The 50,590-nt window shown below is 63.4% G+C and carries 46 protein-coding genes, 1 tRNA gene and 1 pseudogene (1 of these 48 cut by a window edge); 24 read left to right on the forward strand and 24 right to left on the reverse strand.

The window, feature by feature from the left end; all coding sequences use genetic code 11:
* From B7G53_RS05080 to B7G53_RS05090, 3 genes are all read left to right on the forward strand, one after another.
* Positions 1-488: the 3' portion of a 3-deoxy-7-phosphoheptulonate synthase gene (locus tag B7G53_RS05080; RefSeq protein WP_096664460.1), read on the forward strand. 637 nt of this gene lie to the left of the window's left edge; the window shows 488 of its 1,125 coding nt (coding positions 638-1,125); the start codon falls outside the window, past its left edge; it ends in the stop codon at positions 486-488.
* Between the two features lie 129 nt (positions 489-617).
* Positions 618-1,643, forward strand: coding sequence for a hypothetical protein (locus B7G53_RS05085; RefSeq protein ID WP_141396294.1), 1,026 nt, complete (start codon positions 618-620; stop codon positions 1,641-1,643).
* A 102-nt stretch (positions 1,644-1,745) separates the two neighbouring features.
* The gene (locus B7G53_RS05090; RefSeq protein WP_096664466.1) at positions 1,746-2,057 is read left to right on the forward strand and encodes a hypothetical protein; all 312 of its coding nucleotides are present in this window, start codon (positions 1,746-1,748) and stop codon (positions 2,055-2,057) included.
* 67 nt (positions 2,058-2,124) lie between these two features.
* Here the strand turns inward: B7G53_RS05090 and mpl are convergent, their stop codons facing one another.
* Positions 2,125-3,546, reverse strand: coding sequence for a UDP-N-acetylmuramate:L-alanyl-gamma-D-glutamyl-meso-diaminopimelate ligase (gene mpl / locus B7G53_RS05095; protein WP_096664469.1), 1,422 nt, complete (start codon positions 3,544-3,546; stop codon positions 2,125-2,127).
* Positions 3,547-3,770: 224 nt separating this feature from the next.
* On the opposite strand from mpl, the gene B7G53_RS05100 reads away from it, so the two are divergent.
* From B7G53_RS05100 to B7G53_RS05135, 8 genes are all read left to right on the forward strand, one after another.
* A complete protein-coding gene (locus B7G53_RS05100) occupies positions 3,771-4,424 on the forward strand; it encodes a hypothetical protein (RefSeq protein WP_096664472.1) in 654 nt (217 codons plus the stop codon).
* The gene (locus B7G53_RS05105) at positions 4,421-4,966 is read left to right on the forward strand and encodes a TlpA family protein disulfide reductase (protein WP_096664475.1); all 546 of its coding nucleotides are present in this window, start codon (positions 4,421-4,423) and stop codon (positions 4,964-4,966) included. The genes B7G53_RS05100 and B7G53_RS05105 overlap by 4 nt, the downstream gene beginning before the upstream one ends.
* A 99-nt stretch (positions 4,967-5,065) precedes the next feature.
* Positions 5,066-5,506: a type II 3-dehydroquinate dehydratase gene (gene aroQ, locus B7G53_RS05110; protein ID WP_096664478.1), complete on the forward strand. Its 441-nt coding sequence runs from the start codon at positions 5,066-5,068 to the stop codon at positions 5,504-5,506.
* Positions 5,507-5,659: 153 nt separating this feature from the next.
* On the forward strand, positions 5,660-6,112 hold the full coding sequence (accB, locus tag B7G53_RS05115) for an acetyl-CoA carboxylase biotin carboxyl carrier protein (protein WP_096664481.1): 453 nt from the start codon (positions 5,660-5,662) through the stop codon (positions 6,110-6,112).
* A gap of 7 nt (positions 6,113-6,119) precedes the next feature.
* Positions 6,120-7,469, forward strand: a complete 1,350-nt coding sequence (accC, locus tag B7G53_RS05120) for an acetyl-CoA carboxylase biotin carboxylase subunit (protein WP_096664485.1) — start codon at positions 6,120-6,122, stop codon at positions 7,467-7,469.
* A 25-nt stretch (positions 7,470-7,494) separates the two neighbouring features.
* Positions 7,495-8,385: a 50S ribosomal protein L11 methyltransferase gene (prmA, locus tag B7G53_RS05125; protein WP_096664645.1), complete on the forward strand. Its 891-nt coding sequence runs from the start codon at positions 7,495-7,497 to the stop codon at positions 8,383-8,385.
* A 53-nt stretch (positions 8,386-8,438) separates the two neighbouring features.
* Entirely contained in the window at positions 8,439-9,506 is a 1,068-nt protein-coding gene (locus B7G53_RS22805; RefSeq protein WP_176491287.1) for a DUF3426 domain-containing protein, read from the forward strand.
* A 19-nt stretch (positions 9,507-9,525) separates the two neighbouring features.
* Positions 9,526-10,428, forward strand: a complete 903-nt coding sequence (locus B7G53_RS05135) for a carbohydrate kinase family protein (protein ID WP_096664488.1) — start codon at positions 9,526-9,528, stop codon at positions 10,426-10,428.
* A 195-nt stretch (positions 10,429-10,623) separates the two neighbouring features.
* Here B7G53_RS05135 and B7G53_RS05140 read toward each other — a convergent pair whose 3' ends face one another.
* The 10 genes from B7G53_RS05140 to ltrA form a co-directional block, all read right to left on the reverse strand.
* Entirely contained in the window at positions 10,624-11,091 is a 468-nt protein-coding gene (locus B7G53_RS05140) for a histone H1-like DNA-binding protein (RefSeq protein ID WP_096664495.1), read from the reverse strand.
* Positions 11,092-11,105: 14 nt separating this feature from the next.
* Positions 11,106-11,261: a hypothetical protein gene (locus B7G53_RS22810; protein ID WP_176491288.1), complete on the reverse strand. Its 156-nt coding sequence runs from the start codon at positions 11,259-11,261 to the stop codon at positions 11,106-11,108.
* Positions 11,262-11,280: 19 nt separating this feature from the next.
* Positions 11,281-12,486, reverse strand: a complete 1,206-nt coding sequence (locus B7G53_RS05145; protein WP_096664498.1) for a ribonucleotide-diphosphate reductase subunit beta — start codon at positions 12,484-12,486, stop codon at positions 11,281-11,283.
* A gap of 135 nt (positions 12,487-12,621) precedes the next feature.
* Positions 12,622-15,528, reverse strand: a complete 2,907-nt coding sequence (locus tag B7G53_RS05150) for a ribonucleoside-diphosphate reductase subunit alpha (protein WP_096664500.1) — start codon at positions 15,526-15,528, stop codon at positions 12,622-12,624.
* 410 nt (positions 15,529-15,938) lie between these two features.
* Positions 15,939-16,526: a 1,6-anhydro-N-acetylmuramyl-L-alanine amidase AmpD gene (ampD, locus tag B7G53_RS05155; protein WP_096664503.1), complete on the reverse strand. Its 588-nt coding sequence runs from the start codon at positions 16,524-16,526 to the stop codon at positions 15,939-15,941.
* Positions 16,513-17,931 carry a sigma-54-dependent transcriptional regulator gene (locus tag B7G53_RS05160; protein WP_096664506.1) on the reverse strand — a complete coding sequence of 473 codons (1,419 nt, stop codon included), beginning with the start codon at positions 17,929-17,931 and terminating at the stop codon, positions 16,513-16,515. The genes ampD and B7G53_RS05160 overlap by 14 nt, the downstream gene beginning before the upstream one ends.
* Positions 17,928-19,673 (reverse strand): sensor histidine kinase, encoded by a 1,746-nt coding sequence (locus B7G53_RS05165; protein WP_096664508.1) that lies wholly within the window; start codon positions 19,671-19,673, stop codon positions 17,928-17,930. The genes B7G53_RS05160 and B7G53_RS05165 overlap by 4 nt, the downstream gene beginning before the upstream one ends.
* Entirely contained in the window at positions 19,673-19,906 is a 234-nt protein-coding gene (locus B7G53_RS05170) for a PP0621 family protein (RefSeq protein WP_096664511.1), read from the reverse strand. The genes B7G53_RS05165 and B7G53_RS05170 overlap by 1 nt, the downstream gene beginning before the upstream one ends.
* The gene (locus B7G53_RS05175; RefSeq protein ID WP_096664514.1) at positions 19,903-20,718 is read right to left on the reverse strand and encodes a cytochrome C assembly family protein; all 816 of its coding nucleotides are present in this window, start codon (positions 20,716-20,718) and stop codon (positions 19,903-19,905) included. Before B7G53_RS05175 ends, B7G53_RS05170 begins: the two co-directional genes overlap by 4 nt.
* A gap of 105 nt (positions 20,719-20,823) precedes the next feature.
* The gene (ltrA, locus tag B7G53_RS05180; protein WP_096664517.1) at positions 20,824-22,545 is read right to left on the reverse strand and encodes a group II intron reverse transcriptase/maturase; all 1,722 of its coding nucleotides are present in this window, start codon (positions 22,543-22,545) and stop codon (positions 20,824-20,826) included.
* A 1,037-nt stretch (positions 22,546-23,582) separates the two neighbouring features.
* Between ltrA and ffh the strand changes: the two genes are divergently transcribed.
* Entirely contained in the window at positions 23,583-24,941 is a 1,359-nt protein-coding gene (gene ffh, locus B7G53_RS05185) for a signal recognition particle protein (RefSeq protein WP_096664520.1), read from the forward strand.
* 102 nt (positions 24,942-25,043) lie between these two features.
* Here ffh and mdoH read toward each other — a convergent pair whose 3' ends face one another.
* From mdoH to B7G53_RS05230, 9 genes are all read right to left on the reverse strand, one after another.
* A complete protein-coding gene (mdoH, locus tag B7G53_RS05190) occupies positions 25,044-27,014 on the reverse strand; it encodes a glucans biosynthesis glucosyltransferase MdoH (RefSeq protein WP_096664523.1) in 1,971 nt (656 codons plus the stop codon).
* Complete coding sequence (locus B7G53_RS05195; protein ID WP_096664526.1) at positions 26,990-28,567, reverse strand: glucan biosynthesis protein G; 1,578 nt, start codon at positions 28,565-28,567, stop codon at positions 26,990-26,992. The genes mdoH and B7G53_RS05195 overlap by 25 nt, the downstream gene beginning before the upstream one ends.
* 160 nt (positions 28,568-28,727) lie before the next feature.
* Positions 28,728-30,149, reverse strand: coding sequence for a sigma 54-interacting transcriptional regulator (locus tag B7G53_RS05200; protein ID WP_096664529.1), 1,422 nt, complete (start codon positions 30,147-30,149; stop codon positions 28,728-28,730).
* Positions 30,146-30,775 carry a hypothetical protein gene (locus B7G53_RS05205; protein WP_096664532.1) on the reverse strand — a complete coding sequence of 210 codons (630 nt, stop codon included), beginning with the start codon at positions 30,773-30,775 and terminating at the stop codon, positions 30,146-30,148. Before B7G53_RS05205 ends, B7G53_RS05200 begins: the two co-directional genes overlap by 4 nt.
* A complete protein-coding gene (locus B7G53_RS05210; RefSeq protein ID WP_096664535.1) occupies positions 30,759-32,180 on the reverse strand; it encodes a sensor histidine kinase in 1,422 nt (473 codons plus the stop codon). The genes B7G53_RS05205 and B7G53_RS05210 overlap by 17 nt, the downstream gene beginning before the upstream one ends.
* Positions 32,181-32,216: 36 nt before the next feature.
* The gene (gene miaB / locus B7G53_RS05215; RefSeq protein WP_096664538.1) at positions 32,217-33,563 is read right to left on the reverse strand and encodes a tRNA (N6-isopentenyl adenosine(37)-C2)-methylthiotransferase MiaB; all 1,347 of its coding nucleotides are present in this window, start codon (positions 33,561-33,563) and stop codon (positions 32,217-32,219) included.
* 96 nt (positions 33,564-33,659) lie between these two features.
* Positions 33,660-34,121 (reverse strand): hypothetical protein, encoded by a 462-nt coding sequence (locus B7G53_RS05220; protein ID WP_255249914.1) that lies wholly within the window; start codon positions 34,119-34,121, stop codon positions 33,660-33,662.
* A 68-nt stretch (positions 34,122-34,189) separates the two neighbouring features.
* Positions 34,190-34,266: transfer RNA gene (locus B7G53_RS05225), tRNA-Met, on the reverse strand.
* 258 nt (positions 34,267-34,524) lie between these two features.
* The gene (locus B7G53_RS05230; protein ID WP_096664651.1) at positions 34,525-35,301 is read right to left on the reverse strand and encodes an enoyl-CoA hydratase; all 777 of its coding nucleotides are present in this window, start codon (positions 35,299-35,301) and stop codon (positions 34,525-34,527) included.
* Between the two features lie 133 nt (positions 35,302-35,434).
* Here B7G53_RS05230 and B7G53_RS05235 point away from each other — a divergent pair, with 133 nt between their 5' ends.
* The 4 genes from B7G53_RS05235 to B7G53_RS05250 all read left to right on the forward strand — a co-directional run bounded on the left by B7G53_RS05235 (position 35,435) and on the right by B7G53_RS05250 (position 38,583).
* Complete coding sequence (locus B7G53_RS05235; protein ID WP_096664541.1) at positions 35,435-36,250, forward strand: enoyl-CoA hydratase-related protein; 816 nt, start codon at positions 35,435-35,437, stop codon at positions 36,248-36,250.
* A complete protein-coding gene (paaI, locus tag B7G53_RS05240) occupies positions 36,251-36,685 on the forward strand; it encodes a hydroxyphenylacetyl-CoA thioesterase PaaI (protein WP_096664543.1) in 435 nt (144 codons plus the stop codon).
* Complete coding sequence (gene paaK, locus B7G53_RS05245; RefSeq protein ID WP_096664546.1) at positions 36,682-37,974, forward strand: phenylacetate--CoA ligase PaaK; 1,293 nt, start codon at positions 36,682-36,684, stop codon at positions 37,972-37,974. Before paaI ends, paaK begins: the two co-directional genes overlap by 4 nt.
* 93 nt (positions 37,975-38,067) lie before the next feature.
* A complete protein-coding gene (locus B7G53_RS05250; RefSeq protein ID WP_096664550.1) occupies positions 38,068-38,583 on the forward strand; it encodes a hypothetical protein in 516 nt (171 codons plus the stop codon).
* A gap of 9 nt (positions 38,584-38,592) precedes the next feature.
* On the opposite strand, the gene B7G53_RS05255 is transcribed toward B7G53_RS05250, so the two are convergent.
* The 3 genes from B7G53_RS05255 to B7G53_RS05265 form a co-directional block, all read right to left on the reverse strand.
* A complete protein-coding gene (locus tag B7G53_RS05255; protein WP_096664553.1) occupies positions 38,593-40,425 on the reverse strand; it encodes a M61 family metallopeptidase in 1,833 nt (610 codons plus the stop codon).
* A gap of 152 nt (positions 40,426-40,577) precedes the next feature.
* Positions 40,578-41,294, reverse strand: coding sequence for a DsbC family protein (locus B7G53_RS05260; protein ID WP_096664556.1), 717 nt, complete (start codon positions 41,292-41,294; stop codon positions 40,578-40,580).
* Positions 41,295-41,376: 82 nt separating this feature from the next.
* Positions 41,377-42,516, reverse strand: coding sequence for an FAD-dependent monooxygenase (locus tag B7G53_RS05265; protein WP_096664559.1), 1,140 nt, complete (start codon positions 42,514-42,516; stop codon positions 41,377-41,379).
* Between the two features lie 87 nt (positions 42,517-42,603).
* Here B7G53_RS05265 and B7G53_RS05270 point away from each other — a divergent pair, with 87 nt between their 5' ends.
* The 4 genes from B7G53_RS05270 to B7G53_RS05285 all read left to right on the forward strand — a co-directional run bounded on the left by B7G53_RS05270 (position 42,604) and on the right by B7G53_RS05285 (position 46,481).
* Positions 42,604-43,500 (forward strand): MOSC domain-containing protein, encoded by an 897-nt coding sequence (locus tag B7G53_RS05270; protein ID WP_096664562.1) that lies wholly within the window; start codon positions 42,604-42,606, stop codon positions 43,498-43,500.
* A 353-nt stretch (positions 43,501-43,853) separates the two neighbouring features.
* Positions 43,854-44,210 carry a rhodanese-like domain-containing protein gene (locus tag B7G53_RS05275; protein ID WP_096664565.1) on the forward strand — a complete coding sequence of 119 codons (357 nt, stop codon included), beginning with the start codon at positions 43,854-43,856 and terminating at the stop codon, positions 44,208-44,210.
* Between the two features lie 316 nt (positions 44,211-44,526).
* Positions 44,527-45,612 (forward strand): redox-regulated ATPase YchF, encoded by a 1,086-nt coding sequence (ychF, locus tag B7G53_RS05280; protein WP_096664568.1) that lies wholly within the window; start codon positions 44,527-44,529, stop codon positions 45,610-45,612.
* 119 nt (positions 45,613-45,731) lie between these two features.
* Complete coding sequence (locus B7G53_RS05285) at positions 45,732-46,481, forward strand: rRNA pseudouridine synthase (protein ID WP_096664571.1); 750 nt, start codon at positions 45,732-45,734, stop codon at positions 46,479-46,481.
* A gap of 132 nt (positions 46,482-46,613) precedes the next feature.
* On the opposite strand, the gene B7G53_RS05290 is transcribed toward B7G53_RS05285, so the two are convergent.
* Positions 46,614-47,105, reverse strand: a complete 492-nt coding sequence (locus B7G53_RS05290) for a YqaA family protein (protein WP_096664574.1) — start codon at positions 47,103-47,105, stop codon at positions 46,614-46,616.
* A 141-nt stretch (positions 47,106-47,246) separates the two neighbouring features.
* On the opposite strand from B7G53_RS05290, the gene dusB reads away from it, so the two are divergent.
* The 4 genes and pseudogenes from dusB to B7G53_RS22440 form a co-directional block, all read left to right on the forward strand.
* Entirely contained in the window at positions 47,247-48,317 is a 1,071-nt protein-coding gene (dusB, locus tag B7G53_RS05295; protein ID WP_096664577.1) for a tRNA dihydrouridine synthase DusB, read from the forward strand.
* Entirely contained in the window at positions 48,314-48,550 is a 237-nt protein-coding gene (locus B7G53_RS05300) for a Fis family transcriptional regulator (protein WP_096664580.1), read from the forward strand. The genes dusB and B7G53_RS05300 overlap by 4 nt, the downstream gene beginning before the upstream one ends.
* A 40-nt stretch (positions 48,551-48,590) precedes the next feature.
* Complete coding sequence (gene purH / locus B7G53_RS05305; protein ID WP_096664583.1) at positions 48,591-50,162, forward strand: bifunctional phosphoribosylaminoimidazolecarboxamide formyltransferase/IMP cyclohydrolase; 1,572 nt, start codon at positions 48,591-48,593, stop codon at positions 50,160-50,162.
* Positions 50,163-50,276: 114 nt separating this feature from the next.
* Positions 50,277-50,590: pseudogene (locus B7G53_RS22440) on the forward strand (IS1595 family transposase); the annotation flags it as partial.

Raw genomic sequence — 50,590 nt, forward strand, 5'->3', positions numbered from 1 at the left:
GCATTGCCACAGATGCGATCCAGGCGGCTGCCCGCGGCCACCATTTCCTGTCGGTGCACAAAAATGGCCAGGTGGCAATTGTGCAGACCAACGGCAACAAGGACTGCCATGTGATCCTGCGCGGCGGCAAGACGCCCAATTACGACGCCGCCAGCGTGGGCGCGGCCTGCAAGGAGCTGGAAGCGGCCAAACTGCCGGCCACCCTGATGGTCGACTGCAGCCATGCCAACAGTGCCAAGCAGCATGAGAAACAGCTGGAGGTGGCACGCGAGATTGCCGCCCAGGTGGCAGGGGGCTCCCACCAGGTCTTCGGCCTGATGGTCGAGAGCCATCTGCAGCCGGGCGCCCAGAAATTCACGCCTGGCAAGGACGATGCCAAAAACCTGGAATACGGCAAAAGCATCACGGATGCCTGCCTGAGCTGGGAGGATTCGCTCAATTTGCTCGATGGGTTGTCCGAAGCGGTCAAAGCCAGACGCGCGCGTTGACGACGCCTCCCCTAATTGGGGGATGGCGTGCTAACCATTAAGTGCTAAATTTAGAACTTCTAGTTACACTTCCATTCCTCGCAGCCACTCGCTTGTCGCATGGAAGAACCGGTCGTCAAAGGAAGCGCCATGTCGTCCGAGCAACCCCTTCTCTGCCTGGGTCTGGCTGGTTTCACGCCCGAGCAGCGCGAGCGGCTCCATCTGCTGCTCGGCCAGTTACCACCCCGGGGCGCGGTGTGGCGTGTCGGTCCGTTTGCAGAGGCCGATGCCTGGCTGGTCAGTGGTGAAAAATGCCGTCTGGTGGCGGCCGATACCCTGAAAATTCTGGCCGGCCTGCCCACCGAGCGCACCGTGCAACTCGATCTGGACGAGGTCGACCGCCCGATCGGCTTTTCGCTACCGCTGGCCTCCGATGATTTTGACCCCAAGCATACCTTCGACCTGAGTGGGGGGGCCAGCCTGTCCGGGGTGCTGCAGCATTTCGAGAGCTGGTTGCGGCCTTTGCGTTCCCAGTTTGTGCTGGGCGGGCAACTGATCGCGCGCGAGAACGAGTTGCTGCCCGGTATTTACCACGTCAGCCACAAGGGTCAGCTGCTGGCCGTGATGGATTTCCACGAGTGGCGCATCGGCATTTTGCGCAAGGCCGACCCGGTCGATTTCGAACTGGCCCACTGGGACCGGCGTCCCCTGGAGGCGCACGACATCCCGAGCCATTTTCTGCGCAGCAGCCTGACCCATTTGCGCTGGATTTACGCGCAGCGCACCGAGCGCGACGTGTTGCCTTCGCGCTACCGCAGCAAGCCGGTCTATTTTCGCCATGCGCCAGCCGTGCCCATGCGCTGGATCAGGGACTCGCAGCTGATCTTGCTGCGCGAGCTGTCGCAGGCAGCGGGCGACTTTGACGCCCTGCTGCAGCGCACTGGGCTGACGCCTGCCCAGCTGACGCGGGATCTGGCCAGCCTGTATTTCGCCGGCTCGGTCACCACGACACCCGACAAAGCCGGTGCCGCCACCTTCACGGGCGTGGAGGACAGCCTTCCCGGCAGACACCGGAACGCGCTGGCGCAGACACTGCCGGGCGCGCCTGCGGGTCCGCCGACCCTCCCGGTGCGCAAGCATGACCTGACGGCGCCGGCGCGACTGGGGCGCAAATAAGCCTGCGGGCGGCGCCGCCGCCTGCGCGGGTTTTAGCCGATTGCCGGACTGGGCCGTGGCGCTCATGCTGGCGGGCATCCCGATCCGATACCGAGGCAACCCATGTACAGCGAAGTCACCGTCACCTTCAAAAACAGCCCGCCCTTGCGGGTAGACCTCAACGAGGTCCAACCCATGCCACACGAGGCTGCCAGGGCCTGGCTTGATGAGCAATTCACCCAGATGGGCTGCGAGCCACTGCGGCCCACCGGCAAGTTGCTGATGGCCGACAAGGTGCTGGTGGTGGCCCAGGCCGCGGGTCCGCAGCAGTTTGCCGACGTCGCCTGGGCCCAGGCGTTTGCACGTGCGGCCAGCGCCTCGCTGGCCAAACCGGTGATTCACATCGATGTGCCGGCGATGGCGATCAGCTACTGAGTTTGAGGATGATTTTGGCCTGCGGCCCTTGAGCAGAGGTTGCAGACAGCTATAAAAAATAGAGCAATCAGCCGGCCTGCAGCGCCTCCAGCAGCCGGACGTGGATGCCGCCAAAACCGCCGTTGCTCATGCACAGTAAATGGTCGCCGGGACGCGCGGCGGCTTTGACCTGCGTCAGCAACTGGTCGAGGTTGTCGGCCACCTGCGCGCGCGCACCCATGGGGGCCAGCGCTGCCTTGGCGTCCCAGTCCAGTCCGCCGGCATGGCAAAACGCCAGGTCGGCCTGCTCCAGGCTCCAGGGCAGCTGCGCCGTCATGGTGCCCAGCTTCATGGTGTTGCTGCGTGGCTCGAAGATCGCCAGGATGCGCTGGGCGCCGCCCGCGCCGGCCAGCTGGCGGCGCAGTCCGTCGATGGTGGTGTGGATGGCGGTCGGGTGGTGCGCAAAGTCGTCGTACACGGTGATGGTGCCGCCGGCGCGCGCCACCGTGCCGCGCACTTCCATGCGGCGCCTCACGTTCTCGAAGCTGGCCAGGGCTTCGGCGGCCGCTTGCGGCGCCACACCCACATGCTCGGCCGCGGCGATGGCGGCCAGTGCATTGAGCTGGTTGTGCACGCCACCGATGCCCCATTCAACCCGCGCGGCTTTGCGGCCGTCCCGGAGCACGTCGAAAGCGTCGGGTTCCCCCTGGGCCGCGAAGCCTTCGGCCGCGGCGCCGCCGAAAAGTACCCGCTCACTCCAGCAGCCCTGGGCCAGCACGCGGGCCAGGCTGTCTTCGCGGGCATTGACAACAATCCGGCCGGTGCCGGGCACCGTGCGCACCAGGTGGTGGAACTGGCGCTCGATCGCCGCCAGGTTGTCGAAGATGTCGGCGTGGTCGAACTCGAGGTTGTTCAGGATGGCGGTGCGCGGCCGGTAGTGGACGAACTTGCTGCGCTTGTCAAAAAAGGCGGTATCGTATTCGTCGGCCTCGATCACAAAGGTGTTGCCGCTGCCCAGCCGCGCCGACACGCCGAAGTTCAGCGGCACGCCGCCGACCAGAAAGCCCGGCTGCAGGCCGGCGCACTCCAGAATCCAGCTCAGCATGGCCGTCGTGGTGGTTTTGCCGTGGGTGCCCGCGACGGCCAGCACATGGCGCGGACCGGTGGGGTGGTGCGTCGGGTGGTGCAGCACATGGCCGGACAGCCACTGCGGGCCGCTGGTGTAGGGCACGCCGGCGTCCAGAATGGCCTCCATCAGGGGGAATTTGGGTTTGCCGCTGGCGTCATGCGCGCGGGAGACCACATTGCCGACTACAAAAACATCAGGCTGAAAGGCCATCTGGTCGGCGCCATAACCTTCAATCAGCTCGATCCCCAGCGCGCGCAGCTGATCGCTCATCGGGGGATAGACGCCCGTGTCGCAACCCGTGACCTTGTGCCCGGCCTCGCGGGCCAGCGCAGCCAGCCCCCCCATGAAGGTGCCGCAGATTCCCAGAATATGTATGTGCATGCAGGTATTCTAGGAGGCCCGCAGCTGGCCGGGCGGTCCTGGCACGCAACTGTTTTTGGCTCGGAAGTTTTGACGAAACAGGGCCGTGGCCCAAATACATCGTGCACGAAACGCTACTTATTTGATAGCAATATGGGTGAGACGGGCTTTTGGCGGGAGGCTGCCTTGCCCGTTACCTGCAACTTTACTGCTGCTGGTCGGGTCAACCCCATGCAGAATCATTCATGCGACCGCCGATTTGCTGGCGGCACATCGTCGAGAACCCCACCGTGAACCCCCACACCCTGAAACTGGAAATTGCCGCCACTGCCGCCGCGCTGGTCGTGGAAGAAGGCCTGGAATACGGCCCGGCCAAACGCCGTGCCGTCAAGCAGATGGACCTGCCCGGCCGCAGTGAGCTGCCGGGCAACGACGAGGTCGAAGACGCGGTGCGCGAGTACATTGCGCTGTTCTGCGCGGACACCCAGCCGGCCGAGCTGGCCGCGCTGCGCGCGCTCGCCCTGACCTGGATGCAGCGCATGGCGCAGTTTCGCCCCTATCTGGGCGGCGCCGTCTGGCACGGCACGGCCACGCGCTTGTCCGACATCTATATCCAGCTGTTTTGCGACGACCCGAAATCCGCCGAAATTGCGCTGATCGACCACGACGTGGATTACGAACCGCGTACCGTCACTGGCTTTACCGGCGACAGCGTCGAGGCGCTGAGCGTGCGCAGCCTGTGCAAGCCGCTGCAGGAAACGGTGGGCGTGCATCTGATGGTGTACGACCACGACCACCTGCGCGGTGCGTTGCGGCCCGATGCCAAAGGCCGCAAGCCGCGTGGGGACCTGGCCGATGTGCAAAAATTGCTGATGACCAGCCAGGAGTCCCATTCATGAACCGCCGGCAGCTGATGGTGGGCGGGGTGGCAGCGGCCGCCGCTCTTGCCGGCGCGGGCGTGGCCTGGCGGCAGCTCCAGCCGCATGGTGCATCTGCATCCGTCGCTTCGAGCGGACAGGGCGGTACGCTGGATCCGTTTTGGGCGCAGGCTTTTGACACGCCTGACGGTGCCAGCCTGGCGCTGGCCAGTTTTTCCGGCAAACCCCTGCTGGTCAATTTCTGGGCCACCTGGTGTCCGCCATGCATCGAGGAATTGCCTCTTCTTGATGGCTTTTATCGGGAAAACAAGGCTAAAAGCTGGCAAGTTCTGGGTTTGGCCGTGGATCAACCCAGTGCGGTGCGGGCCTGGCTGCAGCGCAAGCCCTTGGGTTTTCCGGTGGCCATGGCTGGTTTTTCCGGCACGGAGCTGAGCAAGTCGCTGGGCAACCTGTCCGGGGGGCTGCCCTTCACCGTGGTGTTTGGAGCGTCCGGTCAACTGCTGCATCGCAAAAGCGGCAAGGTGACGCCCGAGGATCTGGCCCAATGGGTGCAACTGGCCTGAGAGGCCGGGCCGAGTTGAGTCCTGGTTGCCGGCCGGATACCGGGTGGATATGGGGTAAAGTTCGGGCTTGCCCGGCGGCCGGCCGGAAAGGAGACAGTGTTGATGAGCATACTGGTATTGCATGGACCGAATCTGAACCTGCTGGGCACCCGCGAGCCGCAGGTGTACGGGGTGACCACGTTGGATCAAATTAACGAAGATTTGGTCAAATTCGCCGCAGATCGCGGCACATCGCTACAGACTTTTCAGAGCAACCACGAGGGCGTCCTGGTTGACCGCATCCAGCAGGCACGTACCGACGGCACGCAGTTCATCGTCATCAACCCGGCGGCCTTCACGCATACCAGTGTGGCCATCCGCGATGCGATTGCGGGGGTGGCCATTCCGTTTGTGGAGGTGCATCTTTCCAACGTCCATCGGCGCGAAGCCTTTCGCCACCACTCCTATTTTTCGGATGTGGCTGAAGCTGTGATGGCCGGTTTCGGGCCGGCTGGTTACCGCTATGCGGTAGACTTCGCCCTTTCGCGTCTGGCTAAATAGCCTGAATTAATAAAGTTAGCTGATTTTTAGGCGCCGAAGGGTGTAAAAAGCGGAATTTAGGCGCGATCAGCGCTGGAGTCCGCCAGTCATGCCGCCGGCAAGATGAATGTCAGAGGTGCCCGCCTCAAGGCGCCGACCGTCGTTGGAGAAACCATGGATTTAAGAAAACTCAAGACACTGATTGACCTCGTTTCCGAGTCCAATGTGTCCGAACTGGAAATCACCGAGGCCGAAGGCAAGGTCCGTATCGTCAAATCGGGCGGCACGCCCATGGTGATGCAGGCCCCCATGACCATGATGCCGGCACCGGTGGCCGCCCCGGCGGCCGGCGTGCCGGCAGCTGCCGAGGCCGCGGCACCGGCCGCGCCGGCAGGTCATGCAGTCAAGTCCCCGATGGTCGGCACCTTTTACCGCTCGTCCAGCCCCGGCGCCAAGGCGTACGTGGAAGTGGGCAGCCAGGTCAAGGAAGGCGAGACCATCTGCATCATCGAGGCGATGAAAATCCTCAACGAGATTGAAGCGGACAAATCCGGCACCATCACCCGCATCCTGTGCGAGAACGGTCAGGCGGTGGAGTACGGACAGCCGCTCTTCATGATCGAGTGACCGCTGCATGTTCAAAAAGATACTGATCGCCAACCGCGGCGAAATTGCGCTCCGCATCCAGCGCGCCTGCCGGGAACTCGGCGTCAAGGCCGTGATGGTGTATTCCGAGGCTGACCGCGAGGCCAAGTACATCAAGCTCGCGGACGAGTCGGTCTGCATCGGTCCGGCGCCTTCCGCGCTGAGCTACCTCAACATGCCGGCCATCATCTCGGCCGCCGAGGTGACGGACGCCGAGGCGATTCACCCCGGCTACGGTTTCCTGAGCGAAAACGCCGACTTTGCCGAACGGGTTGAAAAAAGCGGCTTCAAGTTCATTGGCCCATCGCCCGAATCCATACGCATCATGGGCGACAAGGTCTCGGCCAAGCAGACCATGATCAAAGCCGGCGTGCCCTGTGTGCCGGGCTCCGAAGGCGCCCTGCCTGACGACCCGGCGGTCATCAAGCGCACGGCCAAGCAGGTCGGCTACCCCGTCATCATCAAGGCAGCCGGTGGCGGCGGCGGGCGTGGCATGCGGGTGGTGCACACCGAAGCGGCGCTGCTGCATGCGGTGCAGACCACCAAGGCCGAAGCGGGCGCTGCCTTTGGCAACCCCGAGGTCTACATGGAAAAATTCCTGCAGAACCCGCGCCACATCGAAATCCAGATCCTCGCCGACCAGCACAAAAATGCGGTCTGGCTCGGGGAGCGGGACTGCTCCATGCAGCGCCGCCACCAGAAGGTGATTGAAGAGGCGCCGGCCCCGGGCATTCCGCGCAAGATCATCGAGCGCATCGGCGAACGCTGCGTCGCGGCCGTCAAGAAGATTGGTTATCGCGGCGCCGGGACCTTCGAGTTCCTCTACGAAAACGGCGAGTTCTACTTCATCGAGATGAACACCCGGGTCCAGGTCGAGCACCCGGTGACCGAGTGGGTCACCGGCGTGGATATCGTCCGGTCGCAGATCCAGATAGCTGCCGGCGAAAAACTGCCTTTCACGCAGCGCCAGATCGAAATCAAGGGCCATGCGATCGAATGCCGCATCAACGCGGAAGACCCCTACAAGTTTGTTCCGTCGCCGGGGCGCATCACCACCTGGCACATGCCGGGCGGGCCGGGTGTGCGGGTGGATTCGCACATCTACACGAACTACTTTGTGCCGCCGAATTACGACTCGATGGTCGGCAAGATCATTGTGCACGGCGACACCCGCGAGCAGGCCCTGGCGCGCATGCGCACGGCGCTGGCCGAAACCGTGGTCGAGGGCATCAACACCAACATCGCGCTGCACCGTGAATTGATGGTGGATGCCAAGTTCATGGACGGCGGCACCAACATCCACTACCTTGAAGAGTGGTTGTCGCAACGTGACCGCTGAACCGGGCGCGCTCCAGCCCAAGAGCATGTTTGAACTGGTTTTGCTGGCCCCAGTGGCCAGCGTGGAAACACTGAGCGATGCGCTGGAGGCGCTCGACGCACTCAGTGTGTCGGTCGAAGATGCCGACGCACAAACGCCGGCCGAACAGGCCCTGTTTGGCGAGCCCGGCATGCCGCCGCCCAGGGCCGGCTGGGAGCGTTCGCGCGTGGTGTCGCTTTTCTCCGATGAAGCCGGCGCGCGCGATGCCGCCGGCGTGCTGGCCGCGCAGGACTTTTTTGCCGGCTGCCAGCTGGTGGCCGTCCAGGCGGTGCCCGAGCAGGATTGGGTGCGGCTGACGCAGTCGCAATTCACGCCGGTGGAGATCACCCCCGAGTTCTGGATCGTCCCGACCTGGCACGAACCGCCCGCGCAGGCCCGGCAGGTGATCCGCCTGGACCCGGGGCTGGCTTTTGGCACGGGCACCCACCCGACCACGCGCATGTGTTTGCGCTGGATTGCCGGCCAGGGCGCGGCGAACAAGCCATTGGGCCGCGTCCTCGACTATGGTTGTGGCTCGGGCATTCTGGCGATTGGCGCTGCCAAGTTTGGGGCGGTCGCTATTGATGCCGTCGATATTGACGAAGCCGCTGTTGAGTCCACACGTGCCAATGCTGAAGCCAACCATGTCACCCTGAATGCCGGCTTGCCTGACAAGGCCGAAGGCACTTACCAGACCGTGCTGGCCAACATCCTGGCCACGCCGCTCAAGGTGCTGGCGCCCCTGTTGTGTGCGCGTGTGGCTCCCGGCGGTGCGCTGGTGCTGGCCGGCATTCTCGAGCGGCAGGCCGACGAACTCAAGGCCGCTTATGCGCCTTACTGTCAGCTGCAGGTGACGGACCAGGAAGACGGCTGGATACTGATGACCGCCCGGCTTTGAGCGGGCTTGCGCCTCGTCACGCCCCGTACACGCCCCGTACAATAAGGCGCTAAATGAGCCTGATTACGCGCTGTTCTGCCTGCGGCACGATGTTCAAAGTCGTGGCCGACCAACTCAAGATTTCCCAGGGCTGGGTGCGTTGCGGGCACTGCGCCGAAGTTTTTGACGCAGCAGCCAACCTGCAGCCCTACGCACCCCAGGCAACCGCGTCGTCCTCCGACGCTCCGGTGTCCCCTGCACCCGATGCCCTGTCTGACCTGCGGGAGGACCGCGGCGGGGCGGCATCCGTGGCCCCCATGCTGGTGGCGCCTTCTGCGGAGCCGGAGGCCGACTGGTCTGATCCCGTTCCGGCGCCAGAGGCCGCATCGGTTGCCGCGTCCGCATCGGTGCCGGAAGTCCAGGTGTCGCCGTCGCCAGACCTCGCCGCCGACGTGTTCGCCTTTTCGGTGAGCCCGGAGCCATCCGACTTTCCCGGAGCGGCGGCACCCGCAGCGCGATCGGGCTACACGGAAAGTGCCTTCGATGAATCGGGGGCCCCTGTTCCCGACCATGGCCACGAGGTGTCGTTTGTGCGTGAGGCCAGGCGCGATGCGTTCTGGCGCCGGCCTGCACTGCGCGTGGCGCTGGGATTGGCAGCATCGGTGCTCTTGGCCGCCCTGCTGCTGCAGGGCGCCCTGTTCCAGAGACATACGCTGGCCGTGTCGCAGCCCTGGCTGCGTCCGGCCCTGGACACACTGTGTGCCTCGCTGCATTGCGAGATCAGGCCGCCACAGCAGATTGAATCGGTGGTGATCGAGAGTTCGGCCTTCAACAAACTCGCCGCCGACGCCTACCGGCTCAAGGTGGTGATCAGGAACGCAGGTGCGATCCCCTTGGCCCTGCCGTCGCTGGAGCTGACACTGACCGACACCCAGGACCAGGCGCAACTGCGGCGTGTACTGACCCCGGCCGAACTGGGCGCCACCGGCCCCACGCTGGCGGCAGGCGCCGAATTTTCCGGCGTGCTGGCCATCAGAATTTTGAATTCCCCACCCGACGCCAGCGCGTCCCAAACGCCGCCCGTGCGGCCTTCCGCGCCCTTGCGGATTGCTGGCTACCGGGTCCTTGCTTTTTATCCCTGACTGAATCGAGATCCATCCCATGCCTGCTGTAATTTGTGGTTCCCTGGCCTTTGACACCATCATGACGTTTGAGGGGCGCTTTGCCGAGCAGATCCTGCCCGACCAGCTGCACATCCTCAATGTGTCCTTCCTGGTGCCGGCCCTGCGCCGGGAGTTTGGCGGTTGCGCCGGCAACATCGCCTACAGCCTGCAGCAGCTGGGCGGAACGCCCTTGCCCATGGCCACCGTGGGTACCGACGGGGCCGAGTATGTGGCGCGCCTGAACACACTGGGCATCAGCACCGAGTTTGTCAGGGAGGTGGGAGACACCTACACCGCCCAGGCCATGATCATGACGGACCGCGACAACAACCAGATCACCGCCTTCCATCCCGGGGCGATGGGCCAGGCGCATACGACAAAAATTGCGCCGCGCACCGATATCAGTATCGGCATCATCTCGCCGGACGGGCGCGACGCCATGCTGCAGCATGCCGAGCAGTTCAAGGCCGCCGGTATTCCTTTTGTGTTCGATCCCGGCCAGGGCCTGCCCATGTTTGACGGCAAGGACCTGGCCCATTTTGTCGAGCTGGCGAGCTGGGTCACGGTCAACGACTACGAGGCCAAGCTGCTGTGCGACCGGACCGGTTTGTCCTGCGCCGAAATCTCGAAGCGGGTGCAGGGCCTGGTGGTGACACTCGGGGCGCACGGTTGCGAGGTCTGGGTGGACGGCGACAAGACGCTGGTCGCGCCGGTGCTGGCCACGGAAGTGGTGGACCCGACCGGTTGCGGCGACGCTTTTCGCGGGGCCCTGCTGTTCGGCCTCGAAAAAGGCTGGTCGCTGGTGCGCTGTGCCGAGCTGGGCAATCGCGTCGGTGCCCACAAGATTGCTTTCCGCGGCGGCCAGAACTACACGCTCACGTCCGCTCAGATTGGCCTGTAAGCATCGATTAAAAGCCAAAAAGGCTTCCAGCCCTTTTTGTATGGGCGCAATCAGCTACTGAATTTGTAGCAACTGGGACGCCTCCACGGGGTCGGCTGCCCTGAAGAAGGTGCAGTCGGTGCCTCGCACCCCACCCTGAAAGTAAAAAAGCCCGGCATCTTGCGATGTCGGGCTTCAGGCCAAGTGTCTTACTGTTTACGGCTTGCTGGCTGTCGGAAACGGCCAGGCAGCTTGCGGGTTCAGAGTAGTCTGAGCCGCAGGGGCAGCCGGAGCAGCAGGAGCTTTGGCAGCGGGTTTTTTCGCGGCTTTCTTCGCAGCGGGCTTTTTCGCTGCTTTCTTGGCTGCTGGCTTTTTGGCAGCGGGTTTCTTCGCAGCAGCTTTCTTCGCTGGCGCTTTTTTCGCTACTTTTTTCGCCGCAGGCTTTTTAGCTGCTGCTTTTTTCGCAGCAGGCTTTTTCGCCGCTACTTTTTTAGCCGGGGCTTTTTTCGCTGGCGCTTTTTTCGCAGGAGCTTTTTTAGCTGCTACTTTTTTCGCTGGCGCTTTTTTGGCCGGGGCTTTTTTCGCTGCTACTTTTTTAGCAGGTGCTTTTTTAGCCGCTACTTTTTTCGCAGGGGCTTTCTTCGGAGCAGCTTTTTTAGCCGCAGTTTTTTTCGCAGTTGCCATAGTTTTCTCCTTGATCACATTGCAAAGATCACTTCACGTCTGGAGTACGCGAAGCGATTCACGGCGTTGGGCTGTCGGCGAACCGGGCCCAGCGCCGCGAACACGGGAGCAAAGCCCAACGCGCGCACTTCTGCGGTGCGGTCGGTGGTCAATGCAAGTCTGGAAATCATTGTTGTGTCGGCTTGTCGGTCAGTCCCAGGAGAGAGCACCACCGGACTGGTACTCGATCACACGGGTTTCGAAAAAGTTGCGTTCCTTCTTCAGGTCGATCATTTCGCTCATCCAGGGGAACGGGTTTTCCTCGTTCGGGAACAGCGTTTCCAGGCCGATCTGCGTAGCCCGGCGGTTGGCGATGTAGCGCAGGTAACCCTTGAACATGGACGCGTTGAGGCCCAGCACGCCGCGCGGCATGGTGTCCTCGGCGTAGCGGTATTCGAGCTCGACCGCCTTCATGAACAGGGCCTTGATCTCGGCCTTGAACTCGGCGGTCCACAGCAGCGGGTTCTCGAGCTTGAGCTGGTTGATCAGGTCGATGCCGAAGTTGCAGTGCATGGACTCGTCGCGCAGGATGTACTGGTACTGCTCGGCGGCGCCGGTCATCTTGTTCTGGCGGCCCAGCGCCAGGATCTGCGTGAAGCCGACATAGAAGAACAGGCCTTCCATCAGGCAGGCGAACACGATCAGCGACTTCAGCAGGGTCTGGTCCGCTTCCTGGGTGCCAGTCTTGAAGTTGGGGTCCGAGATGGCATCGATGAAGGGAATCAGGAACTGGTCCTTGTCCCTGATCGACTGCACTTCGTTGTAGGCGTTGAAGATCTCGCTTTCATCCAGACCCAGCGATTCGGTGATGTACTGGTAGGCGTGGGTGTGGATGGCTTCTTCAAACGCCTGGCGCAGCAGAAACTGGCGGCACTCGGGTGCCGTGATGTGCCGGTAAGTGCCCAGCACGATGTTGTTGGCGGCCAGCGAGTCGGCGGTGACAAAAAAACCGAGGTTGCGCTTGACCAGACGGCGTTCGTCTTCCGTCAGGCCGTTCGGGTCTTTCCAGAGCGCGATGTCGCGCGTCATGTTCACTTCCTGCGGCATCCAGTGGTTGGCGCAGCTGGCCAGGTATTTTTCCCAGGCCCATTTGTACTTGAACGGAACCAGCTGGTTCACGTCGGTCTGGCCGTTGATGATGCGTTTGTCGGCGGCTTTGACGCGATGGGCGGTGGGTGCCACGGTGGCCGGTGCTGCGCGCACGCCTGAAGAAGTCAAGGCGCTGTCGTCGAGCAGGCGGGCTGCAGCATGGGGCTGCAAAGAAAGAGGCGGAAGTTCCATCGAGCGGCCTTCGGGAAGGGCGCTGGCAAGAGGTTTTTGCAACGATGGTTTAGCTTCTTCGTCCCAGGTCAACATAGATGTTTCCAATAAGTTGGATTATGAAAGCAGCGATACAAAATGAAAAGTGTTCATTCACATCACGCTGAATTAGTGTTGCTCAATTACATCGAATCAGGCGCCGGTTTTTTCCGGCGCCGTGATCCGTTTTTTTTATTGGCAGGCCTCACATCCTGGATCGTCGATCGCGCAAAACTTGATGTCCGTCGCAGGTGATGCGCTCATCTGCGCCTGCGCTGTGGCTGCTGCCGCATCGAGTGCATTCATGCTGCCGGTGTCATCGGTGTTGCCGGAGGCTACGGCATTCATCTTGCCGGCTTTCACGGTGGACTTTTCTGCGTGCGTCGCGCTCATGGTGCGCAGGTAGTAGGTGGTCTTCAGGCCGCGCAGCCAGGCGAGCTTGTAGGTGTCGTCGAGCTTCTTGCCCGAGGCGCCGGCCATGTAGATGTTGAGCGACTGCGCCTGGTCGATCCACTTCTGGCGGCGTGACGCGGCTTCAACCAGCCAGGTGGCGTCGACCTCGAACGCCGTGGCGTACAGCGCCTTGATGTCCTGCGGCACGCGGTCGATGGGACGCAGCGAGCCGTCAAAGTGTTTGAGGTCCACCACCATCACGTCGTCCCACAAACCCAGGCGCTTGAGGTCGCGCACCAGGTAGTGGTTGATGACCGTGAATTCGCCGGACAGGTTGGACTTGACCGAGAGGTTGCCGAAGCAGGGCTCGATGCAGGCATCCACGCCGATGATGTTGGAGATGGTGGCGGTCGGGGCGATGGCCACGCAGTTGGAATTGCGCATGCCGTCGGCTGCGATCTTCTGGCGCAGCGCGTCCCAGTCCAGCGTCGCCGAGCGATCCACTTCCAGATAGCCGCCGCGCTGCTTGGCCAGCAGGTCCAGCGTGTCCAGCGGCAGGATGCCCTGGTCCCAGAGCGAGCCCTTGTAGCTGGTGTACTTGCCGCGCTCTCTGGCCAGTTCGGTCGAGGCCCAGTAGGCGTGGTAGCAGACGGCTTCCATGGACTTGTCGGCAAACTCGACCGCGGCATCCGACGCATACGGGATGCGCAGCTCGTACAGGCAGTCCTGGAAACCCATGATGCCCAGGCCGACCGGACGGTGGCGCATATTGGAGTCGCGTGCCTTCTTGACGGCGTAGTAATTGATGTCGATCACGTTGTCCAGCATGCGCATGGCCGTGGTGATGGTTTTCTTGAGCTTCTCGTGGTCCACCGCGCCGTCTTTCAGGTGCTGCACCAGATTCACGGAGCCGAGGTTGCAGACCGCGGTTTCGGTGTCGCTGGTGTTGAGCGTGATCTCGGTGCACAGGTTGGACGAATGAACGACGCCGGCGTGTTGCTGGGGCGAACGCACATTGCAGGCATCCTTGAAGGTGATCCAGGGATGGCCGGTCTCAAACAGCATCGACAGCATCTTGCGCCACATGTCGATGGCCTGCAACTTGCGGGCGGGCTTGATTTCACCGCGTTCGGCCTTGGCTTCGTAGGCGGTGTAGGCCTTTTCGAACTCGATGCCGAATTTGTCGTGCAGGTCCGGCGTGTCCGATGGCGAGAACAGCGTCCAACTGCCTTTTTCCATCACGCGGCGCATGAACAGGTCGGGAATCCAGTTGGCGGTGTTCATGTCATGCGTGCGGCGGCGGTCGTCGCCGGTGTTCTTGCGCAGTTCCAGGAACTCCTCGATGTCCAGGTGCCAGGTCTCCAGGTAGGCGCAGACCGCGCCCTTGCGCTTGCCGCCCTGGTTGACCGCCACGGCGGTGTCGTTGACCACCTTGAGGAAAGGAACGACGCCTTGCGACTCGCCGTTGGTGCCCTTGATGTGGGCACCGAGTGCGCGCACCGGGGTCCAGTCGTTGCCCAGGCCGCCGGCGAACTTCGACAGCAGCGCGTTTTCCTTGATGGCATCGTAAATGCCGCCCAGGTCATCGGCGACCGTGGTCAGGTAGCAGGACGACAGCTGCGACCGCAGCGTGCCGGCGTTGAACAGCGTGGGTGTGCTCGACATGAAGTCGAACGAGGACATGATTTCATAGAACTCGATGGCGCGGGCTTCACGGTCGATCTCGTCGAGCGACAGGCCCATGGCCACACGCATGAAGAACGCCTGGGGCAGCTCGATGCGCTGCTTGCGCACGTGCAGGAAGTAGCGGTCGAACAGGGTCTGCAGGCCGAGGTAGTCGAATTTCAGGTCACGCTCGGGTTTGAGTGCAGCGCCCAGGCGCTCTAGGTCGAACTGCTGCAGTCTTTCATCGAGCAGCTCGTTTTGCACACCCTTGGCGATGAACTGGGGGAAATACTCCGCATAGCGTGTGCCCATGTCTTCCTGGGTGACTTCCTCGCCCAGCACTTCGCGGCGGATCGTGTGCAGCAGCAGGCGCGCGGTGGCGTAGGTGTAGTCCGGGTCTTTTTCGATCAGGGTGCGGGCCGCCAGGATGGACGCCTTGTAGACCTCGTCGATCGGCACACCGTCGTACAGGTTGCGCATGGTTTCCTGCACGATCGGGTCGGGCTTGATCTCGGCGCCAAGGCCGGCGCAGGAGGCTTCGATCAGTGCCTGCAGCTTGCCGATGTCCAGCGTGACCTTTTTGCCGCCGTCCAGCACATGCAACTGCGGTGCCTGGGTGGCCGGCGTTTGCGGCTGGCGTGCGCGTTCCTGCGTGCGTTTCTCGCGGTACAGCACATAGGCACGGGCAATCTCGTGGTGGCCGCCGCGCATCAGGCCGAGCTCGACCTGGTCCTGCACGTCTTCTATATGGAAGGTGCCGCCGCCCGGGCGTGAACGCATCAGGGCGCGCATGACAGCCTGGGTCAGGTCGTCCACGGTTTCGCGCACGCTGGCCGAAGCCGCGCCCTGGGTGCCGTGCACCGCCAGAAAGGCTTTCATCATCGCCACAGCGATCTTGTTCGGCTCAAACGGAACCACGGCGCCGTTGCGGCGGATGATCTGGTAATGGGCCAGGGAACTGGCGTGGGCGCTGCTGGCAGGGGACTGCTGTGCGGCAGGCACGCCGGCGGGGGTGGGGACTGCGTGTTGGGTGGTTTGCATATTTTCCTCGTTGTGCTTTGTTGTTGGTGAGTTCGATGTGATTCAGGACAGGAAGAAGGGCTGACGGTTGCCTGTGGCTGGCTTGGTGGCGGGCTTTCCTTGGGCTGTTGGGCACCTGAATCCATCCATCGGATATAGGGCTAAGACACTATACCTAGGGTCTGGAGTGATTTCAAGCACTACAGGTAGTGTATCGGTCCTGAATCGCTGCGTCACGTCCCGCTTACTTTTCTTAGCTTTTTTTTGCAGGAAAAAATGCACAAGTTTGGGTCCTCAGGGGTGCTCCGAAGCTGGGCATCCATCGGCCGGACACGTGCCGATCACGTGTTCATGCGCCTTGCAAGGCGATCAGGGCTTTCGATGGTCGCGGCTGTTGACGGACGGCGGCCAAGCTGGCACCGCCAGGGGCATCAGCGGCTTGCGGGAAAACACTTAGCCGGCAAGCCCAGCGAATCCTGCAGCCGCGACCATTTGAAGCCGGAGCCCGGATCCTGCTTGCGGCCGGGTGCAATGTGTTCATGACCGGCCAGGTGCATGATCGGGTACTGGCGCAGCAGCGCCGCGCAGACGCTGGCCAGGGTTTCGTACTGGGCGGGTTCGAACAGCCCGCCTTCCAGGCCTTCGAGCTCGATGCCAATCGAGTCGTCATTGCAGTTGCTTTTGCCGCGGTAGCCGGACTCCCCGGCATGCCAGGCGCGCGCATCACAGCTGACAAACTGCCAGAGTTCCCCGGACCGGGCGATGAAAAAATGGGAAGACACCTGCAAGCCGCGCATCGACTGGAAGTAGGGATGGGCGTCCCAGTCCAGCTGGTTGGTGAACAGGCGTTGCACCTGGCCATTGCCAAATTCGCCCGGTGGCAGGCTGATGGAGTGGATGACGATCAGGTCGATGCAAGCCGACGCAGGTCGCGGACCGAAGTTCGGCGAGGTCAGCGCCCTGGCGTAGCGGTACCAGCCTTGCTGCCACAGTGCGGACACCGGCTCAGGAGGGCTCATCGGCTGCTTCATCACCCTGGGGCGTCACGATGTTCAGGCGGGCAATCCGGTAACGGATCTGGCGCAGGCTGATGCCCAGCTTGGCGGCGGCCGCCGTGCGGTTGAAGCCGGTTTCCTGCAGGACCTTGGACAGGATGTTGCGCTCCTGCCCGTCAAGAAAGTCCTGCAGGTTTTCCGGCACGGCGACATATTCGGCCGGCGGCGATTCGAGATGCAGGTCACCGTCTTCGCCGAGGGCAATGGCCCGGTGCAACAGGTTCTCGAGTTCCCTGACGTTGCCGTTGAAGGGGTGCTGCTGCAAGGTGGCCAGGACCTGACCGGAGAGGTCCGGCATGTGAAAGCCCGACTCCCGGCAAATCCTTCCGAGCAGGTCCCGACACAGGGCGGGCAGGTCCTCGCGGCGCTCACGCAACGGCGGGACGCTGATTTCAATGACGTTGAGCCGGTAGTACAAATCCTGGCGGAAGGTGCCGGCCGCCACCGCAGCGGCCAGATCCTTGTGGGTGGCGCTGACAACGCGCACATCCACCGTGTCCTCCTGGGTGGAGCCCAGCGGGCGGACGACCCGCTCCTGGATGGCACGCAACAGCTTGGACTGCATCGCCAGCGGCAGGTCGCCAATCTCGTCCAGAAAAAGGGTGCCGCCTTTGGCCGACTGAAAATAACCGAGCCTGTCCTGTGCCGAGCCGGTGTAGGCGCCTTTGCGGGCCCCGAAAAATTCGGCTTCCAGCAGATTTTCCGGGATGGCGCCGCAGTTGACGGCGACAAAGGGCCCTGCCGCGCGATGGCTGCAGTCGTGCACGGCCCGCGCCACCAGTTCCTTGCCGGTGCCGGACTCGCCCTGGATCAGCACCGGCGCCATGCTGCTGGCGACCTTGACGATGCGGGCCTTGACGGCCTGCATCACGGTCGATTCGCCGACCAGGCGCTGCAATGCCGGCGATGCATCCGCCGGCCGGACGGCCCTGGAGGCGGCGGGTCCGTCCTCGCTGCCGGGCCGGCTGCGCTCCTGGATGGCCGTGGGGGTTGCCGGGCCCTGGATGGCCGACGCCACCACGCCGCGAAACTGCTTGAGGTCCACCGGCTTGGTCAGGTAGTCAAAGGCGCCGGCCTTCAGCGCTTCCACCGCATTTTCGGCGGACCCGTGGGCGGTGATGACCACACAGCGTTCGGGACGCTGTTGGGCGACCATCTCGCGCAGCAGCTCCAGGCCCAGCCCGTCGGGCAGGCGCATGTCGGTGATCACGGCATCAAAGCGTCGTTGCTGCAGCTGGGCGCGCGCCTGCGCCAGGTCGGCCGCCGCCTCGACCCGGTAGCCTTCGCGCAGCAGGGTCAGCTCGTAGAGGGTGCGCAGGTCGGGCTCATCGTCAATCACCAGTATGTGCGCTTGCGTCGGGAGAGTCATGGTGCTTTCTGGATGTCAGACCACATTGTGTCAAAACCCGTCTGGGACAAAGTTTGCGCGGCGACGGCTGGCCGGAAGAGGACAAAAAACTCGTTGCCTTCCACCGCGTTGTGGACGGCCCGCTGGTAGCCTATGAGCGCACCATGGCGTTCGCAGAGCTCCCTGCAGATATACAGGCCCAGCCCGCTGGAGCGGCTCTCCGAAGAGAAAAACGGCTCGAACAGATGCGACTGCACCGTTTTTTCGAGCGGTTGTCCGTCGCTCCAGACCGACAGCCGGGGCTGCCCGTTGGCGGTGATTTCGGTGGTGACCTGTATCGCATCGCCTGCAGCGCTGGCATAACGCAGGGCGTTGTCCAGCAGGTTGACCATCAGGCGCCGCAGGTGCTCGGCCTCGAACAGCACGCCAGTCCGGCCGGCGCCTGCACGCAGGCGCAGCCGCTGGCCCGATGCCGTTTGCTGGGTCCAGTCCGAGCAGATGCGCTGCACCATGTCATCGAGCGGCAGGGCGCTTGTCAGCGCCTGGGGCGCCTGCTCCTGAACGCGGGAGATGTTGAGGATTTCCTCGACGATTCTGGCCAGCCGCTGCGCGTTCTGGCTGACCATGCCTGTGAGCTGTCGCTGTCCGGGGTCCTGCAGGTCTTCCTCCAGCAGGGCATTGGCTTGCGTGATGGCCGCCAGCGGGTTCCTGATTTCATGGGCTACTGCGGCCGACATGCGCCCCATCGCCGCCATTTTTTCGGTGCGCACCCTGGCTTCCATTTCTCGAAGGTCTTCCAGGAACATCACGCACAGGCTCTCGTGGGAGCCGTCGCGCGAGGCGGCCAGCCGGGTACGCACCTGCAGGCGACGGGCATGGCGCGAGGTTTGCTCCAGGCTCACATCGGCCTGCTGCGGCTGGCGCTGCTCAAACGTCAATTGCGCCAGCGCGGTCAGTGGCTGCCAGGCCGTCTCGGCGGCCAGCACAAAGGGGGCCGCGCGCGCCGTGTCCTGGATGGCCAGCAAACGAAGCGAAGCCGGGTTGGCCGCGCGAACGATGCCCTTGGTATCGATCACCAGCACGCCGTCGACCAGCGTGTCGATCACCAGTTCATTGACCTGGGTCTGCATGCGTGCGGCCGAGTGGCTGCGTTCGGCCCGCTTTTGTTCCCGCGACAGGCGCAGGGCCAGCTGGTTGGCCAGCAGGGCAATGATGAAAAAGCCCGAACCGCTCAGGCCGGCCTGCAGGAAGCGCGCCGTGGAGTCGCCCGGCAATTGCAGCGAGGCCCACCAGGCATCGGCCAGCAGCAGCAGCGCCACGCTGGCGGCGGTACCGAGGGCCAGCAGGATGGGGCCCAGCACGGAAGCCAGCAGCACCGGCAGCGCGAACAGCGCCGTGTAGTTGAGCGCCCCTGATTGCAGGAAGTTGAGCGCCGAAAATGCCAGTACATCGACGCCAACCGTGGAAAGCCACTGTGCATCGAAGGTGCTGCCCGGTGGTTTCGGATGGGCCCAGACACGGACGGCGAGCGCCGCAACAAAATAGGCCACGCACAGCACGATCATGGCTTTGCCGACGGGCTGGCCCAGCGCATAAATGGTGGCCTGCAAGGCAAGCAGCACGGCGGCCAGCGTCACGCGCGCCGCCATGAACGCCCGCCACAGCCGGCCGAAGGACTCGCCGCCGGCGTCCGATTCCCAGACGCCGGATTTTTCTGTCGGTCCGAACCAGGAATTCCCGGAGTCCGGCGCCGCCCTGGTCATCAACCCTCGGCCTGGCGACGATGTGCGTCGCTGCAGTAAAACCCCTTGCCGCCGGGCAGGGCGTCCGAACGGGGCAGGTGCACGGCGCAGACGGCGCAGGCCACGACTTCGGTGGCCGGCTTGCCGGTCCGGCCGGCCGGCGGCGCGGGCCGGTCCGGCTGTCCGGTGCGCCGGTTGCTCCGCCAGAGCCAGAGGACCACCAGCGCCAGCACAATCACCAACAGGTATTTCATACGCGCTTCAAAATGACTTCAAGGACAAAACGCGAGCCCACATAACCGAGCAGCAGCAGGCCTGAGCCCAGATACAACACCCGCACCGCCTGTCGCCCGCGCCAGCCCAGGCGTGCCCGGCCGACCAGCAGGCCGGCGAAGGTGATCCAGGCCAGCACCGAGAAAATGGTCTTGTGGTTCCATTGTCCGGCCAAGCCCGGACCGTACAGGGTTTCGGCAAACAGCCAGCCGACCAGCAGCGTGGCCGTCAGCAGCACAAAACCGGCTTGCACAAAGCGAAAGGTCAGCCGTTCCAGCGTCAGCAGGGGTACGCCGGAGTCGGATTGCGTGGCGGAACGGATGGAGCGCTCGGAACGGTTCATCAGCCAGCCATGCACCACGGCGGCGGCAAACAGGCCGTAGGACGCAATGCCCAGCGCCCAGTGCAGAGGCAGCCAGGGCGATGCAATCACGTGGTAGCTGGTACCGGGAAATACCAGCGCCAGCAGGACGGCGGCGCTGCCCAGGCCGGCCAGCGTCCAGCGCGCCTTGAGCTGCGGAAATAGCCGGCTTTCCACCGCATATACGCTCAGCACCAGCCAGACGGTCATGGACAGGGCCGGTGCAAACCCGAACCGCGGCGGTTCGCCGAGCAGGCCCTCGGCCAGGGCGAGGGCGTGCAGCAGCCAGGCCAGCAGAAGCACGCCACGCGTGGTGGTTTCGCTCAAACGCGCGGTGGCCAGCGCCAGGATGGCGTAGGCTAGCGCGGCGCCGATGGCCATGGCCAGACCCCACCAGGCGCTCAAAGTTAAAATGGAGGGTAGGGATACCATCTTGCGATGATATCCCCCCCAAAGAACCGTGCTTGCGACTTTCACCGCACACGGCTCACGCACGACCACTGGCTACACAGCGTCATCAGGTTGCATAACCTTCGACTACTTCGCCAGATTAAAGTCTCCCGTGCTGGAGACCGGCTTGATAACCTTCAAACCTAGGGCGTGGACACGCCTGTGACAGATCGGATGTAACAGCATCCGATTGGAGAGAGCATCACTTCCTCCTAGCTGCCGATACACGATATGGTGGTCGTGCATGTTTTCATCAGCCATGTCTATTTCCTGCCCACAGAGAGCGCAAATACCACCTTGGTCGAACCACAGGGAGGCCCGTTGAATGCTCCAGATGGCGTCACCCATCCTTTGCACCCGTAGCTTCTCCCCATAGGCAACCCAATCCGGGTGGAAAGGGTTGTAATCCCCCTTCACTTTGACGTGACGAACAATTTTCATGTCCGTCAAGGAATACAGCGGGAGCGGTATTCGTTCGTTATTCCCGGCCAAGTCATTTTGCAACCCCGCGAACCGACGGCGTGAGCCGCACTGCTTCCAGTAATGGGCATACACCCAACTCCCGGATTTGCGGGGATGTCTGCGCAAACCCCAGCGCGTTAACCTCCAGTAAATCAGGTGGTCAACGTCGTTGAAGGTCTGCTTTGCGACCGTCCCTTTGTGATACTGAGCCCAGCCTTTCAGGACTGGATTCAAGCGCTGTATGAGCGTTTCCGTTGGAACCGATAGCGACGTGGCGATGATCTCCTTTACCTTGCCATAAAACGTTTTCACGTTTTTCTGGCTCGGTTTGATGAGTAGCTTGCCTCCGTATTTTCGGAAGTTCCATCCCAGAAAATCAAAACCTTGGTCAATATGCACAATGCGTGTCTTTTCCTCGGACAGCGTCAGTCCCCGCTCGCGCAGGAACTTCACTATCCACGGTTGGATCACAGTTTGAAGCAGCTCTTTCGAGCTACCTGTCACTACAAAATCGTCTGCATATCGCACCAAGTGCACCTTCCCCTTCTGTGCATTGCCCGTGCCAAGCTCTTCCCGAAGGAATTGCGCAAGCCCCGTTTCCAGCCCATTGAGGGTGATGTTCGCTAATGTCGGCGAAATGATGCCGCCCTGAGGCGTGCCATCATCCGTGCGCAGGAGCTGACCTTTGTCCACTACTCCTGATTTCAACCATTTGGCGAGCATCCCCTTGTTCATGTGAACCCGGTTCAGCAGCCACTCGTGGTTGATGTTGTCAAAGAACCCAGAGATATCCGCATCCAGCACCCATTGGGCCGAGGCCTTCTGGGATAGGGATACAAACAACTGGCTGCGCGCGTCGTGTGTTGATCGTCCTTTCCGAAACCCATACGAGTTCGGATCAGACGCACATTCCACAGCGGGTTCCAGCGCAAGCAAGTAAAGTGCTTGCATGGCTCTGTCCTTCATGGTCGGTATACCCAGCGGGCGTTCCTTTCCATTGGCCTTCGGGATATAGACCCGCCTGAGGGGGCGAGCCCGGTACCCTTTGGGGGTCAGACAACTAATCGCATTCCATTTCTTTGTTGGCGTGTCCCAAAGTTCGCAATCGACGCCACTCGTTCGCTTCCCTTTGTTCTCAGTTACTTTCCTGACCGCCAATGCCTTGGCTTGCCAGGATCGAATCAGGCTCCTTGTGAGTCTTGCGACTCTTCGAAAGTCCTTCTTCGTTTCCGCCTGCGCTATGCGCATCTGCGCCTTCCCTACGAACAGCATGACCGCCTTCCAATCAATGGAATGCCAACCACCTGATTCGTCCAGAGACGCAGCATCGTTTCCGATGTGTTCCATACCATTCTCCAGTTTGGTTTGACCCATTGAAGACGGCACTGACCCAGAGGGTCAGATACCCTCTGGGTCGTTGATAAAGTCGCAACGGCTTTACGCTGTCGCACCCTGAGCAAGTCAGCCAGCTTTCGCTGCGAGGTAGAACCCCTATACCGCCCATTACAGACGGCCATTCGCTTTTTGCTCAATCCTCTACCCCCTCCACCATTGCCCTTGATTGCTCGCGGGTTTGCCAGTTCCTTGCGGACTGGCGATGAGTGGGGCTTACCTCGTTTCCCTCTGTGCCCCGTCTGGCGGCTGCCAGACAGAAGGGGTTAGGGACTCTCTATCCGCCGGAAGTCGTTTTAGGGAACGATGCGAAGTCCATGACCTGCGCATCCTGACTTCGTGCCTTTTGGCCGCAGCTCCTCCCTTGCGGGAGAACTAAGGCGTAAGCTGCTTACTGTTAACGACGGTTCGAACGAGAGTTCACATTACATTTCCCATGCCCTTTACCCCAGCAATCCACCCGCGTCCTAGTCGTGGGATTGGGACTGACTCGCATCAGCCTTATGTGCTTTCGCACGGATTGTTTAACCGTAGCTCCGCACCCCCGGATTGCTCCAGACGCACGTACAGTTGAGGTCACGCCGTTCCAGACGTGGTTTTGATGGAAAACAAGACACAGAGAGCGGTTGCGCTCTCACACCAGCACTTACTTGTACAAACTAGTTTGCAACAAGGTGTAGCAAGGCCTTTCCTCTCGGAAATTTGTCTCTAATTGGCAACGGAGTTACGTCCCTTGAGGACGTAACTCACCATTACCGCACCCTGAGAGTGCGGGCTGGAGCAGCCAAATTAGAGCCATTTGGCTGCTACAAAGTTAGCCCTTCTTAGGGGGCGGAATGGAGCCTCCTGAGAGGGAAACCATTCACTGATATAGTCGGTTTCAAGAACCGAATGAGGCGACTTCGAGTCGCACCATGGCTACAGTTTAGCTTCTGCGCCAGACGCTTGGTCCTTCTTTCACTTCCTTTTCGCTCCAGTTGTGGAGCTTATTCATGGCCTCTGCCCTTACCGACAAACTCTCCCGCCTCGTCCAGGAAATGCGCGGCCAGGCCCGCATCACCGAATCCAATGTGCAGGACATGCTGCGCGAGGTGCGCATGGCGCTGCTCGAAGCCGACGTGGCGTTGCCCGTGGTGCGCGACTTCATTGCCCGCGTCAAGGAAAAGGCGCTGGGCCAGGAGGTGATGAGTTCGCTGTCGCCGGGGCAGGTGCTGGTCAGCATCGTCAACCGGGAACTGGCCGCGACCATGGGCGAGGGCGTCAGCGACATCAATCTGGCGGCCCAGCCGCCGGCGGTGATCCTGATGGCCGGCCTGCAGGGCGCGGGCAAGACCACCACCACCGCCAAGCTGGCCAAGCACCTGATCGAAAAGCGCAAGAAAAAGGTGCTGACGGTTTCGGGCGACGTGTACCGTCCGGCGGCCATCGAGCAGCTCAAGACCGTGACGAAACAGGCCGGTGCCGAATGGTTTCCAAGCACGGCCGACCAGAAGCCGGTGGACATCGCGCTGGCCGCGCTTGATTACGCGCGCAAGCATTTCTTCGACGTGCTGCTGGTCGACACCGCCGGCCGCCTGGCGATCGACGAAGCATTGATGGCCGAGATCAAGGCACTGCATGCAGCGCTGAACCCGGTTGAAACCCTGTTTGTTGTGGACGCGATGCAGGGCCAGGACGCCATCAACACGGCCAAGGCCTTCAAGGAAGCGCTGCCGCTGACCGGCATCATCCTGACCAAGACCGACGGCGACTCGCGCGGCGGTGCGGCCTTGAGCGTTCGGCAGATCACCGGCGCGCCGATCAAGTTCTCGGGCACCAGCGAAAAAATCGACGGGCTGGAAGTCTTCGATGCCCAGCGCCACGCGGGCCGCATTCTCGGCATGGGCGATATCGTCGCGCTGGTCGAGCAGGTCACGGCCGGCGTGGACATGGCAGCGGCGCAAAAACTCGCCGCCAAGATGAAGTCCGGCAGCGGCTTTGACCTCAACGACTTTTTAAGCCAGCTGCAGCAGATGAAAAGCATGGGCGGCCTGTCCAGCCTGCTCGACAAGCTGCCGGCGCAGATGGCGGCCAAGGCCGGCCAGGTCGACATGGACAAGGCCGAAAAAGATATTCGCCGCAAGGAAGGCATCATCCAGAGCATGACGCCGCTGGAGCGCCGCAAGCCCGAACTCATCAAGGCCACGCGCAAGCGCCGCATTGCCGCGGGCTCGGGTGTGCAGGTTCAGGAGGTCAACCGCCTGCTCAACGAGTTCGAGCAGATGCAGACCATGATGAAAAAGATGAAGGGCGGCAGCATGATGAAAATGATGAAGCGCATGGGCGGCATGAAGGGTATGCCGAAGTTCTGAGGTACCCCTCCGTTCTTCATGAAAATTGCCATTGGCCCAATAAAAACGGGCGCCATTAGCTATCTATTTGATAGCTAATGGCGCCCGTTGGCTTTCACTGGCCTAAATGGCCCTGAGCCGTGGCCGCACCTGCTGGCTGGCATGCAGCCAGGCGCGGCGCAAGACCGCCGGTGATTTTGTTTCTTCGGGAATCAGCAGATAGTTGTTGGCGCGCATGGCCGTCCCGACGCCGACCTTGCTGGTCAGCACGGTCATCGGGATGGCCAGCAACAAAGGCAGACCGACCGGCAGCAGCCAGACCAGCGCGCTGGCGTCAATCAACGTGATGCCGGCGGCGAGCAGCACAATCACTGCGCTCATGGGGGCCAGCTGCTGCAGGGCAACACGCCAGGGCACGGCCGCCGCTTCACGCGGAGGCGACTTCCATTCCAGCTTCAGGCCGGTCAGCGCGACCAGCACAAACAGCGAGTGCGCCAGCATGCGGATCGGCGCCTGCAGCAGGGCGATCAGCGTTTCGAGCAGCGCGCTGCGCAGCAGGCTGGCGGTGCCGCCGTAGGCCTGCTGCTGGCGGTTGATCAGCACCGCTGCGATGCCCAGCAGGCGCGGCAAAAACAGCATGGACAAGGTCCATGCCCACAAGGTCAGCAGCTCACCGGGCAACAGCGCCCAGTCACTGACCATGGGTGTGCCCGAGAGCCACAGCGCCGTCCCCAGCGTCAGGAAACACAGCCACAAGGGCGCCGAGAGGTAGGCCATGGCGCCCGTGCCGAACATCGAGCGGTGCACCGGGTGAATGCCGGGCTCGGCGATCAGGCGCGAGTTCTGCAGGTTGCCCTGGCACCAGCGGCGGTCGCGCTGCAGTTCGGCCAGCAGGTCGGGCGGCTGCTGTTCGTAGCTGCCCACCAGGTCGGCCACCAGCCAGACGTGGTAGCCGGCACGGCGCATCAGCGCGGCTTCGACAAAGTCGTGCGACATGATGCTGCCCGACATGCCGCCGGTGCCCGGGATGCGCGCCAGCGCGCAGTGCTGCATGAAGGGCGCGATGCGGATGATGGCGTTATGGCCCCAGTAGTGCGACTCGCCCATCTGCCAGAACTGCATGCCCAGCGTGAACAGGCGCCCCGTCACGCGCGAGGCGAATTGCTGCGCGCGTGCATGCAGCGTCACATGGCCGATGGCCTGGGTGGCGGTCTGGATGATGCCGGCGCTCGGGTTGGCTTCCATCAGCTTGACCATGGCCACCAGGCAGTCACCGCTCATCACGCTGTCGGCATCGAGCACCACCATGTAGCGGTAGTCCTTGCCCCAGCGGCGGCAGAAGTCGGCCACGTTGCCGGCCTTGCGGTCGGTGCGGCGCTTGCGCAGGCGGTAGTAGACCTCGATCCGGGGCTGGTCGGGCTGGGCGGCCAGCTGGGTGCGCAGGTCTTCCCAGGCGGCGCGTTCGGCCTTCTGGGTGGCCGGGTGGCTGGTGTCGGACAGCACAAACACGTCGAAGGCTTTCACCTGGCCGGTCGCTGCGACGGATTCGCAGGTGGCACGCAGCCCCGCGAACACGCTGCGCACATCCTCGTTGCAGATCGGCATGATGATCGCCGTCCGGGTACCGGCATCGAGTGCATGGTGCTGGACCTGTTTGGCCGACAGGGCATGTTTGTCGCCGCGTATCGTCACGTAAAAACCCATCATCGCCGTCATGAAGCCGGTGACCACCCAGGCGGACAGCAGCGCAAACAGCACGAGCTGGCCGTACTGCAGCCAGGCGCTGTCGTAGGCGGGCTGCATGTCGGCAAACAGGCTGGTGGCCAGCACGGTGCTGAGCAGCGTCAGCAGCACGAAGACGGCCCGGCGCCGCGCAGCGGCCTGTTGCCAGGGTGCGCGTGCCGGGAGGGGGGCAGGATGGGCCTGTCTGGACCGCGCCAGGCCCAGCGTGGCCGTGCCCAGGCTGTTCCAGAAACCACGCCAGGGGCGCGGCACCATCGATCCGCGGTGTAGCGGCGGCGCGGTGACCGAGTTCGGATGGCGTTCTTCGCGCAGCAGGCTGCGGGGGGTCAGGGTGTGATCAGGTTGGTCCATGTTTCGGTCAGTGTGTGGTTGTCATGTTGGAGAAAGGCGCGCAGCTCGATAGGCTGGGCGCTCTGGTTGGCAGGGGGGGCGAGGCGCTGCACGCGCAGGTTCATGCGCCAGGTGCCGGTGGCCGGGTTGCGGTAAGCGATGCTTTCGACGACGCGGGCGTTGCTGCCGGCCGTGGTGATGGCCTCCACCCTGGCGCTCTCGGGCAACGCGTCCAGGGCCGGTCCGGCAAAGTCGATGACAAACTGGGTCTGCTGGCCCAGGGCCTCGGCGCTGAGCTTGCTGTAGCCGGTGCCGCGGCGCGACTGGGTGACCCAGCCGTTGGGCGGGCGTTGCTGGTTCTTGCCCTGCCAGCCAATCTGCCACGCGAGGTTCAGCGACTCGCCGGGGGCGGGCATTTTTTCCGGCACCCAGTAGGCGGCCACGTTGTCATGGGTTTCGTCCGGCGTCGCAAACTGCAGCAGCTCGACGCGGCCCGCGCCCCAGTCGCCCAAGGGGGTCACCCATGCGCTGGGCCGCAGCTCGTACCGGGCTTCGGTGTCTTCGTAGCTGGCGAAGGCGCGGTCACGCTGCATCAGGCCAAAACCCTTGAGGCTTTTCATGCTGAAAGAGGTCACCAGCGGGGAAACCGGGTTCTGCAGCGGACGCCATAACCATTCACCTTCCCCGGTGGCCACCATCAGGCCGTCAGAGTCATGCACTTCGGGCCGGAAGTCGCCCGCGCGGGGCTGGTTTTCACCGAAGAAAAACATGCTGGTCAGCGGCGCCACACCCAGGGTGGCGACGCGGGGGCCGGCGCCTGCGCGCATGAAGATACGGGCATGCACCTCGGTGACGGTCTCTTCGCCGGGGCGGATGTCAAAGCGGTAGGCGCCTGTCATGCGCGCCGAATCCAGCAGGGCATAGACCGTGACCTGCTTTGCACCGGAGGCCGGTTTTTCGAGCCAGAAATCGGTGAAGCGCGGAAACTCTTCCTGCTTGGCGCCAGTGGGGTCGACCGCCAGGCCGCGGGCCGACAGGCCGTAACGCTGGCCGGCACCCAGGGCGCGGAAGTAGCTGGCGCCCAGAAAGGCAATCAACTCATCCTTGTAGGCGGGCGAATTGAGCGAGGTGTGGAGGCGGAACCCGGCATGGCCGATGTCGCCCCAGCGTGCCGGATTCAGCTGGTTCTTGCCGTAGCTGAAGTCGTCGGCGCTGTAGCGCAGCAACTTGTTGCCCTGGGCAGACAACTCGTGGATGTGCACCGCTTCGGTCTGCCGGCCGACATGGAAAAATTTGGCTTCGTAGGGCAGCTGGTCGGCGCGCCACAAGGCTTTGTCGTCCTTGAAACGGATGTCACGCAGGCCGTCATAGTCGAGGGCCGCCAGTTCGGCGGGAACAGCGGGACGCGGCTGCTGGTAAGGGGTTTGCGCACGTTTTTGCGCCAGGGCGGCCACGTCGTCCAGGGTCCAGGCATGAGCACTGGCCAGTGCTGCACACAGGCCCAGGAGGGCAAAAAAGCGGGCTGGCAGTGCGTGCAGGAAAGGCGCGGTAAAACGGGGAAAAACAGCTTGCATGGGTTGACTAGGGCAAACCCTGTGCCAACCTGAAAAAGTTGTTTTAAATCAACGGCTTGAAGAGGTTCCATGGCGCCGTCGTGGATCCGGACCGGAAAAGAGGCCGATGAACCCCTGTTTTTGTCGCCTCCGGACGACAACTGTTTGCCATAAAAGGAATTTAGTATTTGGAATCAGGGGCTTGGCCCTGTCGCTCCTCGGCGACAGAATCAGAGGCGGCATTCGCCGGGTCGGTTTTGAAGTGGCCCGGCGTCAGGCTGTGTTTTTGCAGCAGGCGGTAAAACTCGGTGCGGTTGCGGTCTGCCAGCCGGGCGGCGTCGGCCACGTTGCCGTCGGTCAGCTTGAGCAGGCCGACCAGGTACTCGTGCTCGAAGCGCTGGCGTGCTTCGGCCAGGGTGAGCACCTGCACACTGGGCGAGCGCAACGCGCGTTGAATCAGGGTCAGAGGGATCAGCGGTGTGCTGGCCAGCGCGCACACCTGTTCGACCACGTTGTAGAGCTGGCGCACGTTGCCCGGCCAGGCGGCCGTGTTCAGGGCCTTGATCGCTTCCGGCGCAAAGCCGCTCAGGCGCTTGCCGTATTTTCCGGCCAGCTTGACGAGAAAATGATTGGCCAGCAGCGCGATGTCTTCGCGCCGTTCGGACAGGGGGGGCAGGGTCAGCGTGACCACATTGAGCCGGTAATACAGGTCGGTGCGGAACTGGCCTTCGGCCATGGCCGCTTCGAGGTCCCGGTGGGTTGCCGACAGAATGCGCACATCGACCGGGATGGACTGGCTGGACCCCAGCGGCCGGACGGTGCGCTCCTGCAGCACCCGCAACAGCTTGACCTGCAAGGCCAGCGGCATGTCACCGATTTCATCGAGCAGCAGGGTGCCGCCTTCGGCGGCCTGGAACAATCCCTTGTGGTTGGCCGAGGCGTCGGTGAAGGCGCCCTTGACGTGGCCAAAAAGTTCGGACTCGAGCAGGGCTTCGGGAATGGCGCCGCAGTTCACGGCAATGAACGGGCGGGCGGCACGCGGGCTGGCCTGGTGAATCGCCTGGGCCAGCAGCTCCTTGCCGGTACCGCTTTCGCCGCGCAGCATCACGCTGGCGTCCGACTGGGCCACCATGCGCGCCTCGGCCAGGGTTTCGGCCATGCGGCTGGAACGGCTGATGAAGCCACTTTGCCAGGCCGGCGACTGGCCGGGCGGGACGGACGGCACTGGCGCGCTCAGCGACAGGGCCTGGGCAATCTTGTCGAGCAGACCCTTGCCGTCAAACGGCTTGGTCAGGTAGGTGAACACGCCGCGTTCGGTGGCCTCCACCGCATCGGGAATCGTGCCGTGGGCCGTCAGCAGAATCACCGGCAGCGAGGGGTGCTGGCTGCGGATTTCGTCAAACAGCGCCAGGCCGTCCTTGCCGGGCAGGCGCACGTCGCTGAGCACCAGCTGCGGGCGCTCGATCTCGAGTTGGCTCAGGGCGGCTTCGGCCGAACTCACGGCGCTGACGCGGTAACCAGCGGCTGTCAGCCGCATGGTCAGCAGGCGCAGCATGTCGGCGTCGTCGTCGACAACCAGCAGGTGGGCTTTGGGCGCAGTCATGGGCTCGGTGGCCGGGTGCGGCCGCGCGGGGACGATGCCGGAGCCGCCGCGGGGCGGTTGCTCAGGCTGCGTTCGATTTCCTTGAGGGCGTCGAGTTTGTCCTGGGTCTGTTCGAGGCGGCGCTGCAGCTCGCGCAGTTGCTGGTTCTGCCGGTCCAGCTGGTCTTCGGCCCGCCGTTGCTCGGCAAAACGTGTGGCCAGCAGGCGCGCCAGGGCATGCAGCGGCCGGGCTTCCTCGCTGTTGTTGGCCAGGGCGCGCTGCAGCAGGTCCTGCGCGCGCACCAGATCGGGCAGTTGCCGGGTCTGGCTCAGCGTGAGCGCCAGGCGCAGCTGGTCGCCTGCTGACACAGCGTTGCCGAGCCGGGTGATTTCCTGGGCCAGTTCGGGGCCAGGCAGGCTGCGCAGCCGGTCGGCGTAGGCCAGCAGGGGGGTGACGGCGTCTGCCTCCGAAGGCGCGGCGTTGGACGGCGCTGCCGGCGCTGCAGGGGCCGGTTTCGTCGCGGTCACCATGCCTGGCCCGGCCGGCGAACGGGCCGGCACGGTGCAGCCGGCCGCCAGGCTGAGGGCCAGCGCCCAGGGCAGGGCGCGGCAGAAGACGGGGCCGCAGGCCTCAAGACTTGAAAGCATGGGGAAGTTCTATCCTGAAATGTGCACCCGGGCCGTCCGGCAGCAACTGCACCCGGCCCCCATGGGCAGCAATGTACTCGTGGACGATGGACAGCCCAATGCCGCTGCCCCGCACCACTTGCGGTGGCTGCCGTTCACCGCGGTAAAAGGGTTCAAAAATGCGCGCCTGGTCGCCGTAGGCGATGCCGGGGCCTTCGTCGTCCATGTCGATATGCACGACGTCGGCGAACTGGCTCAACCGGATGCGTATCCTGCCTCCGGCCGGAGAAAACCGGATGGCGTTGGACAGCAGGTTGGCAATGGCGGTTCCCAGCTTGTCGCGGTCCACCTCGGCCTGCAGCGCCGGGCCTTCGACGCTGACCTGCAGATCGCGCGCGCGCCACTGCAGGCGCTGGCCTTCCACCTGTTCTTCGATGAGTTGCAGCAGGTCGGTTTTTTCCCGGCGCAACTGGCGTGCCTCGAAGGCTGCCGCGTTGAAGCGCAGCAGGTCCTCGATCTGGCCCTGCAGCAGGCCGGTGTTGTGGCGCAGGATTTTGGCCACTTCCCGCTGGTTGGCGCTGAGCTCGCCGGCCACGCCGTCTTCCAGCAGCGACACGCCCTCGCGCAGCGACGCCAGCGGGGTTTTGAGTTCGTGCGAGACATGGCGCAAAAACCGCGACTTGTCGGCGTCCAGCTCCACCAGCCGCAGCCGCAGCCATTCCAGCCGTTGTCCGACCAGCTGCAAGTCGGCCGGACCGTCGATGCGGATGGCCTCGTCCAGGCGGTTTTCGCCGAGGCCGATGATGGCCTTTTCCAGGCGGTTGAGCGGACGCGTGAGCCAGATGCCGAACGCCAGCGCCATCAGGACGGCCAGCGCGATCGCGCCCAGCACCTGTTGCGTCAATTGCCGGCGGCGGTTTTCCAGCGTGTCGAGCAGGCTGCGGTTTTGCCTGGCAATGGTTTGCCGGACCTGCTGCGCAATCGCCGCGTTGATGCGGTCCAGTTCGCGGAATTCCTGCGCGACCTGCCGGTCCCGGTCGAGCGCGGTATCGGGCGAACCGGACAGCAGCGCGGTGACGGCCTGCAGGTGGTTCTTCCAGTCGCTGACCAGGGCAGTGGGCACGTTTTGCGGACCCAGCCGCGCCAGCACGGTTCTGGCATCGGCGGCGGCCTCGTCGAAGCGCTCGCGCAGCACGCGGTCGGACAATACCAGCGACTGGCGCGCCGTGCGTTCCATCGCCACGCTGCGTTCGTCCAGGGACTGGGCGGCCGCACTGAGGTCGAGCGCGCGCACCGCGCCGTCGCGGCTTTGCATCGTGAGTTGCTCCAGCGTGAACACGGCGCGCAGCGAGGCGGCCGCCAGCAGGCCGGCAATCAGCAAAAAGGCGGCCACCAGCAACTGGCGGAAGGAAACGCGCTCAAGCATGGGGGTTCCTTGCCGGCGGGTTCACTGCGCGTGGTTTCAAACGGTCAGTGCGGGCGCTTCATGGTGCAGCACGTCGCCGCGCAGGGAGCGTTGGGAGGCTTCGGTGATGGTCACGTCCACCATCTGGCCGATCAGCCGGGGCAGGCCCCTGAAGTTGACAACGCGGTTGCATTCGGTGCGGCCCATCAGCTCGGTCGGGTCCTTGCGGGAGGCCCCTTCGACGAGGATGCGCTGCACCGTGCCCTGACGGCTGGCGCTGATGGCACGCACGCTGTCGTCGATGGCGGCCTGCAGGCGCTGCAGCCGCGCGAGCTTGACCTCGTGCGGCGTGTCGTCGGTCAGGTTGGCCGCGGGCGTCCCCGGCCGCGGGCTGAAGATGAAGCTGAACGAGGTGTCGTAGCCGATGTCGTCGATCAGCTTCATCATCTTGCCGAAGTCGTCCTCGGTCTCGCCGGGAAACCCGACGATGAAGTCGCTGCTCATGGCCAGGTCGGGGCGGATCGCGCGCAGTTTGCGGATGGTGCTCTTGTATTCCATCGCCGTGTAGCCGCGTTTCATCGCCATCAGGATGCGGTCGGAGCCGTGCTGCACCGGCAGGTGCAGGTGGTTCACCAGCTTGGGCAGCTTGCCGTAGGCGTCGATCAGGCGCTGCGTGAACTCATTGGGGTGGCTGGTGACATAACGGATGCGCTCGATGCCGGGAATGTCGGAGACGTATTCGAGCAGGGTGGCGAAATCGGCGATGTCGGCGCTGCTGCCCATGGGGCCGCGGTAGGCGTTGACGTTCTGCCCCAGCAGCGTGACTTCACGCACGCCCTGGTCGGCCAGGCCCGCCACTTCCACCAGCACGTCCTCGAACGGACGCGAGACTTCCTCGCCGCGCGTGTAGGGCACGACGCAGTAGCTGCAGTATTTGGAGCAGCCTTCCATGATGCTGACAAAGGCGCTGGGGCCTTCCACGCGGGCCGGCGGCAGGTGGTCGAATTTTTCAATTTCGGGAAAGCTGATGTCCACCTGCGATTTGCCCAGGCTGATGCGCCTGGCCAGCAGGTCCGGCAGGCGGTGCAGGGTCTGCGGGCCGAACACCACATCGACATAGGGCGCGCGCTCGATGATGGCGTCGCCCTCCTGGCTGGCCACGCAGCCGCCGACGCCGATCAGCACGCCCTTTTTTTTCAGATGTTTGACCCGGCCGAGGTCGCTGAACACCTTTTCCTGCGCCTTTTCGCGCACCGAGCAGGTGTTGAACAGGATCAGGTCGGCCTCGTCCACATTGCTGGTGGGCTCGTAACCTTGGGCGGCGTGCAGCACGTCGGACATCTTGTCCGAGTCGTACTCGTTCATCTGGCAGCCGAAGGTTTTGATAAAGACTTTTTTGCTCATGGATTTGCTATCAAAATGGGAGCTGATTGCGCCCGTCAATAAAGGGCTAGGGCCTTTTTTGTTCTAAAAACGGCTGACGGGCCGGCGCGGAGCCGGCTACTGCTGGTAGCGGGGCAGCTGGTTGTAAGGGGTCTTGCCGTCGTCCTGCGGCGCGGCTTCGCCCTCGAAGCTGAAGAGGAAATTGCGCGTGGACAGGCCGGCGCGTTTTTCCCTGGCTTCCTCGGCGGTCAGCACCCAGACCTCGTGGACCAGACCGGCGCTGTCGCGGGTGTAGTTGACCAGCAACTCCTGGCCCAGCAGGGCGCCCGACAACACATAGTTGTTGTTGACGTTGCGGATGCGTGCACCGGGCGACAGGCGGTCGGCCTTGCCGTTGAGGCTGATGTCGGGTGGTGCCCGGACCACCAGCAGGCCGCGCAGGGCAGCCTTGGGGAAATTGCGGACGCTGGGGACTTCGTCGGTCTGGGCCAGCGCCGGCGTGGCGAACAGGCTCGCCAGCGTCAGCAGGATGGCGATCAGCGTGGCCGGCAAGGAGAGGAGGGGCAGGCAGCGTTTCATGGTGTATGTCCAGAGGCTGTGAAGTAACAAAGCCCCAGAGGATCAACCTCTGGGGCTCCGCGAAACCGTGGTGGTGATAGGTGGACTTGAACCACCGACATCAGCATTATGAATGCTGCGCTCTAACCAACTGAGCTATATCACCGCGCGTCGCAGATTATAGCCAAACCTGAACGGACTTTCACGCGATGCGCTCCACATTGAGAAACTGCGGGGTTCTTCAGTCAAGCAGGGGCCGCGGAACCGGCTTCGCCGGGCCGCAGGCGCAGCGGCCCCGAGGGGCTGGAGCCTGCGGCTCCAAAGCTGCCTGCGCAGCTTTGGACAGGCGACAGAGGCGAAGCGTCCCGCGAGCCGCGGCCTGCAAGGCCTCGGGAGCGACACGCAGTGCGCGACCGTGGGGGCTCTACCTGTGCTTGAACACTGGCTTGCGCTTGTTGACAAAAGCGTCCATGCCTTCCTTCTGGTCCTCGGTGGCAAAGGTCGCGTGGAACAGGCGCCGCTCGAACATGATGCCGTCGGCCAGGGTGCCTTCATAGGCGCGGTTCACGGCTTCCTTGGCGGCCATCACGGCAATCTGACCGTAGTCGCAGATCTGCAGCGCGGCGCCCAGCGCTTCTTCCATGAGCTTGTCCAGCGGCACGACACGGCTGACGAGCCCGCTGCGTTCGGCTTCCACGGCATCCATCATGCGGCCGGTCAGGACCAGGTCCATGGCCTTGGCCTTGCCGACGGCGCGCGGCAGGCGTTGCGTGCCGCCCGAGCCGGGGATGATGCCGAGCTTGATTTCAGGCTGACCGAACCGGGCGTTGTCGGCGGCAATGATGAAGTCGCACATCATGGCCAGCTCACAGCCGCCGCCAAGTGCAAAGCCGCTGACGGCGGCGATCACCGGCTTGCGGATGCTGCGGATCTGCTCCCAGTTGCGCGTGATGTAGTCGCCCTTGTAGACGTCGGCAAAGCTGTAGCTCGCCATCGCGCCGATGTCGGCGCCGGCCGCAAAGGCTTTTTCGCTGCCGGTCAGGATCATGCAGCCGATGTTGTCGTCCGCGTCGAAAGCCTTGAGCGCAGCGCCCAGCTCGTCCATCAGCTGGTCGTTGAGTGCATTGAGTTGTTTCGGCCGGTTCAGGGTGACGATGGCCACGCGGCCTTCGGTGCGGGTCTGGATCAATTCATAAGTCATGGCGGGTTCCTTTTGAGGCTGAATCATGCCACGATCTTTTTGCCTGGCCAGCGCGTCGCAAGGTGGAAAAGCAAGGGAAAACATTGACCGACCTGACGGTCGGTTAATGCTAGATTCGTGACAGGAGATGCTTATGACCGATGTCCCTTCCGAACCTGCCGTGCTGTTGTCCACACAGGGCGCCGTGGCGCTTGTGACGCTGAACCGGCCGCAGGCCCTGAACAGTTTTACCCGCCAGATGCACCAGCAACTCTGGACCGCGCTGGACGCCGTGGAGGCCGATCTATCGCTGCGCGCCCTCGTGATCACTGGCGCCGGCCGCGGTTTCTGCGCCGGTGCCGATCTGGCCGAGTTCGACTTTGCGCCCGGCCCCAACCTTGTCGAACGTGCCGACCCCGGTCCCATCATCGACCAGGCCTTCAACCCGACGGTGCGGCGCCTGCAGAAACTGCGCGTGCCGACGATTGCCGCCGTGAACGGCGTGGCCGCCGGGGCGGGCGCCTCGCTGGCCATGACCTGCGACCTGGCGATTGCCGCGCCGGGTGCCAGCTTCATCCAGGCCTTCAGCAAGATCGGCCTGGTGCCCGATGCGGGCGGCTCCTGGTTTCTGGTCAAGCGCCTGGGCCTGGCGCGGGCGCTGGGGCTGGCCATGCTGGGCGACAAGCTCAGCGCGAAGGATGCGAAGGAGTGGGGAATGATCTGGGACGTGGCCGGCGAGGGCGAAGACTGCCTGGACAAGGCGATGGCGCTGGCCGCACGCCTGGCCGTCATGCCGACCCGCGCCCTGGTGGAGACGCGGCGCCTGCTCAGCGAGGGCGCCAGCCGGGGCCTGGATGCCCAGCTGGACCAGGAGCGCGACACCCAGTCGGCGCTGGGTCGCACCCACGATTACATCGAAGGCGTGATGGCCTTCCTCGAGAAGCGCCCGCCAGCGTTCAGGGGCAACTAGATGGATGCCCAGCAGCTGGCCCGCGCGGTGGGCGAATCCATGTTTGCCGCCGACAGTGCCTCGCGCGACTTCATGCAGATGGAGCTGGTGTCCTGCGCACCCGGCCGTGCGGTGATGCGCATGGCCGTGCGTGAGCCCATGCTCAACGGCCACAAGATCTGCCACGGCGGACTGATCTTTACGCTGGCCGACTCGACCTTTGCCTTTGCCTGCAACAGCTACAACAAGGTCGCGGTGGCGGCGGGTTGCAGCATCGAGTTCCTCAGACCCGGCCAGCTCGGTGATGTGCTGACCTGTGAAGGGGTGGAGCAGACGCTGCAGGGCCGGCATGGGATTTACGACATGAAGGTCAGCAACCAGCGCGGCGAGGTGATTGCGATGTTCCGTGGGAAAAGCGCGCAGATTGCAGGCCACGTGATTCCGGAGAACCCATGACAAGTTTTCCGCTCGAACCGATTGAGAAGGCCAGCCTCGACGAACTGCGCGCCCTGCAGCTCAAGCGCCTGCAGTCGACGCTGCAGCATGCCTACCGGCATTCCCCGGTCTACCAGGCCAAGTTCGATGCTGCCGGTGTTCACCCCGGGGACTGCAAGTCGCTGGCTGACCTGGCGAAGTTTCCCTTCACCACCAAACACGACCTGCGTGCCAGCTATCCCTTCGGCATGTTTGCGGTGCCGCGCGAGCAGTGTGTGCGTATTCACGCGTCCAGCGGCACCACCGGCAAGCCGACCGTGGTGGCATACACAAAAAATGACGTCGACATGTGGGCCGGCTGTGTCGCCCGCAGCATACGCGCGGCGGGCGCGCGGCCCGGCGACCTGGTGCACATCAGTTACGGCTACGGCCTGTTCACGGGCGGGCTGGGCGCGCATTACGGTGCCGAGAAGCTGGGCCTGACCGTCGTGCCGTTTGGTGGCGGGCAGACCGAGCGGCAGGTGCAGCTGATCACCGATTTCAAGCCCGACATCATCATGGTGACGCCCAGCTACATGCTGGCGATCGCCGACGAATTTGAAAAGCAGGGCTTGTCCGCCGCCGATGCCAGCCTGCGCATCGGCATTTTTGGTGCCGAACCCTGGACCAACGACATGCGTCATGCGATTGAAAAACGCATGGGGCTGGATGCGGTGGACATCTATGGCCTGAGCGAGGTCATCGGCCCGGGCGTGGCCAGCGAGTGTGTGGAAACCAAGGACGGCCCGACCATCTGGGAGGACCATTTCTACCCCGAGATCATCGATCCCGTCAGCGGTGAACTGCTGCCCGACGGCGAGATCGGCGAGCTGGTGTTCACCAGCCTGAGCAAGGAAGCGTTGCCCATCATCCGCTACCGCACACGCGACCTCACGCGCCTGTTGCCCGGCACGGCGCGCAGCATGCGTCGCATGGAGAAGATCACGGGCCGCAGCGACGACATGATGATCGTGCGCGGCGTCAACGTGTTTCCAACGCAGATCGAGGAGTTGATCCTCAAGCGCCATGAGCTTGCGCCGCATTACCAGTGCATTCTGACCCGCGAGGGCAGCATGGACTGCCTGCGTGTGGCCGTGGAGACCCGCCCCGGTCTGGCGCCCGACAGCCCGTCCGCGCGGGCAGCGGCTGATGTGCTGCAGCATGAGATCAAGGCCTACATCGGGACCAGTGTGGATATCGAGTTGCGTGCCGAGGGCGGTGTGGAGCGCAGTCTGGGCAAGGCCAAGCGGGTGCTGGACCGCCGGCATTGAGCGGCGCTTCCGGGTTTTCCGGGGTAAGCACCCTCTCGACGCTGTACGGTTTTGGTTCTAGACTGATTTGATAACTGGTTACAGGAGGTTGCCATGCCGGACAAGCAAGTGATCTATCAAAAAACGCAGAAGGGAACGGAGGCGGTTGCAAACCGGCATTCCGGCCTGGCCCCCAGACTGCGTTCCCTGTTGATCATGGTCGATGGCAAAAGAACCTACGCAGAACTGACCACCATGGCCGCGGCGCTCGGCGATCCGCAGCGTCTCTCAGAACTCGAAGCCGAGGGCCTGGTGGCGCCGGCAGTGGCCGAAGAAAAAACCATGCCGGCCGCGCTGGAGCCGGCCGATGTTCCGCCTAAGCCCGCCGCAGCAGCACCGCCGCAGCGTGCGGCCAACCTGGCGCAGGCGCAGCGTTTCTCCTCGCATTTGCTGGAGCACCTGCTCGGTCCGATGGCCGAGCCGCTGTGCATCAAGATCGAGGGCGCACGCGATCTCGCCGATTTTGTCGCCGTGATCAAGCGGGCCCGCGAGATCGTTCGCGAGATCAAGGGCGCCGCCGAAGCCGAGCGTTTTGTGGCCAAAATCGAAGCGCAGATGCCTGCTGGCTGAATCCCGGGCTCAGGCGGCGGGCACCAGCCACTTTTTCACCAGCGCCGCGTCCTTGGCCAGCAGCCGCCAGGTGGTCGTGTCCGGCGGCATCGTCAACTCCAGCCGAAGCAGGCGCTTGTCGCGCGCAACCAGCGCCGTGACTTTTTTACTGGGTCCGGCGTACAGCGGCAACTCATCGAGTTTGCCCAGGCGCCAGCCCGGGTTGGGCGGCTGGGCCGCTTTTCGGCCCTTTCCGGTCACAGGTATTTCGAGGCCCAGCCATTCGTCGCCGGCGGCAAAGCCGGCCTGTTCGGCCGCACCGCCGCGCAATACCGTCTTGATCTGGATGCCGTCCGTTTCCTGCACCCGCAGGCCCAACGCCTGCGCCAGCTGTGCCGGCTCCTCCAGCACCGCGACGCCGTGGCGTTGCAGCAGGTCTTTCAGCGGCAGCTCGCCCGTGCCATGCACCCAGCTGGCGATTTCCGCCGCATAAGAGCGGCCGCCGACCTCCAGCAGTGCGGCGGCGAAATCCGCCTCGCTCATCACGCCGCCGCGGCAACGCAGCCACAGCTTGCGCATCACGTCGTCCAGCGTGGCCGGTGTGGCGCTCTTGCTTTCAGCGCGCAGGCTCAGGTCAAAACACAGGGCGACCAACGCGCCTTTGGTGTAATAGCTGACCGTGGCATTCGGCGTGTTTTCATCCTGGCGGTAATACTTGACCCAGGCGTCAAAACTGGCCTGTGCCACCGACTGCACCAACCGCCCCGGGGTCTGCATCACCTGGTTGATGGTCCGGTTCAGAAGTTTCAGATAAGCCGCTTCATCGATCAGGCCGGCGCGGCACAGGACCAGGTCGTCGTAATAACTGGCGAAGCCTTCAAAAAACCAGAGCAGCTGCGTGTAGTTTTCACGGTCATAGTCGTAGTTGCCGAACTCTGCAGGGCGCAGGCGCTTGACGTTCCAGGTGTGGAAATATTCATGGCTGATCAGCCCGCGCAGCGTGGTGTACCCCTCGGGGAGCTTGCTGCTGCCCAGGCGCGGCAAGTCCTGGCGTTTGCAGATCAGCGCGGTGGAGTTGCGGTGCTCCAGCCCGCCGTAACCGTCGTCCACGGCGTTGAGCATGAACAGGTAATTTTTATACGGCGGCTTTTTGCCGCCGTGCCAGAAGCGTATCTGGGCTTCGCAGATTTTCCGGGCATCGGCCAGCAGCCGGGCGCCGTCAAAGCTGGCCGTGGCGCCGGCCACCACAAAGCGGTGCGGCACACCGCAGGCCACAAAAGAGCCGCTCCAGAAGCTCCCCATCTCGACCGGGCCATCCACCAGTTCGTCGTAGTTGGTGGCCAGGTAGCTGCCGAAGCCCTGCTTGTCGACCTGCAGCGGGCTCAGGCCGGTGGCCAAGGACCAGCCGCTGATGGCCGGCGCAGCCATCACTTCAAGCAGGTGCGGCGCCTGGTCCTGGCCATCGACCCGCAGGCACAGGGAGCTGCCGTTGAAGAAGCCGCGGCCCGCGTCCAGCGAGGCCGTGCGTACCGAGTTGTCGTTGGCATAAACCTCGTAGACCAGCACCAGCGGCTTGTCCGCGTTGCAGCGGATCTGCCAGCTGCATTTGTCGAGCTGTGCGATCTGGCCGGCAGGCAGCGCCCGGGCGCCTTGCCGTGCCCGCAGGCCCTGCAGGTTTTTCGAAAATTCGCGCACCAGGTAACTGCCGGGAATCCACACTGGCAGCGCCACCCGCTGCAGCGCGGCGGGCCGGGCAATGGTCAGGGTGACACGGAACAGATGGGCGTGGAGGTCGGCGATCTCGACGCGGTAGTGGACCCCGGCGGATGGCGTTCCGGAGGGCTTGGCGGAAGGTTTGGGCATAGGCGCAAAGAATACCGCATCGGCCGGAGCGCGCCCTGGTGTTCCGGCGGCTGGCGGCTGGATTTATTGCTATTGAAAAAAGAGCGGCTTCCGCCCGAATACAAAGGGCGGAGGCCCTGTTTTGTGCATGAACCCAGGCGGCCGGACCGGGTTTACTGGACCTTGGCGTCGCTCAGGTATTTCTCGACCTGCTGGGCGCTGATGGCGCCGGGCACGCGCGAGCCGTCGGCAAAAATCAGCGTCGGGGTGCCGGTGATGCGGTATTTTTTGCCGAACTCGACGTTGCGCGCCACCGCGCCGGCGTCGCAACTGGCATTGGCGACCGGCTGGTCACGCACCATCAGGTCCTGCCAGGCCTTGGCCTTGTCCTTGGCGCACCAGATGTTTTTGGACTTTTCCGCCGAATCCGGACTCAGGATGGGATACAGAAACATGTAGATGGTCACGTCACTGACCTTTTGCATGTCACGTTCAAAACGCTTGCAGTAGCCGCAGTTCGGATCCTCAAACACGGCCACCTTGCGCTTGCCGTTGCCGCGCACAATGGTGAAGGCGTCTTTCAGCGGGAGCGCATCAAAAGACACGGCGTTGAGCTTGTCGACGCGTTCTTCCGTCAGGTTGCGCCTGACCTTGGTGTCGATCAGGTTGCCCTGGAGCAGGTAGTTGCCCTCGGCATCGGTGTAAAAAATATCGCTGCCATTGACGCGCACCTCGTACAGGCCGGCCATGGGCGTCTTGCTGATCTCGTCGATCCTGGGCAGGTTGGGCAGGCGTTCGGCCAGGTTCTTGCGGATGGCCGCTTCCTGCGCAAAGGCGCCCAGGCTCAGGGCCAGCAGGGTGCCGGTCAGGATGGTCTTGAACAGTGTCATTGTTTTCCAGTCTGTGTGATGAACTCTCACGCCTTTCACAGCGTTTCTCTCCGTGTCTTGCCCCGCCCGGCCCAAGGGCCGCTCATCCCGGGCGCTGCGGCGATGAACCCATGGCCTGGCGCGTGACCCATTCCTTCAGCGGTCCGCTGCGCGCAAAACCTTTCATGCCCCAATTGCGCAAGGCCTGCCAGCGCACGTCGGTTTGCGCGAACAGGCCGTGTAATCCATCCGTCACCGCGCCCATGGCCGCCACTTCGGCCTTGCGCGAACGTTCATAACGCCGCAACAGCTTTTCGTCGCCCAGGCCGCGCCAGTATTCGCGCCCGTGAATCACGGCCGCGAGTCCGGCCGCATCGGCCAGGCCCAGGTTCAGGCCCTGGCCCGCCAGCGGATGCACGGCATGGGCGGCGTCCCCGGCCAGCGCCCAGCCCGGACCGACCCAGCGTTCGGCCCGCGACAGCGCCAGTGGCCAGCTCGACAGGCTGCTCGCCAACTGCAGGCAACCTGCTTCGGCGCCGCAGACGGTTTGCACCGCCGCGGAAAATTCTTCCGGCTTCAACTTCTCCAGCGCGGCTGCGCGCTCTACAGAGACAGACCAGACCAGCGCCACAGAGTTCCCGTCGGCACCGCCAATCGGCAAAAGAGCCAGAATTTCGCCGTTGTGGAACCACTGGCGGGCCACCCCCCGGTGCGCCACGTCGCTTTGCAGGCGGGCGGCAATGGCTTTTTGCGGATAGGGCTTGATGATCCATTGCACGCCGAACTCGTTGCGGCTGGTGCTTTTCTGGCCCTCGCAGATGACCGTGAGCGCGGCCTTGACAGGCGCCTCCACGGTTTCTATCTGCGGCTGGTAACGCACGGCTTCGGCCAGCTGCTGCTCCAGCGCCGGTACATCGACGATCCAGGCCAGGGCCGGGTCGGTGCTGCCTTGCGGGGCTGCAAAATCAAGCCGGCCCCCGTCGTCGCCCCAGACGCGCATTTCCAGCACCGGCGTGGCTGCCGGCGCCTCGGGCCAGGTCCGCAGCGAGGCCAGCAGTTGCCGCGAGGCGCTGTTGAGGGCGTAGGCCCGCACATCCTGCGGGACGGCGGGTTCCGCCGGGTTGCCGGCCGGCGCGGGCCGGGCAACCAGCGCCACGTGCAGGCGCTCGCGCGCCAGCAGCAGCGCCAGGGTACGGCCGACCACACCGCCACCGCGGATACACACATCAAAAGGCTTGGACATGGCTCATTTTAGAAGGCAGGGCAAAATCGTCCCCAGTCGGTGCATCTTGAACTGAATTTTTGAAGGGTTTGACACGTGCGTGAATCAATGAGCGAAACATCGGGCCCCGCGGCGGGCGACGTCGCGGCGGTGATCACCGGGCTGTGGGTTTATCCCGTCAAGTCCTGCGCCGGAGTGCAGGTGCAGGAAGTCCTGCTGACGGAAACCGGGCTGGAGTTTGACCGGGCCTGGATGGTGGTCGATGCGCAGGGCGCCTTTCTGACGCAGCGTGAGTTGCCGCGCATGGCGCTGATCCAGCCCCAGCTCAAGTACCACGACATGGTCCTGCGTGCTCCGGGCATGCTGGCGCTGCACATCGCCCTCGACCAGGTGCAGGAGCCGGTGCGCGTGACGATCTGGGACGACGAGGTCAAGGCTTACGACATGGGGCCCATCGCTGCCCAGTGGTTCAGCGATTTCCTCGGCGTGAAGGCGCGGCTGGTACGTTTTGATCCTGACGAAATGCGCGCGTCTAATCTGCAGTGGACCGGGGGCCTGGAGGCCCTCAACCAGTTCAGCGATGGCTACCCGGTGCTGGTGCTCAGCGAGGCCTCGCTGGCAGGGCTCAATGACAAGCTGCAGGCCGGCGCTCATGCCGCTGTCGGCATGGCACGCTTCCGGCCGAATATCGTGATCGGCGATGCGCCCGGTGCCAGCGAACTGGCGCCGCACGATGAGGACCGGCTCAACCTGCTGGAGATTGTGACGGAACAAGGCGTGGCGCAACTCAAGCCGGTCAAGCCCTGTTCGCGCTGCCCGATTCCCAACATCGACCCCGCCACGGCGCAGAGCAGCCCCGAGGTCGGCGACACCCTGCAGCGCTACCGGCAGGACCCGCGCCTCCAGGGGGCTGTGAGTTTTGGCATGAATGCCATCGTGCTGCAGGGCAACGACTACCTGCTCAGGGTGGGGCAAAGCATCACGGCCAGCTACAACTTCGACTGAACCTTGCCGCTGGCTGGGCTGGCATACACTTCCCGGGCTGCTGTGGAAGGTTTTTTTCATGAGCCTGAAGTGCGGTGTTGCAGGCTTGGCCAACTCGGTAACTCGCCCCGTTGAACGCCTTGACCAAGGCGGCCACTGCAGCGGAAAACGACCCCCGCAGGCTGGACGATCTGAGAAGGCCAATGGCATCAAGCACTTCCGGAAACGCATCAAGGTCAGGCGTCAAAGCCAGGACAAAAGCTCCCGTCGAAAACGCCTTAACCGGATGAGGCGGGCATGGAAGGGCCGCTGTTTTCGCTTGTCCATCGCTACTTCTACTTCAATTTCATCAATTCAGTCGAACAAGGATTTATATGGATTTACTGGGTCTTTTTGAAAAGTATTGGCCATTCATGGCTCTGGTGCTCTGGTTTTCGTACAGGTGGTGGAATTCAAAAAGAGTCATTGCCATGCTGCCGGAACTCAGGAAGAACGGCGCGATCTTTGTTGACGTCAGGTCAGCCGGGGAGTTCGCAAGTGGGAATGCCCCCGGAACAATCAACATCCCCCTGCCGGAGCTGGGCAGCAGGCTCGGTGAGATACCCAAGTCCACCCCGGTTGTTCTCTGCTGTGCCAGTGGAACACGAAGTGGCATGGCCAAACTGATGCTGAGGAAGAAGGGCTACCGGAACGTTTATAACGTCGGGACCTGGAGCAAGTTGTTGGGCTAGTCACTTCGTTTGTCCAGTGCGTCATCCTGATCCGAGACAGGGTCAGACGCACGCCGAAGCCGCAAGGTCCCCGATCTCTGAAGGATGCGTCCATCGGTTGCGGTCGCGCGAAGTAGCAAGGATTCGCTGATCAGTACAATCGGCACCAGTTACCCCCAGGCAAAACGAGGACGAAAAATTGAGGAATTCGGGCATTTCAGGCCCGCTTCCCTGCTAAGTCAGGCCGGTTTGCGCATCGCGTTCTTGCCGGGCACGTCCCGTGCTGCCTGCGTTAGGCGCCGTCGTGCAAAAGGGGTTTGATTCATAAGGAAATTTCATGAAATGTGGCATCGTGGGCCTGCCCAATGTCGGTAAATCCACCCTTTTTAATGCCTTGACCAAGGCCGGCATCGCAGCGGAAAACTACCCGTTCTGCACCATCGAACCCAACGTCGGCATTGTGGAAGTGCCCGATCCGCGGCTGGCGGCGCTGGCGGCCATTGTCAAGCCCGAGAAGATCCAGTCTGCGATTGTCGAGTTTGTCGACATTGCCGGCCTGGTGGCGGGCGCCAGCACCGGCGAGGGCCTGGGCAACAAGTTTCTCGCGCACATCCGCGAGACCGATGCGATTGTGAACGTCGTGCGCTGCTTTGAGGACGACAACGTGATCCACGTGGCCGGCAAGGTGGACCCGATTTCCGACATCGAGGTGATCCAGACCGAGCTGTGCCTGGCGGATCTGACGGCGGTCGAAAAAGCCCTGCACCGCGTGACGAAAACCGCGCGCTCCGGCGACAAGGAGTCGATCAAGCTCGTCGCGATTCTGGAAAAATGCCAGGCCGCCCTCAATGAAGCCAAACCCGTGCGCACGCTGGAGTTCAGCAAGGAAGAGCAGCCGCTGCTCAAGCAGTTTTTCCTGATCACCGCCAAGCCGGCCATGTTCGTCGGCAACGTGGCCGAAGACGGCTTTGAAAACAACCCTTACCTGGACAAGCTGCGTGCCTACGCGGCGAGCCAGAATGCGCCTGTCGTGGCCATTTGCGCCAAGATGGAAGCCGAGATGGCCGACATGGAGGAAGAGGACAAAAAAATGTTCCTCGCCGAGATCGGCCAGGAAGAACCCGGGCTGAACCGCCTGATCCGCGCTGCCTACAAGCTGCTGGGCCTGCAGACCTACTTCACCGCCGGTGTGAAAGAGGTGCGCGCCTGGACCATCCATGTCGGCGACACCGGGCCGCAGGCGGCCGGCGTGATCCACACCGATTTCGAGAAGGGCTACATCCGCGCCCAGACCATCGCCTTTGACGACTTCATCGCCTACCATGGCGAACAGGGCGCCAAGGATGCGGGCAAGATGCGCAGTGAAGGCAAGGAATACATCGTCAAGGACGGCGACGTGATGAATTTCCTGTTCAGCAGCTAGGGCGCGGGCGTTGGCCCCGGGTTGAGAGTGTTTTATGCCGTCAGCCCTTTGCTGGCGGGCGCAAGCAGCTATATATTCAATAGCATATTTTTCGTATCACCCAGAGACCTCCCGCGTCCATGACTGAACCCGTCCGCCTCGCCAAACACCTGGCCCAGATGCTCAACTGCTCGCGCCGCGAAGCCGAGCAGTACATCGAAGGCGGCTGGGTGCGCGTTGATGGCGTGGTCGTGGAAGAGCCGCAGCACCGTGTGCTGGACCAGAAAGTCGAACTCGACCCGGACGGCAGCCTGCTGGCGCTGACGCCGGTGACGCTGCTGCTGAACAAGCCGCCAGGCTACGAGGCCGGCCTGGATGCAGGGAGCAAGCGCCTTGCCAACCCGGCTGCGCAGTTGCTGGTGCCGGCCAACCACGCGAAAGACGACCGCTCGGGCATCCGGCCCCTGAAAAAACATGTCAGTGCATTGACGCTGGCGACACCGCTGGCCACCCCGGCGAGCGGCCTGGTGGTCTTCACGCAGGACTGGCGCGTGGCGCGCAAGCTCAGCGAAGACGCCGCGGTCATGGAGCACGAGGTCATCGTGGACGTGACCGGTACCATCGCGCCGGGCGGCCTGCAGCGGCTCAACCGCATCGACCATGGCTTCACCTTCAACGGGGTGTTGTTGCCGCCGGCAAAGGTGAGCTGGCAAAACGAGACCCGTCTGCGTTTTGCGCTCAAGGGCGAACGCCCCGGGCAAATTGCCTTCATGTGTGAAAGCGTCGGGCTCACGGTTCAGGCGATGAAGCGCATCCGTGTCGGGCGGGTATCCATGAGCAGCCTGCCGATGGGACAGTGGCGCTATCTGCTGCCTCACGAACGGTTTTAGGGTCGCCGCCGGGTGGCACAGGCGTAAAAATACAAGCAGGGGCCGCGGATCTGGCTTTGCCAGTCCGCAGGCGCAGCGGCCCCCTCGGGGGGCAGGGAGCTACACGAAGTGAGCGACCGTGGGGGCCACCTTCTACCCGCCCCAAAACCGGATGCTGCCTGGAAAGGCCCAGACCAGTGCACCTGTCATCGTCACGTAACGCGCAAATTTCCCGATGGCCATGTAGGCCACGCAGGGCCAGAACGGAAACTTGAGCCAGCCCGCCACCGCGCACAGCGGGTCACCGACCCCGGGCAGCCAGGCCAGCAGGCAGGCTTTGGGCCCCAGCTTTTCCAGCCAGCGGATGGCCCGGCTGTGGTGTGAGGAGTGCGAATACTTGTCCACCACCTTGTGGGCGCCATAACCCAGCCACCAGTCGAGCGCGCCGCCCAGGGTGTTGCCCACCGTGGCCACCAGCACGGCCGGCCAGAACAGGTGCGGGCTGAGTTTGACGAGGCCGAAGACCACCGGTTCCGAACCCAGCGGCAGCAAGGTGGCGGAGATGAACGAGACCACAAACACCGTGCTCAAGCCGTATTCGGGCAGCGCCAGGGCCTCGATCAGGTGTTGTATCCAGAGTTCCATCTGGAGCGAGTATAGGCAGTACGCCCGCGTTCTGGCCCGGGAGCCGGCTTGAACGTCTCTTGTCCAGATTTCAATTGCTGAAATTTTGGGCAGTTACAATCGTGCCTCGTTTTTGAGCACCCACACCTGCCTCCCATTCCCATGAACATCGGCCCCTACGTTTTGGCGAACAACCTGTTTGCCGCGCCGATGGCGGGTGTCACCGACCGACCGTTCCGGCGTCTGTGCAAGGCCGGGGGGGCGGGCTACGCGGTCAGTGAAATGGTCACCTCGCGGCGCGACCTGTGGGACACCCTGAAGACCTCGCGCCGTGCCAACCACGACGGCGAGGTGGCGCCGATTGCCGTGCAGATTGCCGGCACCGATGCGCAGATGATGGCCGAGGCCGCTGCCTACAACATCGACCGCGGCGCGCAGATCATCGACATCAACATGGGTTGCCCGGCCAAGAAGGTCTGCAACAAGTGGGCCGGCTCCGCCCTGATGCAGGACGAGCCGCTGGCCCTGGCCATCGTCCAGGCGGTGGTGGCCGCCTGCGCGCCGCGCGGTGTTCCCGTGACCCTGAAAATGCGCACCGGCTGGGCCGAATCGCATAAAAACGCCGTCGCGCTGGCGCGTGCCTTTGAAGGTGCGGGCGTGCAGATGCTCACGGTCCACGGCCGCACGCGTGAGCAGGGTTACAAGGGCCAGGCCGAGTACGACACGATTGCCGCCGTCAAGGCTGCGGTCGCCGTTCCGGTGGTCGCCAACGGTGACATCGACACGCCCGAGAAAGCCCGCGATGTGCTGGCCTACACCGGCGCCGATGCGGTGATGGTGGGCCGTGCTGCCCAGGGCCGCCCCTGGATTTTTCGCGAGATGGCGCATTTTCTGGCGACGGGCACGCATCTTGCGCCGCCGCTGGTGGCCGAGGTCAAACGCCTGCTGCTCGATCACCTGCTGGACCACTACACACTCTACGGCGACTTCAGCGGCGTCAGGTCGGCACGCAAGCACATCGGCTGGTATGTCAGGACGTTGCCGGGCGGCGAGGCTTTCCGCGGCCGCATGAACCTGCTGGAGGACAGCGAGGCGCAATGGCAGGCGGTGGCGGATTTTTTTGACGGACTCGGCCTGCGCATGGACCGCATGCCCGTGGTGGGTGCCGGCATGGCGCAGCCGGCAGTCGGCGACAATGCAGAACAGAAAAAGAAGGAAGGGGAGCCCGCATGAGCAAGAAACACATAGAAGAATGCGTACGCACCAGCCTGGAAGGTTATTTCAGGGACTTGCGCGGCACGGAGCCGGACGGCATGTACGACATGATGGTGCGGGTGGTCGAAAAGCCCTTGCTGGAGGTGGTGATGCAGTATGCCGACCACAACCAGTCGCGCGCAGCCGAATGGCTGGGCCTGAACCGCAACACCCTGCGCAAAAAACTCGTTGAACACAAGCTGATCAAGTGACCTGATCGTCGCACCCCATTCCCAGAAACCAAAGACACGCATGAACGCCCTGATTTCCGTCTCCGACAAAACCGGCATTGTTGACTTCGCACGCGCGCTGCACGCTCTCGGCATCAAGCTGATCTCCACCGGCGGCACCGCCCGGCTGCTGGCCGACGAAAACCTGCCGGTGACCGAGGTCGCCGAACTGACGGGTTTCCCCGAGATGCTCGATGGCCGCGTCAAGACCCTGCACCCGATGGTGCACGGCGGCCTGTTGGCACGGCGCGATGTGCCCGAACACATGGCCGCGCTGAAAACCCACGGCATCGACACCATCGACCTGCTGGTCGTCAACCTCTACCCGTTTGAAGCGACGGTGGCCAAGGCCGGCTGCACGCTGGAAGACGCGATCGAAAACATCGACATCGGGGGCCCGGCCATGGTGCGTTCGGCCGCCAAGAACTGGAAAGATGTCGGTGTGCTGACCGACGCCTCGCAGTACGCCGGCGTGCTTCAGGAACTCAAGACAACCGGCCAACTGGCCGATGCCACCAAATTCGCCCTGTCGGTGGCCGCCTTCAACCGCATCAGCCAGTATGACGGCGCCATCAGCGACTACCTCTCGGGCATCCAGCCCGATGGCACGCACAGCCTGTTTCCCGGCCAGGCCAATGGCCGCTTCATCAAGGTGCAGGACCTGCGTTACGGCGAAAACGCGCACCAGCAGGCCGCGCTGTACCGCGACCTGTATCCGGCGCCGGGCTCGCTCGTGACAGCCAAACAGTTGCAGGGCAAGGAACTCTCCTACAACAACATCGCCGATGCCGACGCTGCCTGGGAGTGCGTCAAGAGTTTTGCCGGACCGGCCTGCGTCATCGTCAAACACGCCAACCCCTGCGGTGTCGCCATCGGCGCCGATGCGCTGGAAGCCTACAGCAAGGCCTTCAAGACCGACCCGACCTCGGCCTTCGGCGGCATCATCGCGCTGAACTGCACGCTCGACGAAACCGCGGCGCAGCAGATCGCCAAGCAGTTTGTCGAGGTGCTGATGGCCCCGGCCTTCACGCCCGCGGCGCTGGAGGTTTTCAAGACCAAGGTCAATGTGCGCATCCTGCAGATTGACCTGCCGCCGGGCGGCGACACGGCGTGGCAGCAGGGCCGCAACCTGATGGACATCAAGCGTGTCGGCTCCGGCCTGCTGATGCAGACCGCCGACAACCACGAACTGGCGCTGGCCGACATCAAGGTGGTCAGCAAGCTGCAGCCGACGCCGGCCCAGCTGCAGGACCTGATGTTCGCCTGGAAAGTCGCCAAATACGTGAAGTCCAACGCCATCGTGTTTTGTGCCAATGGCATGACCATGGGTGTCGGCGCCGGCCAGATGAGCCGCCTGGACTCCGCACGTATTGCCGGCATCAAGGCCGGGCATGCCGGCCTGTCGCTCAAGGGCACGGCGGTCGCGAGCGACGCCTTCTTTCCTTTCCGCGACGGTCTCGACGTGGTCGTGGATGCAGGCGCGAACTGTGTGATCCAGCCGGGCGGCAGCATGCGCGACCAGGAAGTGATCGATGCGGCCGACGAACGTGGCGTGGTGATGGTGCTCAGCGGCGTGCGGCACTTCCGGCATTGAATCCGGGCTTTGTTGATAAAAAGTGCCTGTATCCCATATTTCACGGGCGCAGTCAGCTATTTAATTGGGGGCTTAGGAAGCAAAGTTCACAGTCAAGTGAGCTAAGTTCCTATGGTGGTTCAGAAAAACCGGTATTTCAGGCGTTCCAAACTCAGTGAAGCAAAGCTGCGTCAAATCCTGCGCTACTTTGCGATGGATTTGACGGCAACGGACTGCGCACAACTCAGCGGCGTTTCGGTACGTTCGATCAACACGATCTATCTGCGCTTGAGAAAGCGAATGGCCGAGCAGTGCGAGAAGGTCTCTCCCCTGGGTGGGGAACTGGAAGCCGATGAGTCTTACTTCGGGCCACGCCGGGTGCGAGGTCTTCGTGGCCGTGGCGCCGGTCGAAAAACGGTTGTGTTCGGGCTGCTCAAGCGAGGTGACAG

Origin of the sequence: Polaromonas sp. AET17H-212, assembly GCF_002379085.1 — a bacterium.
Taxonomy (GTDB): Bacteria; Pseudomonadota; Gammaproteobacteria; order Burkholderiales; family Burkholderiaceae_C; genus Polaromonas.

What these genes read in the sequence shown, in the direction of transcription:
- B7G53_RS05085 (WP_141396294.1), top strand. Translation starts at nt 618, where the DNA reads ATGTCGTCCGAGCAACCCCTTCTCTGCCTGGGTCTGGCTGGTTTCACG.
- B7G53_RS05090 (WP_096664466.1), top strand. Translation starts at nt 1,746, where the DNA reads ATGTACAGCGAAGTCACCGTCACCTTCAAAAACAGCCCGCCCTTGCGG.
- mpl (WP_096664469.1), bottom strand. Translation starts at nt 3,546, where the DNA reads ATGCACATACATATTCTGGGAATCTGCGGCACCTTCATGGGGGGGCTG.
- B7G53_RS05100 (WP_096664472.1), top strand. Translation starts at nt 3,771, where the DNA reads ATGCGACCGCCGATTTGCTGGCGGCACATCGTCGAGAACCCCACCGTG.
- B7G53_RS05105 (WP_096664475.1), top strand. Translation starts at nt 4,421, where the DNA reads ATGAACCGCCGGCAGCTGATGGTGGGCGGGGTGGCAGCGGCCGCCGCT.
- accB (WP_096664481.1), top strand. Translation starts at nt 5,660, where the DNA reads ATGGATTTAAGAAAACTCAAGACACTGATTGACCTCGTTTCCGAGTCC.
- accC (WP_096664485.1), top strand. Translation starts at nt 6,120, where the DNA reads ATGTTCAAAAAGATACTGATCGCCAACCGCGGCGAAATTGCGCTCCGC.
- prmA (WP_096664645.1), top strand. Translation starts at nt 7,495, where the DNA reads ATGTTTGAACTGGTTTTGCTGGCCCCAGTGGCCAGCGTGGAAACACTG.
- B7G53_RS22805 (WP_176491287.1), top strand. Translation starts at nt 8,439, where the DNA reads ATGAGCCTGATTACGCGCTGTTCTGCCTGCGGCACGATGTTCAAAGTC.
- B7G53_RS05135 (WP_096664488.1), top strand. Translation starts at nt 9,526, where the DNA reads ATGCCTGCTGTAATTTGTGGTTCCCTGGCCTTTGACACCATCATGACG.
- B7G53_RS05140 (WP_096664495.1), bottom strand. Translation starts at nt 11,091, where the DNA reads ATGGCAACTGCGAAAAAAACTGCGGCTAAAAAAGCTGCTCCGAAGAAA.
- B7G53_RS22810 (WP_176491288.1), bottom strand. Translation starts at nt 11,261, where the DNA reads ATGATTTCCAGACTTGCATTGACCACCGACCGCACCGCAGAAGTGCGC.
- B7G53_RS05145 (WP_096664498.1), bottom strand. Translation starts at nt 12,486, where the DNA reads ATGTTGACCTGGGACGAAGAAGCTAAACCATCGTTGCAAAAACCTCTT.
- B7G53_RS05150 (WP_096664500.1), bottom strand. Translation starts at nt 15,528, where the DNA reads ATGCAAACCACCCAACACGCAGTCCCCACCCCCGCCGGCGTGCCTGCC.
- ampD (WP_096664503.1), bottom strand. Translation starts at nt 16,526, where the DNA reads ATGAGCCCTCCTGAGCCGGTGTCCGCACTGTGGCAGCAAGGCTGGTAC.
- B7G53_RS05160 (WP_096664506.1), bottom strand. Translation starts at nt 17,931, where the DNA reads ATGACTCTCCCGACGCAAGCGCACATACTGGTGATTGACGATGAGCCC.
- B7G53_RS05165 (WP_096664508.1), bottom strand. Translation starts at nt 19,673, where the DNA reads ATGACCAGGGCGGCGCCGGACTCCGGGAATTCCTGGTTCGGACCGACA.
- B7G53_RS05170 (WP_096664511.1), bottom strand. Translation starts at nt 19,906, where the DNA reads ATGAAATACCTGTTGGTGATTGTGCTGGCGCTGGTGGTCCTCTGGCTC.
- B7G53_RS05175 (WP_096664514.1), bottom strand. Translation starts at nt 20,718, where the DNA reads ATGGTATCCCTACCCTCCATTTTAACTTTGAGCGCCTGGTGGGGTCTG.
- ltrA (WP_096664517.1), bottom strand. Translation starts at nt 22,545, where the DNA reads ATGGAACACATCGGAAACGATGCTGCGTCTCTGGACGAATCAGGTGGT.
- ffh (WP_096664520.1), top strand. Translation starts at nt 23,583, where the DNA reads ATGGCCTCTGCCCTTACCGACAAACTCTCCCGCCTCGTCCAGGAAATG.
- mdoH (WP_096664523.1), bottom strand. Translation starts at nt 27,014, where the DNA reads ATGGACCAACCTGATCACACCCTGACCCCCCGCAGCCTGCTGCGCGAA.
- B7G53_RS05195 (WP_096664526.1), bottom strand. Translation starts at nt 28,567, where the DNA reads ATGCAAGCTGTTTTTCCCCGTTTTACCGCGCCTTTCCTGCACGCACTG.
- B7G53_RS05200 (WP_096664529.1), bottom strand. Translation starts at nt 30,149, where the DNA reads ATGACTGCGCCCAAAGCCCACCTGCTGGTTGTCGACGACGACGCCGAC.
- B7G53_RS05205 (WP_096664532.1), bottom strand. Translation starts at nt 30,775, where the DNA reads ATGCTTTCAAGTCTTGAGGCCTGCGGCCCCGTCTTCTGCCGCGCCCTG.
- B7G53_RS05210 (WP_096664535.1), bottom strand. Translation starts at nt 32,180, where the DNA reads ATGCTTGAGCGCGTTTCCTTCCGCCAGTTGCTGGTGGCCGCCTTTTTG.
- miaB (WP_096664538.1), bottom strand. Translation starts at nt 33,563, where the DNA reads ATGAGCAAAAAAGTCTTTATCAAAACCTTCGGCTGCCAGATGAACGAG.
- B7G53_RS05220 (WP_255249914.1), bottom strand. Translation starts at nt 34,121, where the DNA reads ATGAAACGCTGCCTGCCCCTCCTCTCCTTGCCGGCCACGCTGATCGCC.
- B7G53_RS05230 (WP_096664651.1), bottom strand. Translation starts at nt 35,301, where the DNA reads ATGACTTATGAATTGATCCAGACCCGCACCGAAGGCCGCGTGGCCATC.
- B7G53_RS05235 (WP_096664541.1), top strand. Translation starts at nt 35,435, where the DNA reads ATGACCGATGTCCCTTCCGAACCTGCCGTGCTGTTGTCCACACAGGGC.
- paaI (WP_096664543.1), top strand. Translation starts at nt 36,251, where the DNA reads ATGGATGCCCAGCAGCTGGCCCGCGCGGTGGGCGAATCCATGTTTGCC.
- paaK (WP_096664546.1), top strand. Translation starts at nt 36,682, where the DNA reads ATGACAAGTTTTCCGCTCGAACCGATTGAGAAGGCCAGCCTCGACGAA.
- B7G53_RS05250 (WP_096664550.1), top strand. Translation starts at nt 38,068, where the DNA reads ATGCCGGACAAGCAAGTGATCTATCAAAAAACGCAGAAGGGAACGGAG.
- B7G53_RS05255 (WP_096664553.1), bottom strand. Translation starts at nt 40,425, where the DNA reads ATGCCCAAACCTTCCGCCAAGCCCTCCGGAACGCCATCCGCCGGGGTC.
- B7G53_RS05260 (WP_096664556.1), bottom strand. Translation starts at nt 41,294, where the DNA reads ATGACACTGTTCAAGACCATCCTGACCGGCACCCTGCTGGCCCTGAGC.
- B7G53_RS05265 (WP_096664559.1), bottom strand. Translation starts at nt 42,516, where the DNA reads ATGTCCAAGCCTTTTGATGTGTGTATCCGCGGTGGCGGTGTGGTCGGC.
- B7G53_RS05270 (WP_096664562.1), top strand. Translation starts at nt 42,604, where the DNA reads ATGAGCGAAACATCGGGCCCCGCGGCGGGCGACGTCGCGGCGGTGATC.
- B7G53_RS05275 (WP_096664565.1), top strand. Translation starts at nt 43,854, where the DNA reads ATGGATTTACTGGGTCTTTTTGAAAAGTATTGGCCATTCATGGCTCTG.
- ychF (WP_096664568.1), top strand. Translation starts at nt 44,527, where the DNA reads ATGAAATGTGGCATCGTGGGCCTGCCCAATGTCGGTAAATCCACCCTT.
- B7G53_RS05285 (WP_096664571.1), top strand. Translation starts at nt 45,732, where the DNA reads ATGACTGAACCCGTCCGCCTCGCCAAACACCTGGCCCAGATGCTCAAC.
- B7G53_RS05290 (WP_096664574.1), bottom strand. Translation starts at nt 47,105, where the DNA reads ATGGAACTCTGGATACAACACCTGATCGAGGCCCTGGCGCTGCCCGAA.
- dusB (WP_096664577.1), top strand. Translation starts at nt 47,247, where the DNA reads ATGAACATCGGCCCCTACGTTTTGGCGAACAACCTGTTTGCCGCGCCG.
- B7G53_RS05300 (WP_096664580.1), top strand. Translation starts at nt 48,314, where the DNA reads ATGAGCAAGAAACACATAGAAGAATGCGTACGCACCAGCCTGGAAGGT.
- purH (WP_096664583.1), top strand. Translation starts at nt 48,591, where the DNA reads ATGAACGCCCTGATTTCCGTCTCCGACAAAACCGGCATTGTTGACTTC.